This window comes from Pseudomonas sp. 2(2015) (assembly GCF_000955865.1).
In the GTDB taxonomy this organism is placed as follows: domain Bacteria; phylum Pseudomonadota; class Gammaproteobacteria; order Pseudomonadales; family Pseudomonadaceae; genus Aquipseudomonas.
In genome coordinates this window covers 56,357-113,700 of the sequence record NZ_JYOF01000006.1, presented here as the reverse complement: position 1 = coordinate 113,700, position 57,344 = coordinate 56,357, and the positions used below count along the sequence as shown (strand labels likewise).

Here is a 57,344-nt window from a genome sequence, read left to right as displayed (position 1 = left end):
GCAGCTCGCTGGCGTTGCCGCCATAGCGATGGTTGATACGCAGGCCCAGGGCAAACAGGCGCAGTTCGTCCTGGTCATACAACTCGGCCAGCTCAGCCATGGCATCGTCGAGGCTGACGCCCATCTGCACATTGCGCCGCACCCGTTGCAAGGCGCCGTGCAACGGCTCGCGGGAAGCATCGATGGCACCGAGCACGGCATCGCTGAGGGTGCGCCCGGCCTTGAGGCTGCGCACGCTGTGATCGAGCAGCACCGGCAGTTGCTCGATCATCCGTTGCAGCCGCTGCCGATAGCGCCAGCCCAGGTACAACCAGGCCAGCAGCGGGCCGATCGGCAACAGGCCAAGGCCTGCCACCCAGCCCACGACCCGCCCGGTCAACAGCGCGGCCAGCAGCCAGAGGGCCAGCCAAAACCACAACAGCTCGTTACGCCGCTCGATACCGGCACGCTGCAGCAGGCGGTCCAGCCAGTCGTGCCCGACCGGCGCCAGCGCGGACGCTTCCTCGATCTGGCCGAGGCGCCGGAGGATGCGCTCCTGGGCAGACTTGCGCATGCCGCGGTAGAACAGGTGCACCGACAAGCCGAGCAAGGCCAGGCAAATCAGCCCGAGTATTGCCGCAATCACGGCTGCAGCTCCGAGTAATCGCGGCGCAGCTTGTCGCCGGCCGGGTTCGGCGCTTCGCGCAAAAAGCCTTCGCCCGTGCGCCGATCGAGCCGGAACAGGGTATTGGTGACGTACACGTCATCACGCACCCCGACCACCTCCAGCACCTCGCTGACGCAGCGGCGGCCATCGGCCAGGCGGGTCAGCTGGATGACCACATCCAGCGCCGCGCAGATCATCTGCCGCAGGGTTTTCTCGGCCACCTGGCGACCGGTCAGGCCGACCAGGGTTTCCAGGCGCAGCAAGGCATCCTGGGCAGTGTTGGCATGCACGGTACTCATCGAACCATCGTGGCCGGTGTTCATCGCCGTCAGCACATCGAGCACTTCGACGCCGCGAATCTCGCCGAGCAGAATACGGTCGGGGCGCATCCGCAAGGCGTTGCGAATCAACTCGCTGGCCTTGATCTCGCCATGCCCTTCGGCATTCGGCGGACGGGTTTCCAGGCGCACCACGTGCGGGTGATCGAGCTGCAGTTCGGCCACGTCCTCGATGGTCACCAGGCGTTCGTGGGGGCTGATCAACTGACTGAGGATGTTGAGCAGGGTGGTCTTGCCGGTGCCGGTACCGCCGCTGACCAGGATGTTGCAGCGCCGCGCCACCGCCAGCTGGATGAAGTCGAGCATGCCCTGGTCGATGGTGCGGGTGGCCAGCAGGTCGGCGCTCTTGAGCATGTCCTTGCGAAACTTGCGGATCGACAGGCACGGGCCGTCGAGCGCCACCGGCGGGATGATGGCGTTGACCCGGCTGCCATCGGGCATGCGCGCGTCGACCATCGGCGAGGACTCGTCCAGGCGCCGGCCCAGGGGCGCAAGAATCCGCTGCATGACCCGCTCGACATGATGGGCATCGATAAAACGCAGGTCGGTCTGTTGCAGCACCCCGGCCCGCTCGATGAACACCCGGTGCGGGCCGTTGACCAAAATCTCGGTGACGCTGGCATCGCGCAGCAGCACTTCCAGCGGGCCGAAACCAGTCAGCTCGTCAACGATTTCCTCGGCCAGGCGTTCCATCTCGTAGCGCGACAACGCCAGGTGCAGGCGGGCAATGTAATCGCCGACCTGCTCCACCACGAACTGCGCCAGGGCCGGGCGCGAACCTTCGAGCAGGTTGCGGCCGCTGTCCTCGATGGCGTCGATGATGTAACGGTGCAGGGCGCGTTTGAGCGCCTGTGGGTCGGCCCCCAGGTTATGCCGTGGGCCACCGAACAGCTCGTCGCCGCTCACTTGTGCCCCCACAGCCGATTGAGCCAGGTGGCGGCCACCGGCGGGTTGTTTTCCGAGCGCCGCGCCAGGCGTTCACCGAGGCTTTTCAGCTGTTGCGTAAGCGGCTCGCGCGGCGCCAGCTCGAACAGGGTCAGGCCCTGGTTCTTGGCGTTCAGGCGCACCTCCGGGCTATAGGGCAAGACCCGCAGAACCGGCAGGCCGTAGCGCTTGCCCAAGGCTTCGGAATCCGGCGCAACACCGCGCAGGTAGCGGTCGACCAACAGGCTTGCGTGTTCGAGCTTCATGCCCTTCTCGCGCCACTGGGTCAGCACTTCGAGGTTGCGCCGGCAATCGAGGACGTTCTGGTCGGTGTACCAGATCAGCTTGTCGCAGTGGCTGACGAAGGTGCGCAGGGCTTCGCTGTCAGCCTGGCCGGTGAGGTTCACGACGATGTGCTGGAAGTGCTGGCGCAAGGCGCTGAGCAGCATGTACAGCTCTGCCGCGCTGGTGCGCTCCAGCGGCTCGTCGGTCTCGGCATAAGCCAGCAGGCGCAGGCCTGAGCTTTCGCGGGTGAAGGCACTGTCGATCAGGGTGTTGTCGAGCCGGCGCAGGTGGCGCAGGGCATCGCCGAAATGAAACGAGGCTTCCAGGCCGAGCAGCGCCAGGCTGTCACCCCGCGGCAGGCCAAGGTCGAGTAGCAGGGTCTGCTGGCCGCTGGTCTGCACCACCCGCGCCATGTGCGTGGTCAGCAAGGCGCCGTCGGCGGCGCACTGGGCCCCATAGAGCACGGTCAGCCCGCCCAGGCTGGGGTTGCTGGTCACTGGCGGCAGGCGTTTGCTCAAGCGCCGCACCAAGCCTGCGACTTCACTGGAACGCGAGCCGTAGGCGACAAAATCCCGCGCCCCGGCACGCATGGCGTTGAGCACCAGTTGATTGTCCATGCCATCGCCGAGGGCGACGATCGCCAGCATCGGCTTGGCTTCCAGCACGCCCTCGATCAGCGCGCACTGGTTGACCACCTGCTCGCGGTCGAGGCCGACGAACACCAGGCTGGCGAAAGTGACATCGACCAGCGCCAGCAACTCGTCAAGGCTGCCGCTGCCGGCACCGACCACCTGCCCCAGCGGCGCCAGTGCGCCCTGCAACCATTGCAGGTCGCCATCGTTGCGGGTGATGGCGAGGAAGGTCTGGCTCAGGCTTTCACTCATTGGGATAACCCGCTGCGACGTTCAAAGTCGCCGTTTTCCAGAAAGAACAGCCGGCCCCAGCTCGGGTCGTAGTTGCGCAAGCCCTCACCCGGCAGCGACGGCAACTGGGCATCGGCCGCCAGCGGCTGGACCAGGTGCGGGGTAACGATCATCAGCAGTTCGGTCTCGTCGCGCTGCACCGAGGACTGGCGAAACAGCGCGCCAATGATCGGCAGGTTGCCAAGGCCTGGAAACTTGTCGACGGTCGAGCGCGACTGGCTGCTGATCAAGCCACTGATGACGAAGCTCTCGCCATCGGCCAGGGAGATGCTGGTGTCGGTACGCCTGACGGTCAGGCCGGGCACCTGGGTACCGGCGATATTCACCGCCTTGTTGTAGTCCAGTTCGCTGACTTCCGGCGCGACTTTCAGCAGGATGCGATTGCGGCTGACCACGGTGGGCGACAGGGTCAGGCGGATACCGAACTCCTTGTATTCGATCGAGACACTGTCGCTGCCGCTGCTGGGCACCGGGATGGGGATCTCGCCGCCGGCCAGAAAGCTTGCGGTCAGGCCGCTGAGCACTACCAGGCTGGGGCGCGCCAGGGTGTAGGCGAAACCGCTGGTTTCCAGGGCATTGATCGCGGCCAGGAAGCGACTGCTGCCACCGCCCCAAATGATGTTGAACACGCCGTTGTCCAGGGGAATGTTCGGCGTGCCGGGCACGGTGGGCACCTGCCCCGGGCTTACGGTGGTGTTCGGCACGGTGCTCGGTGAGCCGATCAGGGTGTTGTTGGAGCCCTTGAAGAACAGCCGCGCGCCGGCCTCCTTGTACTTGGTGCGGTTGACTTCGACAAAGCGGATGTCGGCCTGCACCTGGCTGGGCAGCAGCGGATCTTCGGACGGCGGCAGCGCGCTGGCGGCCATCTCGTTGCTGGCAACCCCCTTGACGAACACCATGGCCTGGCGCGGTGTCTTGGCGCAGGCAGTCCACAGCATCAGGCTGGTGGCGCCGGGGCCGACCGCCGTCAGCAGCACCGCGTCAGTGCCACTGGCATGTACGTCGGCAATCTTCGGCTCGCCAATCGCCGCGCGGGTGATTGCCACCGGCAGGCGCACCTCCTGCTGCAGGCCCTGATCGATCTCGATGACGCCCGGCACCTGCTCCAGCGCCGCGCAGCCGGACGCCGCCATCGCCGTTGGGGCGAGCGGCACGGCGCACAACAGGGCGCAGAGCATCTGCTTGATTACCCGCTCGGAACGACTGCTCATTGAAGGGCATCCTTGCTTGGTCAGGGGGTTGGCGTGTTGGCTTGATTACCGCGGATGATTTCCATGCCGCGTGGCGGCGCTGCGCTGGCCACAGGTCGGGCGGCCGGTACCTGGGCGAGCTGGCTGAAGCGATAGAGTTCACGGTTGGCGTTGTCGACGGCCTTGGCGCTGGCATGCGGGTCAGTCCAGTACTGGGCCAGGCGCTTCTCCTCGGCGCTGCGTACCGCCAGGCGCAGACTGCCGGCCTGAGCGGCCAGCAGCAGGCGGCTGGCCAATGCTTCGGGGACCGCCAGCACCACAGTGCGCACCGGGTTGCGCTGTTGTTCCTGACGGGCCTTGTCATCCATGGGCGCCTCGGCAGGCTGGCCATCGTTGGCCAGGCCCAGCTGCGCACCGACACTGAGCAGGCGCAAGGCCGGCAACACTACCTGGGCCGAGGCTTGCGGGTTGCTGTTGTCTTCACGCAGGAACACCAGCACATCGACATAGTCACCCGGGCGCAGTTGCCCGGCGGCGCCGACCACTTCGTCCACCGCCACCGCCAGCGCCCGCTCACTGGGGTGAATCATCCGTGCCAGCGGGCCACCGGCCTCGAAGCTGCCCTGCTCCAGCCAGGTGCCGGCGCTCAAGGCGCGCCAACTGCTGCGCCCGAGCACTTGTTCAAGGGTCTGGAAACTACCCGGCGGCGCCACCTGCAGGCGTTCGATCAGCAGGTCTTCGGCCACCAGCGGGGTATAGGCACTGACATCGCGACGCAGCACGACAACCGGCTTGCGCAGTTCGTCTGTTGCTTCAGTGACCACCCGGGTCACCGGAGCCTGCGCGGGTTCGACGGCGGCTGCCGGCGCCGGCTCGCTTGGCGGCTGGCTGAGCATCAGCCCCCAGTAGCCGGCCAACAGTGCACCGATCAAAAAGAGGCCTGCAAGGATGATGGTAATGCGACTGCTCATGCTGGCCCTCCTTCTCCCCAAGCTGTCCTTCAGGCTCACTTTTGTGAAATGGCCCACAGCACTGCAGTCGGAAACAACTATTTCGCTATTTGACGGTAGCGCAGCTAGGACAAAATGCCATTACCCGTCAGATTTTTTTCCGTCGCAGAGCCGACACCCCCATAAAACAACAGCTTATTGGCGTCGGTATTTGGTTATAACTTTAGTATTAATACCTTCTTACATTTGCCGAGATTTGGCCCGTTGACGATGCTGTGGTGGCAAAGGGGAATCACTGAATACCCCTGCCATCTGCGCCTCCGGCGCAAGGAGAAATGCCATGCGTCTTTCCCGAGTCCTCAAGAGCTGCAAAGAATTCTTCTACCGCAAGGATGGTGCCTCGGGCATCGAGTACGCGATTGTCGCGGCCATGGTTGCTGTAGCGCTGACAGCGTTCATTACGCCCATTTCTACCAATGTGTCTGGGGTCATGACCAAGATTGAAAACGCGCTAAAAGCGCCGCCTGCTTCGGGCGGTGGCAGTGGTGGTAGCTGACGAGTGGATTCATCGGTTCACGCCAATGCACTGATCAACTCCCCCATCACAGGACCGCCCCATGCCGACCTCTTCCCCCCGTCAACAGCTACTCCTGGTGGATGACGAAGAGGACGCCTTGCTGGAACTTGCCGAATTGCTGGAGGGCGAGGGTTTTTGCTGCTACACCGCCACCTCGGTGAAACTCGCCCTGCAACAACTCACCCGCCACCCGGACGTGGCCCTGGTCATCACCGACCTGCGCATGCCGGAGGAGAGCGGCATATCACTGATCAGGCGCCTGCGCGAGCACACCTCGCGCCAGCACTTGCCGGTGATCGTCACCTCCGGGCATGCCGACATGGACGACATCAGCGACCTGCTGCGCCTGCAGGTGCTGGACCTGTTCCGCAAGCCGATCTACCACAACCGCCTGCTGGAAACCCTCGACAACCTGTTCCCCAAACCGCGGATGCAACTGGTGCAATGACCCTGCAGGGGCTACGGCCCCTGTAGGAGCCGGTTCACAGCTGCACGCTGAAACTCACACTCAGCCGTGGCTCGCGGTCAAAGCTGTCGAGGGCAACATCCGACAACGGCTTGGCCAGCTCCAGCGCCAGGTTGTAGAAACGCCCGTCACCGATGCGCAGCCCCAAAGCCACTGAACTCAAGTGTGCATCGCGCAGGTCCACCTCGTTGAACCAGGTGCGCGCGGTGTCCAGTACGGCATAAGGTTGCAGCAACTTTACCCAGCGGCCATCGCCGTTGAAACTGTAATTGAGCTCATAGGCCAGGCCCCAGCCCTTGTCGCCCAGGGCCTGGTCGGCGGGGTAACCGCGGGCAAAGCTCTGCCCGCCGAACACCACCCGCTCGCTGTCGGGCAGGCTGTCGCGGCTCCAGTACAAGGCCGCCGACGCCACCCCCTGCCAATTGCCGAACAGGCGATCGCTCTGCAAACCGGACAAACGCAGGCGGAGGAAATCCAGGTCGAAATCGCTGTTGCTTTTCGCCCCCAGGTAATCCAGGCCCTGATAGGCGCCACCACTGACAATCCGCAGTTGGTCGGCATCGGCCTTGCGCCACTCGCCTTCAAAGCCCAGGGCACGCACATCGGTGCGATTGCTCAGCCGCAAGGGCGCATCGACCGCGCGATACTCAACATCGTCATTGACCATGTAGAAACGCGCAGCAACGTTGAGCGACTCACCGGGCGCGGCCAGCAGCACCTGGCTGAGGCCCGCCGAAAAGCGGTCGTTCTCGCGATGGGCCTTGAGCTGGGTGCCATCGCCGAGCAGCACCTGGGCACTGGGGTCGCTGTCGTAACGCGAGGCCGACAGGTGCAACTGGCTGCCCTGATCGTCCAGGTACTGGGAGTAGTCCAGGCGAAAATAGCTTTCGTGATCTTCCCCGCGCGGCGCCAGAGCGGTGACGCTGAACTGTTCGGCCAGCGCCGTCTGCGCGTTGCTGCTCACGCTGAGCAAGGCCTGGGGGTCATCGCGGGTACCATCAGTGACGGTCAGGTTGCCGCTGAACGGCCGGCGCCTGGCCTCGACGATCAGCCGGCTGGTACCACTGACAGGGTTGGCAGGCGCAAGGCTTGCCTGCACGCTAAAGCCCGGCAGGCGGCTCATCAGCGCGACGTAGCGCTCGAAGGTGGCGCGGGTCAGCGGCCGTTCGGCCTTGAGCCGGCCCACCAGTTGCTCAACGTAGGCCGCCGCCGGGCCCACCTCGCCGTGCAGCTCGAGTTCATCGATGTAGCCTTCGACCAGCACCACCCGCACCCGGCCATCGGCGAAGTCCTGCTCGGGCAGGTAGGCATGCGACAACAGGTAGCCGTCCTGCTGGTAGCGCTGGGTCAGGCGCTGGGTGGCGTCGATCAGCTCGCCGAGGCTGACCTCGCGGCCGGCCAGGCTCTGGTAGTTGTCGCGCAGGTCACTCAAGGGGTAGATGCTGCCGCCTTCGAAGCGCACTTTGCGCAGGAAGATCCGCGTGTCGCGCAGCAACGGCCGGGCCTGGGTTACCGGCACCGGCACCAGCACTCCCGGGTTGCTTGGCCGGTAGGCATCGGCCGGCAGATTGGGGGCCGGCAGGTTGCGTTCGATTTCGTGGCTGTCGAGAAAACGCGGCAGGGGTTCGCTGCGGGCAACGCTCACCCAGGACAACCCCACTATCGCGACGGCCAACGCACGCATCGGACACTCCATGATCCCGAACAGTACAAGGCCGCCAGGGCGGCGGCCTCGTCAATCCAAGCGTAGGTGCTGGCCCTGTCATCGTCTAATAGAGAGCGTCAGTCATTGACCTGGAATTCGACCCGGGCGGTTTCGCCGCTTTCATCCAGGGCGCTCAGCTCGAAGCGCCCGGCCTGCTCGAAGCTTGCCGTGAGGTTCTCCTGACCGCTGGTTTCGCCCAGCGGCGCACCGTTGAGGAACCACCAGTGGCGTCCGTTACCGCCAAGGGCCGAGACCTTGAAACGCAACGGTTCGCTGCTGGTGGCCGGGCGGCGCAACTGATCGCCCTGGCGCACACCGACAATCGACAGCGGCGGCGCACTGGCCGGCACCTGCGGCGGGCATTGCGGGTCGACCTTGGGCAAGCGCGCCTCGCGGCGTTCCACCCTTGGCAGCCACGGTTCAAGTGGCGACGGCCAGAGGGCGACTTCCCGGGCCTGGGCGCCGGCGCAGGTGGCGTCGACACGCAAGCCCTGATCGTTGACCCAGACCGTCTCGCGCAAGCCGACACTCAAGGGCTGGTCCTGGGCCAGCAGGGTTGGCGGCGTGGTACCGTCCAGGGTCCAGGCAAAACGCTGGCGCCGGCAATTGGGGTCCTGGCGGGCCATGGGTTGGCCGAGCGGCCAGCAGATCGCCGCAACCCCGACGTTGGCCGGCACCGCCGCCACGGGTGTAGCGATGCCGCGCTGGCTGTCGCGGTTGCTCAGCACATCATGCACCTGCAGCATCAACGGCGCCGCCGAGGCCAGGCCGAACTGGCCGGGCACCGGCGTGCCATCCGGGCGGCCGATCCAGATCCCGATCAGGTAACGCGGGCCAACGCCAATCGACCAGGCATCGCGAAAGCCATAGCTGGTGCCGGTCTTCCACGCCAGTTGCGGGCGCTGCACTAGCTCTGCGTGAGGGTCGCGGTCCGGGCGCGCCTGGCCGCTGAGAATCCGCCGGATAATCCAGGCACTGCCGGGCGACAGCAGGCGTCGCTCAAGCAGCGGGTCATTGGGTTGCAAGCGGATCGGCGCACTCAGGCCATCGCGGGCAAACGCGGCGTAGCCGCCCACCAGGTCTTCCAGCCGGCTACCGGCGCCGCCGAGAATCAGCGACAGGTTAGGCTCGGCCAGCGGCGGCAAGATCAATGGCACGCCGCCACTGCGCATCTGCGCGGCAAAGCGTTTCGGCCCGTAGGCTTCGAGCAGTTGCACCGCCGGCAGGTTCAACGACAGGGCCAGGGCGGAACTGGCCGCCACCGGCCCGCTGAAGCCCATGGAGAAGTTGCCCGGGCGGTAGTCGCCGTAGCGGCGCGGCACGTCCTGCAGCAAGGATTCGGAATGGATCAGGCCATCGTCCATGGCCATGCCATAGAGGAACGGCTTGAGGGTCGAGCCGGGGGAACGCAGGGCGCTGATCATGTCGACGTGGCCAAAACGGCGCTCGTCATTCAGGTCCACCGACCCCAGGTAGGCGCGCACCGCCATGTTCTGCGCCTCGACCACCAGAATCGCCGCCGAGGTCCGCTCGGGCAGGCGCGCACGCCAGCCCAGCAGCAGGTCTTCCAGGCGCCGTTGCAACGAGGCATCGAGGGTGGTGCGAATCAACGGCGGGCTGTGCGGGCGGTTCAGCCGTCGCGCCAATAATGGCGCCAGCGCCGGCTCCTGACGTGGTGCCAGCAACAGCGGTTCCTCTTCTGCTTCGGCGACCCGTTGCTGCGGCCACACCTGGTACTCGGCCAGGCGCTGCAAGACCTTGTCCCGCGCCGCCTGGGCGCGCTCCGGGTGCCGATCCGGGCGCAGGCGGCTGGGCGCCTGGGGCAACACCGCGAGCAAGGCCGCCTCTGAAGGCGTCAGGTGCAGCGGCGACTTGCCAAGATAGGCCCAACTGGCCGCGGCGACACCCTGCAAGGTGCCGCCGAACGGCGCACGGTTGAGGTAGATCTCGAGGATCTGCGCCTTCGACAGGTGCCATTCCAGTTGCGCGGTACGCCACAGCTGGCGCAGCTTGCCAGGCAGCGTGCGCGAGTGCGGGTCGAGCAGGCGCGCGACCTGCATCGACAGGGTGCTACCACCAGACAGCACCCGGCCACCGCGCAGGTTCTGCCAGGCCGCGCGGCCCAGGGCCAGCGGGTTGACACCGGGGTGATGGTAGAACCAGCGGTCCTCGTAGGTCAGCAACGCCTCCAGGTAATAAGGCGAAACCTGCTCGGCAGTGACCGGGTAGCGCCACACCCCGTCGGCATCGGCAAAGCGCCACAGCGGCGTGCCGTCTTCGGCCAGGACTACCCGGGCGAGGTCATCGGCCGGCATCGGCAACGGCCAGATGCGGTCGGCAAGCCATAGCAAGGCAATCAACAGCAAGGGGATGGCGAGCAGCAAACCCAGGGGTTTGCCGATGACGCCACGCAGGCGAGCTAAGATGTGCATCAGGCCCTCCTGGCGTAGCAGCTACGCAGGGAACCGACCCGGCCCTGGCATGGCCAAAGGCTTGGCAACGGCGCATTCGCCGAATTGATCATCAGGAAGCAACTATGCATGTAGAAGGTTTTTTCGAGTGGCTCGGCCAGGCGCTGGGGGCGGTGATCCGGTTTATCGTCGACGGCCTGAGCGGGTTGTTCAACCTGCTGGCCAACGCCGGTGGCAATTTCATCGAGGGCCTGTCACGCACCCTGGGCATGGACACTTCGCTGGTCAGCATCCTCGCCCTGATCATCGGCCTGATGTTGCTGTACTCGGCGATCCGCGCCTTCATGCGCGCCTCGATCATACTCGGCATCATCTGGCTGGTGCTGGGTTTGTGGGTGCTGAGCTGGATCATTCACTGACTAAATAGAAGGTGTGGGAGCGGATGAGCCCGCTCCCACAACGCCCTGTGTCAGCGGCCTTTAACCACCAACTCGGCAGGCGATTCGCCCACCGCGTTGTAGTTCGGCCGGTACATCGACTCGACCTGCGGCGGCGGTACCTTGTAGGTCCCCGGGGTTACCGCGCGGGCCAAGTATAGCAGGTGGGTGGTGGAGTACTGGTCGATACTCAGCGCCGCCACGTAGCGGTCATCACGAAACTCCTGATGCACGACCGCGGCGTTCTGCATCGACTCGCGCCATTGCTTCACTGCACTGCTGGCGTTCTCAAGGCTTGCCGCGCTTTGCGCCAGGTTCTGGTTTTCCAGCTCCAGGCCCGCCGGTAGCAGGTCGACCACCAGCGCGTCCGGCACCTGGGTATTGGCCGTCACCGCTAGGTGCACCAGCACCAGGTCACCGCTCTTGAGCGCCTTGATGTCCAGGGCCTGGCCATTCATGCCAAGGAACTCGCGGCGGATGGTCATGCCGCTGCCGCGGGCAACCGGGGCCTGGCGCGGATAACCGGACAGGGTCAGTTGCTGGAACAGCGTCTCGCTGCCTTCGTTCTGGATGGTCAGCGGCGAGGCCAGCAGCGGGCCTTCGAGTTTCATCCCCGATTGCTCGTTGTTGAATTCGCGCACTTCACCGGCGCTGTCCAGGCGTGCCGACCAGTTACCTTCAGGCTTGCGCAGCAGGCCACGACCGGCAAGGTACAGCGCGTTGCGCTCCTGGGTCGACAGCCAGCGGTTACCCGCCATCTGGTCGGAAAGCTCGAACAGCCGTGCATCGAGCTTGTCGCTGGCCAGGTTGTTCTCGGTCAGCAACGACAGGATCAGCGCCTGGTCACGCACCGGGCTGCCGTAGTCGGCCAGCCAGCTGTTCTCGCTACGGGTGACCGCCAGGCCGGCCTGCAGCGCCTGTTGCGCACGTGGCTTGTCACCCATCTTGTCGAGGGCGATGGCCAGTTGTACCAGCGGCAAGCCGGAACGCGCATCGCTGCGCCGCTCGAACAGGCTGCGCAGGGCGCCCAGCGGCGCTTGCTGGGTACGCGCCAGCACCAGAGCAGCATACGACTGCACGGCAAAGCGGCTGTGCTCGGCGTTCTGGCTGTAGCTGATCTCGATCAGGTTGCGCTCCTGCAGGTAGCGCAGCAGGCGCTCGCTGGCTTTTTTCAGGGCCTCGGGCGGCACGGCATAACCTTGCTCGCGTGCACGCAGGAGGAAGTCGGTGACATAGGCGGTCAGCCAGTATTCTTCCTCGTCGTCAGCGCTCCACAGGCCAAAGCTGCCGTTGTAGCGCTGCATGCCCAGCAGGTGCTCGATGCCCATCTCGATCTTGCGCTTGCGCACGTCCGCCGGCTCACCCTTGATGCCCAGGCGCTTGAGCGTCGCGGCATCGGCGTACAGCGATGGGTACAGGCCACTGGTGGTCTGTTCCAGGCAGCCGTACGGGTAAGCTTCGAGGGCGCGGATCTGCTCGGCCAGGTTCAGCGGCGGGCGGCTCGACAGCGCCAGTGAGGCCTCAAGACCCACCGGCTCGAACAGCGCCAGGTCAGCTTCCGGCAGGGTCCAGGGCTGGTCTTTGAGAGCGACGCGATAGTGCTGCAGCATTGCCGGGTAGGCCGGGCGAATGCCCAGGGTCCAGTCGCGGCTGAAGGCCGTGGCCGACTCGCCTGGCAGTTGCAGCCCTTGCACCTCGACCTTGACCTTGCCCTGGCCCAGGCCACCGCTGGCCTGCACCGGCACCAGCAGGGTGACACGCTTGCCTTCGGTGAGGCTCAGGGTTTGTTCGGCGGCGCCGAGCAGATTCAGCTGGCCTTCGGTGCTCAGGCGCACGGTCAGGTTCTGTGCCTTGCCCGACAGGTTGGAGAGGTCCAGGGCCAGGGTCGTGCGGTCGCCGCCGGCGAGGAAGCGCGGCGCCGAAAGCTCGGCAATCAACGGCGCGGCGACCACGGTCTTGCCTTCGGCCATGCCGTAGCGCTCGTCGGTCCAGGCCTGGGCCATCAGCCGCAGCTCACCGTTGAAGTCAGGGATATCGACCGTCGCTTCACCTTCACCCTTGTCATTGAGGGTTACCGGGGCGCTTTGCTTGGCAACAATGGTCACCGTGGTGTTCGGGCGCTTGCCGCCCTTGGCCATGGCCGCGTCACCACCGAAGGCCAGGCTGGCCAGACGGCCCTGCCCGGCTTCGATCAACTGGCCATAGATATCCAGTTGGTCAGCACCATAGGCCTTGCGGCCAAACATGCCGGTGAACGGGTCGGGGGTTTCGAACTCGGTGATGTTGAGGATGCCCACGTCCACCGCTGCCAGCAGTACATGCACCTGTTTGGGCACGCTGCCGTCGGCGTTGCGCGCTTGCACCTTGACGGTCAGCGGCTGCTTGGGACGCATTTTTTCCGGGGCATTGAGGGTTACCGCCAGCTTGCGCTCGTGGCGATCCAGCGGCAGGTGCAGCACACCCACGGCACGTTTCGGCGTGGCATTGACCTTGCGCTCGCCCGGGCGAATCACCAGGGCGCTGACATACAGGTCATGGCGCGCCCACTTCGGATCGAGCTTGACGGCAAAGCTCTTGCCTTCGGCCGGTACATCGATTTCTTCCCACCACAGCGGGCCTTCGCTGGACTCGACCATCAAGTAGCCGGTGCCTGCGGCAGGCGGAGTGACGGTGATATTGGCGGTGGCGCCATCGGCATACGACGGTTTGTCCAGGGCCAGCTTGACCTGGTCCGGACGTACGGCGCCGCCGTCGGCGTTGTCCTGGGCACGGTAGCCGGCCCAGAAACGCCCGCTCGACACCAGGCCGGTCTGCGGGTCTTCGACCTCGACGCGGTACGGGCCCCAATCAACCAGGAAGTTGACCCGGGCGGTGGAGCCGGCCTTGACGTTGACCGTCTCTTCGCTCTGGATGAGGAACTTCTCGTTGTAGTTGTAGCTCCAGCCGTCGCTCTGCGAGTAGTTCCAGTAGTAGTCGCGGCGCTCGCGGACCAGGCGCACCTTGAGGTTGTTGACCGCCAGCTTGTTGCCTTGCGGATCGGCCACCAGCACTTCGAATTCCACCGGGCCTTCGCCATCGGTTTCTTCACCCTCGAACAGACCGCGCAAGCCAGGCAGGCGCCCGGCCGGCCAGATCGGTTGCTCAAGGCGGCGGGTGATCGGCCGGCCACCGGACTCCTGCAGGCTGGCCTGCACGGTCAGTTGCAGCGGCGAACGGGCTTCGGACCATTTGCTTTCGATGTTCAGGGTGGTCTTGCCGTTGCTGTCCAGGGTGACTTCGTCCAGCTCCAGGTCCTGGCTCAGTTCCTCTTCAGTGATCGAACCGAACTGATAGCCCGGCAGTGCCGGCACCGCTTCACGCAGCGGGCGCACATAGGCCTGGCCGCTCAGGCGATTGCCCGAAGCCGGGGCGCCGTACAGGTAGCGACCGTTGACCTTGATCTGCGCAGTCTGGTCCGGGCTCAGCGGCTTGTCGCTGCCCTTGAGTTCCAGGGCCAGACGCTCGGGCAGGAAATCTTCGACAAGGAACTCGAACACCTGCTTCTTGCCGCCGCCGAGGTCGAACAGCAACTGCCAGCGCCCGGTCGGCGCTTCATCGGCCAGTTGCAGCTGATACTGATAGAAGCCATTGGCATCGGCTTCCCAGACGAACTTGCGGCTGATCTGCTCATCCGGACGGCGCACTTCCACGGTCACCGGTTGCGGCTTGAGCGGGCGGCCATCCTGGTCACGCAACAGGCCGTTGAGCAGCACGGTTTCGCCCGGGCGATAAAGGTCGCGCGGGCCGAACACGAAGAACTGCAGCGGGTTGGCCTGGGGGCCGGTGATGTCGAATTCGGCCAGGTCCAGGGCAGCGCTATTGAGGCGCAGCATGGTGGTGTGCACGCCCTGATGGGCCAGCAGGGTTTCGGCCTTGGGTGGCGTCGGCAACTGGGCATGGCCGTCGCTGTCGGTCTTGGCCTGGGCCAGCACGCGGCCTTCGCCGTCGAGCAGTTCCAGCTCGACACCGCTCAGCGCCTTGCCGCCTTCCAGGCCTTGGGTGAAGACATCCAGGCGGTTCTGGTAACGGTGCGCCGAGACGCCGATGTCACTGAGGGTGAACAGCGTCGCCGGTTGCGTGTAGTCGTAGGTTCCGGAGGCACGCATTACCGCCAGGTACACGCCTGGCTCTTGCAGCGGCTTGATGCCGGCAATCGGCAGCAGCACGGTTTCGCGGGTGTTCTTCGCCGGGTTGAGGTCGAAGCGGCCGCTGTAGACCAGCTCGGTCATGTCCAGGATTTCTTTGGACGTGTAGTAGTACAGGCTGCTGTTGCGGCCCCAGGTAGCGAGGAACGGCGACAGTTTGTCCGACTTGATGCGGAAGAACTCGACATCGACCTTGTTGACGTTCAAGGCGATCACCGGCAGGCCTTCGGCCAGTCGCGTCGGCAGCAGCGAGCCACGGCTGGCGAAGCCGATTGTCGATTGCATGTCGCGGGTTTCCAGGCGGCTGATCGACTCGGCGGGCAGGCGCTTGCCATTGACCGCGAGCAGCCCGGCGTCGATGGTCAGCACCAGCTTGCGCTGGGGCTCCAGGTGGCGCAGGCGCAGCTCCATCTTGTTGGCAGAAAGCTCCCAGGCGCCGTCGACCTTGCCTTTGACGGTATCGACCAGGTGCACCTTGTCAGCGAAGTTCTGCTGGTCATCCAGCGGCACCGAGAAGGTCAGGGCCAGGGCGCTGGCGCCATCGACCTGCACTTCCGAGACATCCACCACGCTCAGCTCGCGACCGGCATAACGCTTGGCCAGGGTCGCGGCATCGTCCTTGGCCGCAGCGGGCTTGGTCGCGTCTGCGGGTGCAGCCGGGGCGGCCGGGGCCGGGGCTGCGGGTTGGTCCTGGGTCTGCGCAGGCGGGGCCGCGGGGGCCGGTTTGTCCGGGGCAGACGAATCGCAGGCACTGAGCAAGGCCAGCGCGCAGGCCAGCAACAATCCTTTGTTGAGCATGGGAGTAGTAACTCTCGGGCAGCGGAATCTTAGGGGTGCACTATATATCAACCGCGCCGCAACAGTGATGCGGCGAGCGGATGTGAGACCGCCTTCGCACGATTTGGTGCCCGCAGCGGCTACAATGCCGGCTTGCCAGGAGCTTTCATGTCCCGTTTGCTGACCGACTGGCGCGACCGCCCGACCCATATCAAGGTCTGGGCGCTGGCCGCGCCGATGATACTTTCGAACATTTCCGTACCGCTGGTGGCCCTGGTCGACAGCGCCGTGATTGGCCACCTGCCCCATGCTCATCAGCTCGGTGCGGTGGCGGTGGGCGCCAGCCTGTACACCTTCCTGGCCTGGGTGATGGGCTTTCTGCGCATGGGCTCGACCGGTTTCGCCGCCCAGGCGGCGGGTCGTGCCGACGGCGCAGCACTGCGCCAGGTGTTGCTCCAGGGCCTGTTGCTGGCGCTGTTTTTCGCCCTGCTGCTGGGTGTTCTGGCCCTGCCGTTCAGCCACCTGGCGCTGCAACTTATGCAGCCCTCGGCAGCGCTGGAGCAGTCGACCCACGACTTCTTCCAGACCCGCCTGCTTGGCCTGCCGGCGGCGCTGGCCAGCTTCGCCCTGGTCGGCTGGTTCCTCGGCACCCAGAACGCCAGGGCGCCGCTGGCGATCCTGCTGACCACCAACCTGCTCAACATCGCCCTCAACCTGTGGTTCGTGCTCGGCCTGGACTGGGGCGTGATCGGTTCGGCGCGGGCCTCGGTGATTGCCGAATGGAGCGCCGCCCTGCTCGGCCTGGCCCTGACCCGCCCGGCCCTGCGCGCTTACCCCGGGCAGATCGCCTGGGCACTGCTGGCACGCTGGCAGAGCTGGCGGCCGCTGCTGAGCGTCAACCGCGACATCTTCATCCGCAGCCTGGCGCTGCAAGCGGTGTTCTTCCTGATTACCGTGCAAGGCGCACGCCTGGGTGAAGCGACCGTGGCAGCCAACGCCTTGCTGCTCAATGGCCTGCTGCTCACCGCCTACGCCCTTGATGGCCTGGCCCATGCGGTCGAAGCGCTGTGCGGGCACGCCATCGGCGCTGGCGATCGCCAGGCGCTGCGCCGCTCACTGACCGTCGCCTGCGGCTGGTCGCTGCTGGCCAGCAGCGGCTTTGCCGTGTTGTTTTTGCTCGGTGGGCATCTGTTCATCAACATGCAGACCGACATCGCCAACGTGCGCGAAACCGCCTACCAGTACTTGCCGTACCTGGCCTTGCTGCCGTTGATCGCGGTGTGGAGCTATCTGCTCGATGGCTTGTTCATCGGCGCCACGCGGGCGCGGGAGATGCGCAACGGCATGCTGCTCAGCGTGCTCATTGCCCTGCCGGTCGCCTATGTCGCTCGCGACCTGGGCAACCACGGCCTGTGGCTGGGTTTTCTGCTGTTCATGGCCTTGCGCGGGGTGACACTGGGGGTGATGGGCTGGCGGTTGCAGCGGCGGGATGGGTGGTTTGTGCGTCGGTAGTTGAAAGCATCGCGGGTCAAGTCGGGTCGACGCGCAGCCAGCGACTGCACGCGACCCGCACCACTGATCAGCTCGACAGGTACGACGAACGGGTCAGGCCCAGACGCAGGGCGTCGAGGAACTGGGTCTTCTCACGGGCGGTGATCTTGGCGCTGGCGCACTTGTCGCGGTAGTGAGTCATCAACTCCTCCGGCGACAGGTGCACGTAGCGCAGCATGTCTTCGATGGTGTCATGGGTCTCGATACCGGCGTGGTACACGCTGCCGTTCGGGTTCTGGTAGATGTTCACCGAGTCGGTATCACCGAACAGGTTGTGCATGTCACCGAGGATTTCCTGATAGGCACCGACCAGGAAGATACCCAGCAGGTAGTCTTCACCTTCGTTGATCGCGTGCACCGGCAGGCTGGTCTCGATGCTCTGCTCGTCGACGTACTGGTTGATCTTGCCGTCCGAGTCGCAGGTCAGGTCTTGCAGCACGGCGCGGCGCAGCGGCTCTTCGTCGAGGCGATGCAGCGGCAGGATCGGCAGGACCTGGCCAATGGCCCAGGTGTCCGGCAGGCTCTGGAACACCGAGAAGTTGCAGATGTACTTGTCGGCCAGCTTGTCGTTGAGTTCGTCGAGCACCTGGCGGTGCGAGCGTTGGCGGGCCTTGAGCGAGTTGTGCAGGCGCCGGCAGACCGCAAAGTAGCACTGCTCGGCCAGGGCTTTCTCGGCCAGGGTGATCTTGCCGTCGGCATACTGGGCGGCCACATCGCTCATGTAGTGAGTGGCGCGCCAGTAGGTTTCGGTGACCATCTCGATATCGGTCGGGCCGAGCAGGTCGGCCAGCCACTGCACGGTCTCGGGCAGGCTTTCCTTGTTCTCGATCAGCGGCACTTCGTCGTTGTGCTTCTCGACGTCGGTCACCTGCACCACCAGCACGGCGTGGTGCGCGGTCAGCGAGCGGCCGCTCTCCGAGAAGATATGCGGATGCGGCAAGCCCTGAGCATCGCAGAACTCCTTGAGCATGCCGACCACGACACCGGCGTAGTCATCCATGTCGTAGTTGATCGAACTGGCGTTGCGCGAGTGGGTGCCGTCGTAGTCCACACCCAGGCCGCCGCCGACGTCGATGTGATCGACCGGCAGGCCCAGCGCGCGCAGCTCGCCGTAGTAACGGATGGCTTCCTTGAAACCGTGCTGGTAGTCGGCCAGGTTGGCGATCTGCGAGCCCATGTGAAAGTGCAGCAGGCGGATGCCCTGGTCCAGGCCGGCATCGCGAAAACGCTGCACCACCGAGATCAGTTGCGCCGCCGACAGGCCGAACTTGGACTTCTCGCCACCGGTATCGGCCCACTTGCTCGAGGCCAGCGACGACAGGCGAACGCGCAGGCCAACTTGCGGCTTGACCTTGAGCTCGGCGGCTTCTTCGATCACCAGGGCCACTTCCGACTCTTTCTCGATGACGATAAAGACGTTGTGGCCGAGTTTCTGGCCCATCAGTGCCAGGCGGATGAACTCGCGGTCCTTGTAACCGTTGCAGACGATGGTGCCGCCTTTCGGTGCCAGCGCCAGCACGGCCAGCAGCTCAGGCTTGGAGCCGGCTTCAAGGCCAATGGAAACGTTCTGGGTGGCGATGATGTTTTCCACCACCGCTTCTTGCTGGTTGACCTTGATCGGGTACAGCGCGGTGTACTGGCTCTGGTATTCCAGGCGCGCGATGTTGGCGTCAAAAGCGCCAGTCAGCTGGCGCACGCGGTCCTGGAGGATGTCCGGGAAACGTACCAGCAGCGGCAGCGACAGGCCGCTCTTGCGCAGTTCGTCGACCTGTTCGAACAGGTCGATCGGCGCGCTGCCAGGCCCGTTCGGGCGGACTTCGACGCGCCCGGCCTCGTTGATTGCGAAGTAGCCGGCCCCCCAATGGCGAATGCCGTAAACACTGCGGCTGTCCGCAACTGTCCATTGGCTGCCATCGTCTTTGCGTGTGCGTCGTACGGACATTGAAGTCCCCTATATAGAAAGTCGAAAAACACCGGCCTGCATGGGGCGGGCGCAGTGTAAAACCTGAAAGTGACGATTATCCGTGTTCAGGGATAGACCCTTCCTACGGGAACGAGTTTAGAAAGCGAATTGCAAAAAATCGCGATGCAGTCTTCAGCCGCCGGACTTTTTCGCTTTGAAGCCCTGTTTGATCAGTTCGGCCAGTAACAGCTCGACATGATCGCCCTGGATTTCGATGACCCCGTCTTTCAACGCGCCGCCGGTTCCGCAGCGGCGCTTGAGCGTGCTAGCCAGATCCTTGAGCTGTTCCAGGGGCAGCGGCACGCCGCTGATGGTCGTCACCGTCTTGCCGCCACGGCCCTTGCTTTCGCGACGCACGCGAGCAATGCCATCGCCTTCGGGGATGAGCGTCTGTTTGCAGATGCAGGCATCTATGGGTTTGCTGCAGTCCGGGCAATGCCGGCCTGCATCAGTGGAGAACACCAGGCCACCGAGGGCGGCGAATGATGCGGCTTTCTTGGCCACTTTTGATCCTCTACGGTGAGGATAAAAACTGGTCGACGCCCCTGGCGGGGTACCGACCGCGAAGCCCCACTCTGGCAGGGGCAGCGCAACTGCCGCATGAAGCGTGCGGCAGCCTTTAAAGGCCGCGCAGTGTAACGATAAAAGTCGCGAATGCTAAGTACAAAACTGCGCCATTTTGCATGTGTTTAGCGACGTCAGGCTCGACGGTCGAGGTAGCGCCGCAAGGCAGCCAGTGAATCGGGGCAATATGGCTGTTGCTGGCTGTCGGCCAGGGCCTGCTCGACGGCGATGAAGCGTGCCTCGCTGACCTCTTCGGGCTGCAGGCGCAAAGGCCCGTCCCAGACCGCCGAGAACACCGCGCACCAGAGCCGGTTGCCGGTCTGGTCGAAGAAAAAACATTCATGCGCGGTGAGTTCGACCCCACCGACCCCCAGCTCTTCTTCCAGTTCGCGGGCCGCCGATTCGGCATAGCTCTCATCGGCCTGGACCATGCCACCGGCGGCGACATCCCAGTACCCGGGGTAAATCGCCTTGCTCTGGGTGCGCCGGTGCACGCACAGCTGGCCAGCGGAATTAAACAAGAGGATGTAGGTGCCGCGGCCAATCAGCCCGCGCTCGCGCAGCTCGGCGCGGGCCACGGCGCCGAGCAGGCGGTCGCTTTCGTCGACCCAGGCAATCAGTTCGCGGTCGGAGGCGGCGCGGTGCGCTGCCTCCTGCTCGGAGATCGACACCGATCAGCCCTGAGTCAGCAGTTGACGCAGGTCGATGACGGCAGCGTTGGCCCGCGAGATGTAGTTGGCCATGACCAGCGAGTGGTTGGCCCACATGCCAAAGCCGCTGCCATTGAGCACCATCGGGCTCCACAGCGGCTCCTGCGAGGCTTCCAGCTCACGGATGATCTGCCGTACGCTGACCGTGGCGTTCTTCTTCGCCAGCACATCGGCGAAGTCGACCTCAATGGCGCGCAGCAGGTGCGACAGCGCCCAGGCCTGGCCGCGGGCTTCGTAGAACACGTTGTCGATCTGCAGCCACGGGGTTTCGACCACTTCTTCGTCAAGCTGCGGCACCTGGCCCGGCAGCACCGACTCGGTCTTCAGGGTGCTGTTGAGCTTGACCCGGCCGACACTTGCCGACAGGCGCTGCGACAGCGAACCCAGGCGGGTGGCGACGTCGCCCAGCCAGTTGTTGAGGTTGTCGGCGCGGGTGTAGAACAGCGCGCCCTGCTGATCCGGCGAGGCCAGGCGGTTCTGGTAACGGGTCAGCGAGTTGATGCCTTCCTGGAACTCCGATTCGCTCGACGGCAGGATCCAGCTCTTGTTGTCGAAGTTGAAGCGCGGCTCGGCCTTGGCCAGGTCAGCGTCTTCGGTGGACTGCGACTGCGAGCGGGCAAAGTCCTTGCGCAGGGCGCGGCTCAGGTCACGCACCTGGACCAGCACGCCGTACTCCCAGCTGGGCATGTTGTCCATCCACAGGCCAGGCGGGAAGCGGTCGTTGGAAATATAGCCGCCGGGCTTGTTGAGCAGGGTGCCGGCCACGGTCTTGAGGGTTTCGATGGTGGTATAGCCGACGACCATCTGCTTGCCGGTTTTCTCGGCGGCCGCCTGGGCGTTCTGCTGCACCGGGAACAGGTCGGGCTCGGCGCTCCAGTACCAGCCCAGGCCCACGCACACCAGCAGGTACAGGCCGATCAGCGAGCCCAGGGCGCGGCTGAAGAACAACCCGCCAAAATAACTGCGGGTGGCAGCGGTGCGCGGTTCGACCCGCTCACGCGCCTCGGCTTTGCCTGTACGGTTTTTCCAGTCCAGCATGGCGTTGTCCTTTCAGTCACGTCGGTTCAAGGGGTTCGACCGCAACCCCCGGGCTTCGTGCCAGCGCGATGGGCTTTTAATGCCGCGCGCCACCTGCCGGGGTCGGCAAGTATCGCTGCACTATAAATCAAGCACGGCGCTTCGCATAAGCGACTATTGGGTCAGCAAATGAATAAACGGACTTGTACAGTTAATTGATACAAGGCACTCGATTGCCGGGAAAGTGGTGCTAGCATAGAGCCATCACTCGAACTCAGCCTCACCCCTTATAAGTAGTCAGGACATGACCGAGCCAGAAGACCCCAATCGTGAGCGCCTCAAGCAACACTTTGCCCAGCGGGTCATTCATCAGGCCCGGCAAATCCTCGAGATCTGGCAGCGCCTGCAGCGCAGCGAGTGGTCGACTGGCGACCTGGGTGAGCTGTGCGAAGCCAACCTGCGCCTGCAACGCTATGCCGAGCGCTTCGAGCAGCCCGAGCACAGCCAGCTGGCCGAGGCCATCGGCCATGCCCTGGAGGCGGTCGAAGCCAACAGCGCGCGCCTGAGCAGCCAGCTGATCAGCGACCTCAACCGGCTGATGCAACGTTTGTCGCGCACCGGCCTGCGCCAGGGCGACCAACTTGAGCAAGTGCCGCTGCCGCCGCTGCGCAAGCCGGTGTACATCATGCTCCAGGACCACGACCGCGCCGAGCGTCTGGCCCAGCAACTGGAATTCTTCGGCCTCGGTGTACAGGCCTTGTACAGCGCCGCCGCGTTCCAGGCGACCATGAGCGAACGGCTGCCCTCGGCAATCGTCATGGACGTCGACTTCACCGGCCCCGGTGTCGGCCTGCAACTGGCCGCCCAGGCCCAGCAGGGCCTGGAGCAGCGGGTGCCGTTGCTGTTCTTCAGCCTGCACGAAACCGACACGCCGACGCGCCTGGCCGCCGTGCGCGCCGGTGGCCAGGAGTTCCTTACCGGCACCCTGGAAGCCTCGAGCCTGCTGGAAAAGGTCGAGCTGCTGACCAGCGTCACCCAGTACGAACCATTCAAGGTGCTGATCATCGACGACTCGCGGGCCCAGGCCCTGCACACCGAGCGCCTGCTCAACAGCGCCGGGATCGTCACCCGCACCCTGATCGACCCGATCCAGACCATGGCCGAGCTTGCCGACTTCCAGCCCGACCTGATCATCCTCGACATGTACATGCCGGCCTGCACCGGCACCGAGCTTGCCAAGGTGATCCGCCACAACGACCGTTATGTCAGCGTGCCGATCATCTACCTGTCGGCCGAGGACGATCTGGACAAACAGCTCGACGCCATGAGCGAGGGCGGTGATGACTTTTTGACCAAGCCGATCCGCTCGCGGCACCTGATCACCACCGTGCGCAACCGCGCCGCCCGGGCGCGCAACCTCAAGGCGCGGATGGTGCGCGACAGCCTCACCGGGCTGTACAACCACACCCATATCCTGCAATTGCTCGAAGACTGCAGCTTCCGTGCGCGCCGCGAAGCTCAGCCACTGAGCTTCGCCATGCTCGACATCGACCACTTCAAGAAGGTCAACGACAGCCACGGCCACCCCATGGGCGACCGGGTGATCAAGAGCCTGGCGCTGTTCCTCAAGCAGCGCCTGCGCAAGACCGACTTCATTGGCCGCTACGGCGGTGAAGAATTTGCCATCGTCATGCCCAACACCGACCTGGGCTCGGCGCACAAGGTGCTCGACGAAATTCGCCAGCGCTTTGCCGAGATCCATTACCCGGCCCAGCCGCGCGACTTGTCCTGCACCTTCAGTGCCGGCGTGGTGCAACTGAGCGAAGGCCTGGACGCCCTGAGCATGGCCACCTCCGCCGACGAGGCGCTGTACCGCGCCAAGGGTGCCGGGCGCAACTGCGTGCAACGGGTCGAAGCATAAAGGCAAAGTGCCAGTTTTTTTTCACCGGACCGCCCGCTTCGTCATAACCCGGTCATAAAAACGCAATAACTTCAGGCGCTTACCATTCGGCCGTTGGTAGACACCGGACATGCGCCTGAAGCTGCTCACCAATTTCAATACCCTGTTGCTGGTTACCGTGTGCATCGCCCTGGGCGCGACCCTGTGGTGGTCGCAGCGCGCCCTGGAGCGCCCCTATTTATTAATGGAGCGCTATCTGTCGCTGTCGCAGCAATTCCAGAACCAGGCGGCGCGCAATATCCAGGACTACCTGAGCAGCGGCGACGCCCTGCGCCATGCCACGGCGCTGCAGACCACCGCCGCCCTGCAGGGTGAACTGGAGCAACTGCCGGCAGAGCTTGCCGAGCGCCTGCGCCCGAGCCTGGACAACCTGCAGCGCTTCACCGCCAACGAGTTGCTGGGCGCCGGCAAGCTGGCCGGCGACCCGCAGGCCCTGTTGCTGCAGGCCGAACGCGAACTGGGTGCGAGCCTCGAGCAACTGGCCAACTATGCCCAGAGCAGCACCAGCAGCGATGCCGGGCGCTATTCGCCGCAGCTGTTCAACGCCTCCCTGCACCTGTCGCGGCTATCCCTGGCGCGGGACAAAATGGTCAGCAGCGGCCGCAGCGAACTGGCCGATGAAGTCGAGCGCGAACTTGCGCAGATCGCCGCCCAGGCGCAGTTACTCGAACAATTGCCGCTGCTGGGGGTGACCGCCAGCAGCGCTTCGAGCGCCGACGACTTTGCCGCGCTGATGGGCCTGGAGACCCAGGCCAGCACAGCGACCGAAGACACCGGGGTGGCGCTCAAGCGCGAACTCAACAGCCTGATCAAGCGCTACCCCGGCGAGCTGCAGCGCACCCGCGAGCAGATCCAGCAACGCAGCGCCCTGGCCAGCAGCACCTTCGAGCGCATCGGCGCCGTGCAGCAGGCCATCGCCGAGCTCGAACCCAGTGTGCGTAGCCAGCATGCCGCCATCCAGGGCGAAGTGCGGGTGATCCAGGGCCTGATGATCGGTTTGATCCTGCTGATCGCACTGCTTATCGACACCCTGCAGCGGCGCCTGGCGCGGGTGCTGACCAACCTCGCGCCGGCACTCTCGCGCTGGGCCGAGGGCGACTTCAGCCAGGCCATTGCCCTGGGCCGCAGCAACCGTGAAATGCATGATATCCAGGACTCGCTGAACCGCCTGCGGGTCTACCTGGTCGAGCTGGTCGGCACCCTCCGCCACAACGCCGAGCAGGTCGCTGGCAGCAGCCACGCCCTGGCCGGCATGAGCAGCGCCCTGCACGATGGCGCCGAACGCCAGGCCGGCGACACCGCGCAAATCCGTGATGCCCTCGGCGAGCTGGAGGCTACCATCCTCCAGGTCGCCGGCGACGCCAGCCAGGCGGCCGACGCCAGCCACGACGCCGGGCGTGCGGTCGAGCAAGGCCAGGCAGTGATAGGCCAGAGCCTGACCGGGCTGCGGGCGCTGGTCGACGAAGTACAGGGCAACGCGCAGATGATCGAACAACTGGCCGAGGAATCGGCGACCATCGGCGGCGTGCTGACGGTGATCCGCTCGATTGCCGAACAGACCAACCTGCTGGCCCTCAATGCCGCGATCGAAGCGGCGCGGGCCGGGGAAATGGGCCGTGGCTTTGCCGTGGTTGCCGAAGAAGTACGCTCCCTGGCCCTGCGCACTACCGGCGCTACCGGTGAGATCCAGACCTTGATCGGGCGCCTGCAGCAGGCGGCCCGCGAATCGGTTGAAGGCATGCGCGCGCAACTCGAACATGCCGAGGCCACCGCTGACCAGGCCCAGGCGGCGGATGGCGCGCTGGATGAAATTGTCGCGGCAATCCAGACCATCTCGGCCACAGCGGTACGGATTGCCGATGTCACCGCCCAGCAGAGCGGCGCGGTGAGCGAGATTCGTGACCACAGCGAGCGGATTCATGGCTTGGGTGAAGACAACTTGCAACGTATTGGTGAAGGGCGTGAGCAGGGTGAGCAGTTGCTTCGCCTGGGTGGCGAGTTGAATACGGCGGTGCGGGCCTTTCGCCTGTGAGGATGTGTCGCGGCGATCCGACTTGACCCGCGATGAAGGCAACAGGGCTGCAAAGTCCGTTATCATGCAGGCACTTTTGTACTGCGAGACCGCCATGCGCCGCCTGCTTTGCCTCCTGTTTCTGCTCCTGGCCTTGCCCGCCGTCGGCGCCGGCCTGCTCGACAATCGCCCCAGCGCCACCCTGGGCGCCGCGTCACTGAACAACAGCAGCGACTTTCTGCCAGTGCACGAAGCCTTCAAGCTGAGCCTGGTCGAGGATCAAGGGCAAAGCCTGAAACTGCGCTTCGTCGCCGCCGACGGTTACTACCTGTACCGCCACCGCTTCCAGTTTCGCAGCGAGCCTGCCGACATAGCCCTGGGCACGGCGCAGATCCCCCCGGGTGAAGCCAAGCACGATGAGTTCTTCGGTGACGTCGAGGTCTATCACGGCATCCTCGACATCGAAATCCCCCGCCCGGCCAACGAACAACGCCCCTTCACCTTGCTGGTGGGCTACCAGGGCTGCGCCGACAAGGGCCTGTGCTACCCGCCGGAAACCGCACGCCTGAGCATCGATGGCATCACCAGCAGTGCGCCGCCAGCTACCACCACGGTCGCCAAGGCCGGCTGGGACTGGCAAGGCCTGCTGCTGTTCTTCCTCGCCGGCGTCGGCCTGACCTTCACCCCGTGTGTGCTGCCGATGCTGCCGATCCTCTCTGGCGTGGTGTTGCGCGGCCAGGTCGGCGGCGTGCGCGGTTTTGCCCTGTCGCTGGCCTATGTGCTGCCGATGGCTGCCTGCTTTGCCCTGCTCGGCGCGCTGATGGGCCTGTTCGGTGCCGGCCTCAACCTGCAGGCACGCTTGCAGTCGGCCTGGGTGCTGGTGCCGTTTGCGCTGTTCTTCGTGCTGTTTGCCCTGGCCATGTTCGGCCTGTTCGAGCTCAAATTGCCGCATGCCATCAGTAGTCGCCTGGAACGTCTGGTCGGCCAGACCAAGGGCGGATCGCTGATGGGTGCGGCGATCCTCGGGGTGTTCTCCAGCCTGCTGGTATCGCCGTGCGTGTCGGCGCCACTGGCCGGCGCCCTGCTGTATATCAGCGCCAGCGGCGATGCCCTGGGGGGTGCATTGAAGCTGTTCGCCCTGGGCCTGGGCATGGGCGCGCCACTGCTGCTGATCGCTACCGGCGGTGCGGCCTGGCTGCCGAAAAGCGGGCCATGGCTGGTAACGGTGAAAAACGCCATCGGCGTGCTGTTGCTGGGCCTGGCCATCGGCCTGCTCAGCCGCGTGCTGCCGGGGCAGGTCACGCTGCTGCTGGTCGGCCTGCTGGCCGCCGGTACCGCGGTGTTCCTTGGCGCCCTGGAGTTCACGGTGAAAACCACCCGGCAGCGCCTGGCGCAGCTGCTCGGCCTGGCCCTGCTGTTCTATGGGTTGGCCTGCTGGTACGGCGCCTTGAGCGGGCAGACCGACCCGCTGCGCCCGCTGCCTCAAGCCAGTAACGCCAGTACTGGTGCAAGCGCCCAGGCCAGCAGCGCCAGCGCCTGGCAGACCCTCACCACCCCGGCAGCGCTGGACAGCGCCCTGGCCGCCGCCAAGGCCGCCGGCCAGCCGGTGCTGCTGGACTGGTACGCCGACTGGTGCATCAGTTGCAAGGTGATCGAGCACGAGGTGCTCAATGCACCCGCAGTGCTAGCACAACTGCAGGACTACCAGTTGCTGCGCTTCGATATCACAGAAAGCAACGCTGAACAGCGCGCCCTGCTCGACCGCTACCAGCTGTTCGGCCCGCCAGCGCTGTTGTTCTTTGCCGCGAACGGCAGCGAAATCACCGCCGATCGTGTGGTTGGCGAGATAAACGCCGGCGAATTTGCCGAGCATCTGACGCGCATTCGCGCCGATCTGGGTCTATAACTTCTTCGGGCCGCTAAAAAGCCGCTTTCGATGACCGAAATTAATAAATTAGTCACATATTTAGCGTGAATATCGGTCATCGTGCTGGCTATTGCTGGTAACTGGACAGTGCCCGCCGGTTTACGGCATAGTCGCCGCGCAAAGTTTCCTAACGATAAAAAGGAACCACAGATGGCAACGCTACTGGTGCTGCACGGCCCCAACCTGAACCTGCTCGGCACCCGCGAACCGGGCGTCTATGGCGCCGTGACCCTGGCCCAGATCAACCAGGACCTGGAGCAGCGCGCCCGCGCCGCCGGCCATCATCTGCAATACCTGCAAAGCAACGCCGAGTACGAATTGATCGACCGCATTCATGCCGCGCGCAGCGAAGGTGTGGACTTCATCCTGATCAATCCGGCGGCTTTCACACATACAAGTGTCGCATTACGTGACGCGTTGCTGGCGGTGAGCATCCCATTCATCGAAGTGCATCTGTCCAACGTGCACAAACGCGAACCTTTTCGCCATCACTCCTACTTCTCTGATGTCGCCGTAGGAGTGATTTGCGGCCTGGGTGCCAGCGGTTATCGCCTGGCCCTGGAGTCTGCCCTGGAACACCTGGCTGCTAACGCAAAGCCCTGATGACGAGAACCTGGCCTATGGGCCGGGGCTCACAAGAAACGTTTGCTAACACGTTTTTATATTTACGCCCCTGACCGAACCTTGGGAGTTGATGATTAATGGATATCCGTAAAGTCAAGAAACTGATCGAACTGCTGGAAGAATCTGGCATCGACGAGCTGGAGATCAAGGAAGGCGAGGAATCCGTACGGATCAGCCGCCACAGCAAGACTCCAGCCCAGCAGTACTACGCTCCGGCTCCAGTCGCCGCTCCTGTTGCCGCACCAGCCGCCGCCCCGGCCGCTGCCGCCGCTCCAGCCGAAGCTGGCGCACCAAAACTGAACGGCACCGTTGCCCGTTCGCCAATGGTCGGTACCTTCTACCGCAAAGCCTCGCCTGCCTCGCCTGCCTTCGTTGAAGTCGGCCAGACCGTGAAGAAAGGCGACACCCTGTGCATCGTCGAAGCCATGAAGATGATGAACCACATCGAAGCTGAAACCAGCGGTGTGATCGAATCCATCCTGGTAGAAGACGGTCAGCCGGTTGAGTTCGACCAGCCGCTGTTCACCATCGTTTGAACCGCGGAGAGCCAACGATGTCTGCGAAGCTGGAAAAAGTCCTGATTGCCAACCGCGGGGAAATTGCCCTGCGGATCCTGCGTGCCTGCAAAGAGCTGGGCATCAAGACCGTCGCCGTACACTCCACGGCTGACCGCGAACTGATGCACCTGGGCCTGGCAGACGAGTCGGTCTGCATCGGTCCTGCTTCGGCCAGCCAGTCCTACCTGCACATTCCGGCCATCATCGCCGCGGCTGAAGTGACCGGCGCTACCGCCATTCACCCAGGCTACGGTTTCCTCGCGGAAAACGCCGATTTCGCCGAGCAGGTCGAGAACTCCGGTTTTGCCTTCATTGGCCCCAAAGCCGACACCATTCGCCTGATGGGCGACAAGGTTTCGGCCAAGGACGCGATGATCAAGACTGGCGTTCCAACCGTGCCAGGTTCCGACGGCCCGCTGCCGGAAGACGAAGAAGAAGCCCTGCGCATCGGCCGTGAAGTCGGCTACCCGGTGATCATCAAGGCCGCCGGTGGCGGTGGTGGTCGCGGCATGCGCGTGGTGCACAAGGAAGAGGACCTGATCGCCTCGGCCAAGCTGACCCGCACCGAAGCTGGCGCAGCCTTCGGCAACCCGATGGTCTACCTCGAGAAGTTCCTGACCAACCCACGTCACGTGGAAGTCCAGGTCCTGTCCGACGGCCAGGGTAACGCCGTGCACCTGGGTGACCGCGACTGCTCGCTGCAGCGCCGCCACCAGAAGGTACTGGAAGAAGCGCCGGCACCGGGCATCGATGAAAAAGCCCGCCAGGAAGTCTACAAGCGCTGTGTCGATGCCTGCATCGAGATCGGCTACCGTGGCGCCGGCACCTTCGAGTTCCTCTACGAGAACGGTCGTTTCTACTTCATCGAAATGAACACCCGTGTTCAGGTGGAGCACCCGGTTTCGGAGATGGTCACCGGTATCGACATCGTCAAGGAGATGCTCAGCATCGCCGCTGGCAACAAGCTGTCGTTCACCCAGGATGACGTGGTGATTCGCGGTCACTCGCTGGAGTGCCGGATCAACGCCGAAGACCCGAAGAAGTTCATCCCGAGCCCAGGCACGGTCAAGCATTTCCACGCCCCGGGTGGCAACGGCGTTCGCGTCGATTCGCACCTGTACAGCGGTTACGCAGTTCCACCGAACTACGACTCGCTGATCGGCAAGCTGATCACCTACGGCAAGGACCGCGACGAAGCCATGGCACGCATGCGCAATGCCCTGGACGAGATCGTCGTCGACGGCATCAAGACCAACATCCCGCTGCACCGCGACCTGGTGCGTGATGAAGGTTTCTGCAAAGGCGGCGTCAACATTCACTACCTGGAACACAAACTGGCTAGCCAGGAGTGATTCGCCAGTGATGTAAAAAAGACCCCGGTCCCGTGACCGGGGTCTTTTTTTGGGGCTCCCACAGGGTTCCCACAAACCCCTCGCACTCAAGTAAACTGGCGGGCTTCTCGCAGCCTCGGGCTGCCCCTGTAGATTTTTCCAAAGGTGCCCGCCATGCCTTGGCTGCAAGTACGTCTGGCCATCAGCCCGGAACAAGCCGAAACCTATGAAGATGCCCTGCTCGAAGTAGGCGCCGTTTCGGTCACCTTCATGGATGCCGAAGATCAGCCGATCTTCGAACCCGACCTCAACACCACCCCGCTGTGGTCGCATACCCACCTGCTGGCACTGTTCGAAGCCGATACCGACGCCAGTGCGGTGTTCGCCCACCTGCAGTTGCTGACCGGCGCCGAACTGCCGGAGCACCAGGCCGAAGTCATCGAAGACCAGGATTGGGAACGCAGCTGGATGGACAACTTCCAGCCGATGCGTTTCGGCCAGCGCCTGTGGATCGTGCCAAGCTGGCACGCGGCGCCCGAGCCCGAGGCGGTCAACCTGCTGCTCGACCCGGGCCTGGCCTTTGGCACCGGCACCCACCCGACCACCGCGCTGTGCCTGGAATGGCTCGATGGCCAGGCGCTGAAAGACACCCAGGTGCTCGACTTCGGTTGCGGCTCGGGCATCCTCGCCATCGCCGCGCTGCTGCTCGGTGCCCGTCAAGCGGTCGGTACCGACATCGACGTGCAGGCCCTGGAAGCCTCGCGCGACAACGCCGGACGCAATGGCATCGCCGACGAGAAATTCGCCCTGTACCTGCCCGAGCACATGCCGGCCATGCAGGCCGACGTACTGGTCGCCAACATCCTCGCCGGCCCGCTGGTCTCGCTGGCCCCGCAACTGTCCGGGCTGGTACGTCCGGGTGGCCTGCTGGCGCTGTCGGGGATTCTCGCCGAGCAGGGTGATGAAGTTGCCGCGGCCTACGCCAAGGACTTCGACCTCGACCCGATCGCCGTACGCGATGGCTGGGTACGCATCAGTGGTCGCCGCCGCTAAGTGCGCCTAGAATAACCTTCTGCATAACCCGGACCGCCGCATGACCGACAGTTTCGTCACCCAGTGCCCGCATTGCCAGACCAGCTTTCGCGTCAGCCACAATCAGTTGAGCGTGGCCCGCGGCATGGTGCGTTGCGGCGCCTGCCTGCAAGTGTTCAACGCCGCCCGGCAACTGCTGGAGCAAAGCGCGGCGCAGAACCCGCCTGCAGCGCCGGTGCCGGTCGAGCCAGTGGCGGAGCCCGCAAAAGCACCGAGCCAGCACGAGTGGAGCGCCGCCGAGCTGGACCTCGACCAGCTCGACCTCGATCAAGAGCTGGCGCGCCTGGAACAGCGCGAAATCCAGCCGACCACCGAGTTCAAGGCCGCCGCACCACGCGAAGAGAGCCTCAGCGCACACCGCGACAGCCCCGAGCAAGATGACCAGCACTGGCCCGACAGCCTGTTCAGCAGCCCGGCCGCCGAGCGCGAGCAACTCAGTGCCGAGCTCGACGCGCCGCAACCGCCGCTGATCGAGCAGGAAGCCCTGGACCTCGCGCCGGCACCCGGCGAGCGTACCGAGCCGTCGCTGTCGCTGGATGCCATCGATGACGACCTCGACGCCCCGCTGGCACCTGCCGCTGCGCTACGCGCCGATGATGACGAACTGCCCGGCGAGCGTCTGTCGGCGCGCGAGCCTGAGGACCCTCTGGACAGCCCCGAACCCGAGCTCGACGAGCGCCGCGAACCGGGCCTGGGCCCGGTCAGCAACCGCCCGGCGCGCAAGGAGCCGCTGCTCGACCTGGTCGACGATCCGATCCAGCTCGACTGGCAGAAGCCCAAGGTCAACTGGGCCCGGCGCCTGCTGTGGATCCTGTTGATTTTGCTGGCCGCTGCGGCCCTGGCCGGCCAATACATCTGGTACCAGTTCGACGAACTGGCCCGCCAGGACCGCTACCGCCCGTGGTTCCAGGCGGTCTGTCCGACCGTCGGTTGCCAGGTGCCGTCGCGGGTCGATATCGCCCGGATCAAGAGCAGTAACCTGGTGGTGCGCAGCCACCCGGACTTCAACGGCGCCTTGATCGTCGATGCGATCATCTACAACCGGGCGCCCTTCGCCCAGCCGTTCCCGCTGTTGGAGCTGCGCTTTGCCGATCTCAATGGCCAGTTGATCGCCAGCCGCCGCTTCAAGCCCACCGAGTACCTCAGCGGTGAACTGGCCGGCAAGGGCGAAATGCCCAGCCAGACGCCGATCCACATCGCCCTGGACATCCTCGATCCGGGCCCCAAGGCGGTCAACTACAGCCTGTCGTTTCGGTCGCCGGAATAGTCGGCGAGCGGCAAGCCGCAAGCTTCAAGCCGCAAGTGAAAACGGATCAGCGTACGGGTCTGCTTTTTCTTGTGGCTTGAAGCTTGAAGCTTGCAGCTTGAAGCTCAAAGCCAACTGTTCAGATTTTATCCAAATCGATCTTTATCCGGTCACCGAGAGCGGGTATCATGCCAACCCTTTTTCGAACTCTAAGATCGGCCCCCACAACAGGGAACTCCTATGTCGGCGGTACGCATCGGCCCATACACACTGCAGAACGCCCTGATCCTCGCGCCCATGGCCGGGGTCACGGACCAGCCCTTTCGTCAGTTGTGCCGACGAATGGGTGCAGGCCTGGTGGTGTCTGAGATGGTCAGCAGCGACATGAGCCTGTGGAACAGCCGCAAGTCGCGCCTGCGCATGATTCACGAAGGTGATCCCGAGCCGCGCTCGGTACAGATCGCCGGCGGTGACGCGCAGATGCTCGCAGCGGCGGCCCGGGCCAACGTCGAGGCCGGCGCGCAGATTATCGACATCAACATGGGCTGCCCGGCAAAAAAAGTCTGCAACAAGGCCGCAGGCTCTGCTTTATTGAAAGATGAAGCCCTGGTCAGCGAAATCCTCCACGCGGTGGTTGCCGCCGTGGACGTGCCGGTCACGCTGAAGATCCGCACTGGCTGGGACAGGGCCAACAAGAACGGCCTGACTGTGGCGAGGATCGCCGAGCAGGCCGGGATCCAGGCACTGGCGGTACATGGACGCACACGCGCCGACCTCTACACCGGTGAAGCCGAATACGACACCATCGCGGCGATCAAGCAGGCGGTGTCGATCCCGGTTTTTGCCAATGGCGATATCACTTCGCCAGAAAAAGCCCGGGCGGTGCTGGATGCCACCGGTGCCGACGGTCTGCTGATTGGCCGGGCTGCCCAAGGGCGGCCATGGATCTTTCGCGAGATCGAGCATTACCTGCGTACCGGCGAAAAACTGCCGGCACCGCAGCTGGACGAAGTGGAACGAATTCTGCTGGAGCACCTGACCGCGTTGCACGCCTTCTATGGCGATGTGATGGGCGTACGTATCGCCCGCAAGCACGTTGGTTGGTACCTGGCAACGCTACCGGGCGCCAAGGAGTTTCGCGCCCAGTTCAACCGTTTGGAAGACACGCAAGCGCAGTGCGCCAACGTTCGCGGCTTCTTCAGCGAGCGTGAACAGAGCCTTGAGACAGAGGACGGACAAGGGGTGGCCGCATGACGATGATGACCGAGACTTTAGTGAGTGGAACAACGCCCGTGAGCGACAACGTCAACCTGAAACAGCACCTGAATACGCCGAGCGAAGAGGGTCAGACCCTTCGCGGCAGTGTGGAAAAGGCGCTGCACAACTATTTCGCCCATCTGGAGGGCGCGGCCGTCACGGACGTGTACAACCTGGTGCTCTCGGAAGTCGAAGCGCCGTTGCTCGAAAGCGTAATGAACTACGTCAAGGGCAACCAGACCAAGGCCAGCGAGCTGCTCGGGCTCAACCGCGGCACCTTGCGCAAGAAACTCAAGCAGTACGATTTGTTGTAAGCAAGCATCCAAACCAGAAAAGGCGGCTCCCATTCGATGAGGTCGCCTTTTTTGCTGACTCCACCGCGTTATGGAATCTGAAATGACCGACCAGACTACCCGCCTGCCGATCCGCCGCGCCTTGATCAGCGTCTCCGACAAGACCGGGATCCTTGAATTCGCCCGTGAGCTGCAACAGCTCGGCGTCGAGATCCTGTCCACCGGCGGCACCTTCAAGTTGCTCCAGGACAATGGCGTTGCCGCGGTGGAAGTTGCCGATTACACCGGCTTCGCCGAAATGATGGACGGCCGGGTCAAGACCCTGCACCCGAAAATCCACGGCGGCATCCTCGGCCGTCGCGGTACCGACGACGCCATCATGGCCGAGCACGGGATCAAGCCGATCGATCTGGTCGCGGTCAACCTCTACCCGTTCGAAGCCACCATCTCCAAGCCGGGCTGTGACCTGCCCACCGCCATCGAGAACATCGACATCGGCGGCCCGACCATGGTCCGCTCGGCGGCCAAGAACCACAAGGACGTCGCCATCGTGGTCAACGCCAGCGACTACGGCCAGGTCCTGGAAAGCCTCAAGGCCGGTGGCCTGACCTACGCCCAGCGCTTCGACCTGATGCTCAAGGCATTCGAGCACACTGCAGCCTACGACGGCATGATCGCCAACTACATGGGCACCGTGAACCAGGCCGCTGAAACCCTCAGCACCGAAGGTCGCAGCGAATTCCCGCGGACCTTCAACAGCCAGTTCACCAAGGCCCAGGAAATGCGCTACGGCGAGAACCCGCACCAGAGCGCGGCGTTCTATGTCGAGGCCAAGCCTGCCGAAGCCGGCATCGCCACCGCGGTGCAGTTGCAGGGCAAGGAGCTGTCGTACAACAACGTGGCCGATACCGACGCCGCGCTGGAATGCGTGAAGAGCTTCGTCAAGCCGGCCTGCGTCATCGTCAAGCACGCCAACCCGTGCGGCGTGGCGGTCAGCCCCGACGCTGAAGGCGGTATCCGCCAGGCTTACGAGCTGGCGTACGCCACCGATACCGAATCGGCGTTCGGCGGCATCATCGCCTTCAACCGCGAACTGGACGCCGAAACCGCCAAAGCCATCGTCGAGCGCCAGTTCGTCGAAGTGATCATCGCCCCGAGCGTCAGCGACGAAGCCCGCGCCGTGGTGGCGGCCAAGGCCAACGTGCGCCTGCTGGCCTGCGGCGAGTGGTCGGCAGAACGTGCCGCTGCCTGGGACTTCAAGCGCGTCACCGGCGGCCTGCTGGTACAAAGCCGCGACATCGGCATGATCACCGAGGGCGACCTGAAAGTGGTCACCAAGCGTGCGCCGAGCGAGCAAGAAATCCACGACCTGATCTTCGCCTGGAAAGTGGCCAAGTACGTCAAGTCCAACGCCATCGTCTACGCCAAGAACCGCCAGACCATTGGTGTCGGCGCCGGCCAGATGAGCCGCGTCAACTCCGCCCGTATCGCTGCGATCAAGGCCGAGCACGCCGGCCTGCAGGTGCAGGGCGCGGTCATGGCATCGGACGCGTTCTTCCCGTTCCGTGATGGCATCGACAACGCTGCCAAGGTCGGCATCACCGCGGTGATCCAGCCAGGTGGCTCGATGCGCGATGCCGAAGTCATCGCCGCCGCTGACGAAGCTGGCATTGCCATGGTCTTCACCGGCATGCGTCACTTCCGTCACTGAGTGAAGCAGCGACAAGCTCCAAGCTGCAAGCTGCAAGAAAAAGCGCATCGCGTCGCATCCTCTTGCAGTTGCAGCCCCTTAAATTTCAGAGTTGCAAGCTATGCAAAAGGCAGCACTGGCTGCTTTTTCTTGTAGCTTGCAGCTTGCAGCTTCTCCGAAGGAGCCTTCATGAATATTCTGATTATCGGTAGCGGCGGTCGTGAACACGCCCTGGCCTGGAAAGTCGCTCAGGACCCACGGGTCGAAAAAGTCTTCGTTGCCCCGGGCAACGCTGGCACCGCCACTGAAGCCAAGTGCGAGAACGTCGACATCGACGTCAGCGCTTTGGAGCAACTGGCCGATTTCGCCGAAAAAAATGTCGCCCTGACCATCGTCGGCCCTGAGGGCCCGTTGGTTGCCGGTGTCGTCGACCTGTTCCGCAGCCGCGGCCTGGACTGCTTTGGTCCAACCAAGGGCGCGGCCCAGCTGGAAGGTTCCAAGGCCTTCACCAAGGACTTCCTGGCGCGCCACAAGATCCCGACTGCCGACTACCAGAACTTCACCGAGATCGAGCCGGCCCTGGCCTACCTGCGGGAAAAAGGCGCACCGATCGTGATCAAGGCCGACGGCCTGGCCGCCGGTAAAGGCGTGATCGTCGCCATGACCCTGGGCGAGGCCGAAGACGCCGTGCGCGACATGCTCGCCGGCAACGCCTTTGGTGACGCAGGTTCGCGCGTGGTGATCGAAGAGTTCCTCGACGGCGAGGAAGCCAGCTTCATCGTCATGGTCGACGGCCACAACGTGCTGCCAATGGCTACCAGCCAGGACCACAAGCGCGTCGGCGACGGCGACACCGGCCCCAACACCGGCGGCATGGGCGCCTACTCGCCAGCGCCAGTGGTCACCGCCGACGTGCACCAGCGCGTCATGGACCAGGTGATCTGGCCGACCGTGCGCGGCATGGCCGAGGAAGGCAACGTCTACACCGGCTTCCTCTATGCCGGCCTGATGATCGATAAAGCCGGTAACCCGAAAGTCATCGAGTTCAACTGCCGCTTCGGCGACCCGGAAACCCAGCCGGTCATGCTGCGCCTGGAGTCGAGCCTGGTGCTGCTGATCGAAGCCGCTTTCGCCAAGGCCCTGGACAAGGTCGAAGCGCAGTGGGATCCGCGTCCGAGCCTGGGCGTGGTGCTGGCTGCTGGCGGCTACCCTGGCGACTACAGCAAAGGCGCGGTCATCCACGGCCTGGACGCTGCAGCGCAGATTGAAGGCAAGGTGTTCCACGCCGGTACCGCGCTCAAGGACGGCCAGGTAGTTGCCACTGGCGGCCGCGTACTGTGCGCCACCGCCATGGGCAGCAGCGTCGAGTCGGCCCAGCAACAAGCCTACCGCCTGGCAGCCGAGATCAACTGGGATGGCAGCTTCTACCGCAAGGACATCGGCTACCGTGCCATTGCCCGCGAACGCGGTGAACACCAGGAGTAAACCGGTGCCTGGTGGCAGCGGCGCGACGAGCGCCCTGCCCCCGGCTCGTCGACAGGGCCCGCCATGGGCCTTGCCTTCGGCTTGGCGCGCCGCGCATAGTTACCATCCGGCATTTGGCTAAGAAAGGATTTCGTCTTGCGTTGGCTCAGGATTGCCATTGGTCTCACTGTCAGCTTGCTGACCCTGCTCTGCCTGTTCCCGGCCGTGGCCGAACAGGGCAGTGGTTGGGCGGTATTGCTTGACGACCAGGCCAGCCTGCAATTGAGCGATGTACGTTCCGAACGCTACCGCAACCAGTTCAGCCCCCTCGAACTCAACGAACTCAACGCTGCCACGCCCGACCAGGCGTTGTGGCTGCACTATCGGCTGGAACCTGGACAGCAGGAAAAACTGCTGCGGGTGTTCGCCCCCGACCTGTCACGGCTGGACCTCTACGCCCTGCAAGGCGACCGGCTGATCAAGCAGATCCACAACGGTCGCCAGAGCGACAGCGGCGACCCTTACCTGCGCAGCAGCGACCATGTCCTGGCCCTGCCCAACAGCACGCAACCGCTGGATGTGTACCTGCGCCTGGTGTCGGAACACCAGCTGCGTCCGGCCATCAGCCTCGAGCCTGCCGCCCAGGCCGCCGCCGACCAGCGCCAGCCGCTGTTCTTCGGCCTGTTGTTCGGCTGCCTGCTGATGCTGATGCTGCACAACCTGATCCGCTTCGCTTACTCACGCTCCAGTACCAGCCTGGCCCTGGCGGTCTACCACGCGCTGATGCTGCTCAGCGCACTGATTCTGCTCAACCTCAGCGGCCCCTGGTGGAGCCTCTGGCATTCGGCACAAACACCGGCGGCCTACCTTACTGCCCTGCTGGCATCGCTGGCCGGCCTGACCTTTACCCTGCGCTTCTTCACGCCTTGCGAGCAACCGCGCCTGAGCCGCCTGCTGCAGGGCGAGATGCTGCTGATCGCGCTGTGCGGCCTGTTGCTGTTGTTCGTCGATACCTTGCCGCTGAACCTGATGACCTATGCGCTGATGGCCGTCGGTAGCCTGAGCATGCTGCTGGTGGCCAGCTACCACTGGTACAAGGGGTATGCCCCGGCGCGGCTGTTCGCCCTGGCCATGCTGGCGTTCAACATCGGTTGCCTGGTGGTGTTGCCGGCCCTGCTCGGCCTGACCCGCACGCCGACCCAATGGCTGCTGTTCATTCTCCTCGGACTCACCAGTTTCAGCGGCCTGCTGCTCAACCTGGCCGTCAGCGAGCGCTTGCGGCGCATCAGCGAAGAGCGCTTCAGCGCCAGCCGCGAACTGGCCGCCAGCAACGCCGAGATCAACGCCAAGGCCGAGTTCCTGGCCAAGATCAGTCACGAGATCCGCACGCCCATGAACGGCGTGCTGGGCATGACCGAGCTGCTGCTCGGCACCCCGCTGTCGGTCAAGCAACGCGACTACGTGCAGACCATCCACAGCGCCGGCAACGAGCTGCTGACCCTGATCAACGAGATTCTCGACATCTCCAAGCTCGAATCCGGGCAGATCGAGCTGGATGACGTGCAGTTCGACCTCAATGCCCTGATCGAGGATTGCCTGAGTATCTTCCGGGCCAAGGCCGAGCAGCAAAACATCGAACTGATCAGCTTCACCCAGCCGCAGGTACCGCGGGTCATCAGTGGCGACCCGACGCGTCTGCGCCAGGCCTTGCTGAGCCTTTTGGAAAACGCCCTGAAGAAAACCGACCAGGGCGAGATCCTGCTGGTGGTCGCCCTCGACCAGCGCGGCGACAGCCCGCGCCTGCGCATTGCCGTGCAGGACAGCGGCGAACCGATCCCGCCGGGCGAGCGCGAAGCGCTGCTGCAGGCAGAGCTGCACAGCAAGCACTTCCTCTCCAGCAACAAGCTCGGCGGCCACCTGGGGCTGGTGATCGCCAAGCAACTGATCACTCTGATGCAGGGCGAGTTCGGCATCAAGACCAGCCACAACATGGGCAACACCCTGTGGATGACCCTGCCGCTCGACCCGCACCGCCTCGAACAGCCACCCACCGACCTCGACGGCCCGCTGCGCGGCGCCCGGGTGCTGGTGGTGGACGACAACGACACCTGCCGCAAGGTCCTGGTCCAGCAGTGCAGCGCCTGGGGCATGAACGTCAGCGCCGTGCCGTCGGGCAAGGAAGCCCTGGCCCTGTTGCGCACCAAGGCGCACCTGCGCGATTACTTCGATGCGGTGCTGCTCGATCAGAACATGCCGGGCATGACCGGCATGCAACTGGCGGCGAAGATCAAGGAAGACCCGAGCCTGAACCACGACATCCTGCTGGTGATGCTCACCGGTATCAGTAACGCGCCAAGCAAGGTCATCGCCCGCAATGCCGGGGTCAAGCGCATCCTTGCCAAGCCGGTGGCCGGCTACACCCTCAAGACCACCCTGGCCGAAGAGCTGTCCCAGCGCAGCAAGGGCCAGCCGAGTATCCCGGTGCAGACCGGGCTGTCGGCGCCACTGAACCTGCCCAGCGATTTCCGCATCCTGGTGGCCGAGGACAACAACATATCGACCAAGGTGATCCGTGGCATGCTCGGCAAGCTGAGCCTGGAGCCGGACACCGCCAGCAATGGCGAGGAAGCCCTGCAGGCGATGAAGGCCAACCATTACGACCTGGTGTTGATGGACTGCGAAATGCCAGTGCTCGATGGCTTCTCGGCCACCCAGCAACTGCGCATCTGGGAAGTCAGCAACCAGCGCCGGCGCACACCGGTGGTGGCCCTGACCGCGCACATCCTCGCCGAGCACAAGGAACGCGCACGCCTGGCCGGCATGGACGGGCATATGTCCAAGCCGGTGGAACTGTCGCAGTTGCGCGAGCTGATCGAGCATTGGGTGGCGCATCGCGAAGCCGAATCAAGTCAGATTCCAACCCCGTAATTCGCATACACTTGCTCCACATCACCCTTGCCGCGAGCCTCGACCATGCTCCATGAGTTGTTCAGCGTCTACCTGAAAATGCTCGTGCTCTACAGCCCGTTCTTCGTGCTCTCGTGCTTTATCAGCCTGACCCGCGGCTACTCCAGCAAGGAGCGCAAGCAACTGGCCTGGCGCGTGGCAATCGCCGTGCTGATCGCCAGCGTATTGCTATACCTGTTCGGCAGGGTGATCTTCGGCATATTCGGCATCACCGTGGATGCATTTCGCATCGGTGCCGGCAGCGTGCTGTTCATTTCCGCGCTGGGCATGGCCCAGGGCAAGTCGGCGGTGCAGACCGACAACGTGCAGCAGGATGTAACCATCGTGCCGCTGACCATCCCCCTGACCGTCGGCCCTGGCACCATCGGTGCACTGCTGGTAATGGGGATTGGCCAGCCGCACTGGGACGACAAGCTGCTGGCCATCATCAGTATTGCCATGGCCAGCTTCACCGTCGGCCTGGTGTTGTACCTGTCGAACCGTATCGAGCGGATTCTCGGCGACCAGGGGTTGCAGATTGTCAGCCGCTTGATGGGTTTGTTTGTCTGCGCCCTGGCGGCGCAGATCATCTTTACCGGGATCAAGGGTTACCTGGTGCCCTAGAACTCAAGATCAAGGATTTCGCGCCAGGCAATAGCTTGCAGGCTGCGCTCTACCCTGCTTCTGAACTGCTGATCAAACAGACGGGTGTTAAAGCGCACCAGCTCGGCCCTGACCTGCTGGTGCCGGCGTTTACGAAACAGAAAGCCGGCGGTGATTTGCGACTGCTCAAGCTCTTCGTAATACAGCACCATATCCACCGAGCCATTTTGGCCCGGCGCACACGGCAACAACTGAAACACGCCCTGCTCACGCGTACGCCGCTCAAACTGTACCAAGGCCCTGGCGTCCTGCTTGAGCCCCCGCATGGCCAATTCCGTCGAACTTGCATACTGGCTGCCGGCGACGGCCGAGATAGCCTTTAGCGCGCTATCGACAACATCCGAGCGCTCGTTGCCCGGCCAATGGACCTCGCTAGGCGGCACCGCGTCCCAGCCGTAGAACTTCAGTTTGTTCTTGTAATAGCTGAACCAGTCCTGAACCTGGCCCTGCTCGTGGACAAAGCGCGTTTCCTGCTCGGCCTGCAGTATTGCCAGCTGTACCGAGCTGCGCTGCCCCGGCGACAGGCCGGGCATGAACGACATCAGGCTTGCGCCCACTACGGCTACCTGTTGTTCACTCATGGATGCCTCCTGGCAGATTCCTGGTCAACGAAGGATGCTCTTGTTGCTTACGCTCGATCAACGCTCGCAACTGAACACGCTGCGGCTCGTACTGCTGACCATCCAGATGCGCCACCAGCCCTTTGACCAACACCTCACCCTGAAACCCCTTGGCAAGCAACGGCCCCTCGATACTGACCTGCTCTACCGGCTCCGACGCATGCAAGGCGATGCTGCACAGGCTGATGACAGGCCCCGGATGAACCAGGCCAATCTCAAGGGCAATACGCGTGCCACACTCGCGACCTTCGAAAGTGAAGCCGCGAAACTCATCCAGGCTGCTCTGCGTGCCTTTGAGCGTGCCCAAAGCCGCTTCAATGATGCCGTCCGCGGTCTCGTACTGGCTGTCCAGCCACAGGCGCAACGGCTGAATGGGCGCCAGCAACGAGCCGGCGCTTGCAGACTGCGTATCGTGGTAGAACTGGGTGATGATCCACCCCCGCGCCGAAAGTTCCTTTCGGTAACTTCCAAACCAGGCTTGATAGTGCTCGAAGCGCGACCCGGCCAGCTTGTTGGCCCGCAACTGCGAATACAGCAGCGAGTCGAGCACCGCCTGGCGCTGGGCAGGCGCCACTTGCGGGGCAATCAACAGCAAGGTTCCGCCAGCCGTGCATACCGAATAGTCATCCGTTTCCATGATCTTTGCTCCTGCAAAGGCAGGATGGCCCGCCTGACGAGCCATCCCGAACAATCAGATCTCGTAGTCCAGTACGTTATTGATGCTGCGCTCGCCGAGTTTCTCTTCAATGGTGGCGCGTACGCGCTCATACACTGACTTGTTGAACGACAGCGCCGCAGCGCCGGTGTAGAACTCTGCGGAACTGCTGGTCCATTCCAGAACGAAGACATCCAGGTCCTTGGCAGACGTGTCCGAATGTAGGCAGCTCATGGCCAGGACCACTTCACCCTCAGAGGTTTCGATACAGGAGGCCAGACTGATGGTGGCGGTTTTTTTGTTTTTGACGTTGCGATCAAACAGCTTCTGCGCCTGCTCGACCTGCCCCAGCTTCGCCAGCGCATCGCCAGTCAGCTTGTTAAGCGCCACACCGACGGGGCCGCCCATCACCGCAGTGCCCATCGCGCCCAGCGCCTTGGAGGCGACGGCACCGACAGTCAACGTCTTGGAGGAAGTAAATTCGCGCTCATAGCTACGACGTGCGGTGACCCAGCCGCAGTCCTGCAGAACTTTAAGAAACTGCTTGAACCAGGCTTCACCCTGGCCTTCCTGGTCATACAGCTTACTGGCCACCAGCGATGCGAACTGGTAAGAGTTTTTCACGTCGGTGCGGCTTTGCACGGACATGCCGGCACCAAACGCCATCAGCGATTGTTCCAGAACTGCAGCGGTATTGGTGCTCAGAATTTCGGTGGTGTCGTTCATCTCGAATAGTCCTTTTCATGAAGCCCCGGTCGCCATCGACGGGGGGCTTCACGCTATTCGAGACGGCCGCTTCAATCAGGATCGAAAGCCTTCCACGGCAGCGTCAATGCTGCGGTGGATACCAACGCGGGGTATAGACCCACTGACCACCGTCTGCGCGGGCAAACTCGCAGGTCGTCGAGGATCCGACCAGCACCATGGTGCGCATATCGACCATGTCCGTTTGCAGCTCACCGAGACTGACCACCCTCAGTGTCTGACCCGGCCTACCGATGTCGCGGCCGAGGACTACAGGAGTCAGCTCGGCTCGATGCTGGCGGACAATTTCCAGGGCCCGCCCGAGCTGCCACGGCCGCGAGCGCGAGATCGGGTTGTAGAAGGCCAGCGCCAGGTCGGCCTGGCAGGCCAGGTCCAGGCGCTTCTCGATGATCGACCAGGGCTTGAGGTTGTCCGACAGCGACAGCACGCAGAAGTCGTGGCCCAAGGGAGCGCCGGCCTGCGCTGCAGTTGCCAGGGAAGCGGAAACGCCGGGCAGCATTTCCAGCTCCACTGCGTGCCAATCCGGATCGTTCGACTCGTGCAGCGCTTCGAGCACCGCCGCGGCCATGGCGAACACACCAGGGTCGCCCGAAGACACCACCACTACCGAACGCCCTTGCGCCGCCAGCTCGAAGGCATGCCGGGCACGCTGCATCTCTTCGCGGTTGTCGGTGCAATGTAGCACCTGATCGGCACGGAACGGCCCGGCCATGCGCACATAGGTTTCATAGCCGAGTACGTCGTTGGCTCGCGCCAGCTCCGCCTTGACCGCCGGCACCATCAGGTCGGCAGCGCCAGGCCCGAGGCCGATCACCGCCAGGCGCCCGCGGGCGCGGCCGATCTGCTGCGGGTCGATCGGCTGGTTCGAGACCACGATGGCCAGGCCATCGCTCACCGACTGCGGTGGCAGCAATTGCGGCAGTGCCTGAGCAGCCAGGGCGCTGGCATCACCAGCGCCTGGGGCAAAGCGCAGGGCCACACCCAGCTCGGCAGCAGCCGCGTGCAGGGCCGGGTTGGCCATGTGCGGCTCTGCGGCCAGCAGGCAAGCCAGCGCCGGCTCGGCAATCCGTGCTGCCTGCAGAGCAGTGCGAATGGCCTGGGCCAACTCCGGCAGCACCTCGCTGACTGCCACCAGCACACAGCGCGGGTAGATCACCAGCTCATTGGCCGAGGCTGCACGGGCATCACAACCAACATGAATCGCCAGTTGCGCCTGCTCGCTTTGCGGCAGCTGCGCCTGTTCAAGCCAAGGCGCAGCGCCGTCGATACGCACGCTTTCGCCGGCCAGCAGGTCGGAGACGAAACGCTTGCCCAGCTCAAGGTCGGCCAGGGCATAACCGCTGGGCGGGTTGAGCAGGCAGGTACCGAAACGCAGCTCGCCACTGGTGGTGATCGCCGCCGCCACGCCCAGGCCGACGCCGATTTCCCGGGCCATGAGATTGACCCCGCCGAGCCCGCCGAGCAGCGGCACCACGGCGCTGCCATCCTCGGCCACCGCCAGCACCGGCGGCTCGGCGCCCTTCTCCAGCAACAGGCCGGCCAGGGTGCGAATGACGATACCGGCAGCGCACAGGGCGATGATCGGCGTGTCTTGCTGATAGAGCTGGCGCACGGTGGCGCCGAATTCCTGGTAACTGCGGTCGGCGCCTTCGACCCGGCCCTCAAGGCCATGGATCAATGCGTCCGGGTACAGCTGCTGGATCTTGCGGGCAGTGGCCAGGCTGCCGTTGCCAAGGATGACAATGGCCGGGGCTTTACGGGTCATCAACCTTGCCACCTTTCACCGGGCACGATGATCAGCGAGAAGTACGGTGAGGACTGCGGGTCGACCTGGTCCAGGGCGACGATCTTCTGATTGGCCATGGTTGCCCGCTCCACATACAGGGCACGCTCGGCCAGGCCGAGCTCGGCCAGCACATCGCGAACCTTGGGGAAGTTGCGCCCGAGCTTCATGATCACCGCGGCATCGGCATCGGCCAGACGGCGCTTGAGTTCGTCGTGGGGCAGCACGCCGGAGAGCACCGACAGGCTCTGGTTGCGATACACCAGCGGCGCACCGAGCACCGAGGCGCCGCCGAGCATCGAGCAGACGCCCGGGATCACCTGGGCTTCGTAGCGCTCGGCGAGGCGGTCATGCAGGTACATGTAGGAGCCGTAGAAGAACGGATCGCCTTCGCAGATCACCGCCACATCGCGGCCGGCATCCAGGTGCGCGGCAACCTCGAGGCTGGCGGCATCGTAGAAGTCACTGATGACCTGTTCATAAGACAACGGCGCCGGCAGCACTTCGGTGGTCACCGGGTATACCAGCGCCAGCAAGGTCTGGGCCTCCTGCAGATGGCTTTCGATGATGCCGAAGGCGTTGCCGCGCTTGCCCTTGGCGACAAAGTAGGCCACCACCGGCGATTCGCGCAGCAAACGCAACGCCTTGACGGTGATCAGTTCCGGATCGCCCGGACCGACGCCCAGGCCCAGCAAACGTCCACGAGCCTGCATCATTCGACCTCCGTGGCCAGGGCATTGACCGCCGCGGCGGCCATGGCGCTGCCGCCCAGGCGCCCTTGCATGATCACGAACGGCACGCCGCGGCTGTCGGCAGCGAGCATCGCCTTGGACTCGGCGGCGCCAACAAAGCCCACCGGGAAGCCGAGAATCAACGCCGGTTTAGGCGCGCCAGCGTCGAGCATTTCCAGCAGGTAGAACAGCGCGGTCGGCGCGTTGCCGATAACTACCACGCTACCTTCCAGGTGCGGCCGCCACAGCTCCAGGGCCACCGCCGAGCGGGTGTTGCCCAATTCTCGGGCAAGTTCCGGCACCTGCTCGTCGCGCAGGGTGCAGATCACCGGGTTGTTGGCTGGCAGGCGTGCACGGGTAATACCCTCGGACACCATCCGCGCATCGCAGAGGATCGGCGCGCCGGCGGCCAGGGCATCACGCCCGGCCTTGCCGGCACCCGTGGAGAACTGCAGGCCATCGATTGCATCGACCATGCCGCAGGCGTGAATCACGCGGACCGCAAGCTTTTCCAGATCGGCCGGGATGCGATCGAGCCGGGCTTCCTCTCGAATGATCGCGAAGGAATTGCGATAGATCTCCTGACCATCGCGGATGTAATCAATCATCAAGGGTGCTCCGTGAGCAGGCGTCTAGCAGTGCGCCGGCTTCTTTTAGTGTGAGGTTGCGTGCGCGCAGGCGGCCGAAGCCAGGCTCGGTTGCGTCACGCAGGTACAAGTCGTAGTGGCCGGGGCTTTGCGCCAGCAAGGTGGCGGGCGCCACGTGGGCCATGGCGCACGAGCGCAGGCAGCCGCTCAAGTGCACGCTGGCCGGTGCTCCGGGCGCCAGCATGGTGGCCAGCAGGCGCGCATCGCCCTTGGTTTCGGCCTGGCCTTTGGCGCAGCCGGCGCAACCGGTGCAGGCGACCAGGCGCGCCAGTCGATCATGGGTCGAGACCAGCAGCCCCAATCGGGCCAGGCCGTCGACCACCTGCCCGGCATGATGTTGGCCAATGTTGGGCAGCAGCACGCCCTGCCAAGGGGTCATGCGCAAGGTGCCGTCGCCCTGCTCCCGTGCCAGCCGGGCCGCAGCGCGCAGCATCGAAGGGTTCAGACGCCCCAGGGGCGCTGCCGAACCGACGGCGCTCAGGCCGTGTTGCAGCTGTGGATAAATCCCCAGATAGCCCGCCGTTACCGGCGAGCGACGCCACTGGCAAACCGCCGCATCCGCCCGCACCGGCAAAACCAGCCCGGCGATAAACGCCTCGGGCGTATGTTCGCTGAGCAACTGGCGCATCCGCGTCTGCTCTGGCCGGGCCAGATCGAGAAAGCGCTTGAGTACCGCCAGTACCAGTTCGTGCCCGCGCGTCAGGGGTACAGCACCCAACGGCGCATCCGCGCCCGGGCAACCGGCAAGGCCGAATGCCAGCCACAATTCGTCGTCAAGCTTCAGCGGGCTGAGCCACAGGTCATGGGGGTGCTCAAGCATCGCCAGGGCCTCGCCGCCATCCAGCTGCACGGCGAACTTGGCCGAGAGCTGATGAAAACGCGGGGTGGTTTCCAGCGACTGCAGCACCTGCTGCGCCAAAGGCCGGGTATCGAACAGCATCTGCCGATCAAGGCCGGCGACGGGGCTGAGCATCAGGTTGCGCACATCGTCGCCGGCGGCCTCGCGCGGGCCCAGGCCTGCGGCCAGCAGCCCTTCGATCAGCCCGGCGTGGTCGCCGCCGATGCCGCGAATCTGCAGGTTGCCACGGTTGGTGACTTCGATTTCACCACCGGCATAACGCTCGGCCGCAGCGGCCACGGCCTCGGCCTGAGCCGCCGTCAGCGCCCCGCCGGCCAGCTTGATCCGGCAGATGCCGCCGTCCAGCGCCTGGACGATGCGCCACAACCCCGGACAGGCCGAGGGACGCAGCGAAGCTTGGGGCTGGTGGGCCGATACAGGCTGGTTCAAAAGGTCACCCGGCAATCGTGAAAAGGCACGTCAGTGTAGAAGGCGCGGTATTATGCCTGCTTTGTCCGAAGGCATGAAAAGCCTGCCGGTCGGATTGCGTTGAATTGAGGAAATCCATGTCGCCCTGGCTGACAATAGTAGGTATCGGTGAAGACGGCTTCAGTGGCCTGGGCAAGCAGGCCCGGCGCGCGCTGCTGGGCGCTTCACGGGTGTTTGGCGGCCAGCGCCAGCTGGACCTGCTGCCGCACTGCATCAGCGGCGAACGCCTGCTGTGGCCCAGCCCGTTTTCCCTGGCGCCGGTACTGGCCCTGCGCGGCGAGCCGGTGTGCGTGCTGGCCAGCGGCGACCCGATGTTCTATGGCGTAGGCGCAAGCCTTGCGCGCCAGCTCGATGTCAGCGAAATGAACGTATTGCCGATGCCCTCTTCCTGCGCCCTGGCCGCCGCCCGCCTGGGTTGGCCACTGCAGGAGGTGCTGACGCTCTCGCTGGTGGCGCGGCCGATCGCTGCGCTCAACGCCCACCTGTACAGCGGCGTGCGCCTGCTGGTGCTGAGCAACGATGGCAGCAGCCCGGCCGCGATCGCCGCCCTGCTGCGCGAACGCGGTTTCGCGCTGAGCCGCCTGCAGGTCTTCGAGCACCTGGGTGGCAGCGCCGAGCGGCGCCTCGAGGGCACTGCCGCGCACTGGCCGCACCCGCAAGTTGCCGACTTGAACCTGGTCGCCATCGAATGCCTGGCCACGCCCGATGCACCGCGCCTGTCGCCGCTTGCCGGTCTGCCAGACAGCGCCTTCAGGCACGACGGCCAGCTGACCAAGCGCGATGTGCGCGCCATCACCCTGGCGCGCCTGGCCCCGCAGCCGGGCGAACTGCTCTGGGATGTCGGCGCCGGCAGCGGCTCGATCGGTATCGAGTGGATGCGCGCCCACCCCAGTTGCCGGGCGTTGGCGATCGAGTCCGACGAGGGCCGCCAGCAACTGATCGAACACAACCGCGATGCCCTCGGCGTGCCTGGCCTGCAGTTGATCCGGGGTCGTGCGCCGATGGCCCTGCAGGGCCTGGAACGCCCGGATGCGATCTTCATCGGTGGCGGCGTGACCCGCGAAGGCGTGCTGCAACACTGCTGGCAGCAACTGCGCCCGGGTGGCCGCCTGGTGGCCAATGCCGTGACCCTGCAAAGTGAACTGGCGCTGGTCAACTGGCGCGAGCAGCATGGCGGCGAGATGACCCGCATCCATATCGCCCAGGCCCAACCCCTGGGCGAGTTCGACACCTGGCGCCAGGCCCTGCCGATCACCCTGCTAGACGCGGTCAAGCCTGCCGATGCGTGACGAAACCCACGAACAACCCGCGCCACTGCGCAGCGGCCTGACCACTGGCAGTTGCGCCACCGCCACTAGCCTGGCGGCGGCGCGGCTGCTGCTGGGCGGCCAGAGCAACGATGCGGTGCAGATCACCTTGCCCAAGGGCAAGGTGGTGCAGATGCGCCTGGAGTTTTGTCGCCTGCACGAGGACGGCGCCGAAGCCGGCACCCTCAAGGATGCCGGCGATGACCCGGACGTGACCCACGGCGCCCTGCTCTACAGCCGCGTGCGCCTGCAGGCCGAACCCGGTGTGCGCTTTGTTGCCGGCCACGGCGTCGGCACGGTGACCCGCCCAGGCCTGGTGCTCGGCGTGGGTGAACCGGCGATCAACCCGGTACCACGCAGGATGATGACCGAGCACCTGCTGCGCCTGGCGGCCGAATTCGCCTATAGCGGCGGCTTCGAGGTCACGGTAAACGTGCAGGACGGTGAGAGCCTGGCGCTGAAGACCATGAACCCGCGTCTGGGCATTCTTGGCGGCCTGTCGATCCTCGGCACCAGCGGCATTGTCCGGCCGTTCTCCTGCTCGGCCTATATCGCCTCGATCCACCAGGGCATCGACGTGGCCAAGACCAACGGCTACCAGCACATCGCCGCCTGCACCGGCAATGCCAGCGAAGACACCATGCGCCGGGTCTACAACCTGCCAGAAATCGCCCTGATCGAAATGGGCGACTTTGTCGGCGCGGTGCTCAAGCACCTGCGCAAGGTGCCTGTGGATAAACTCAGCCTGTGCGGCGGCTTCGGCAAGATCAGCAAGCTGGCCGCCGGGCACATGGACCTGCACAGCCGCCATTCGAGCATCGACCTGCCGCAACTGGCCGACTGGGCTGCAGCCATCGGTGCCGACCCGGCGTTGCAAGACGCTATTCGCCAGGCCAACACCAGCCAGCAGGCCCTGGCCCTCGCCAGTGCCGCCGGCATTGCCCTGGGTGATGCGGTCTGCGCCCACGCCCTGGCCTTTGCCCGCAGCGTGGTGCCGGCGCAGGTGCAGGTGGAAGTGTTCGCCATTGATCGTCAGGGCGGCATCGTTGGCCATGCGGGGGGCTTTGCATGACGCGCATCCTGTTGCTCGGCGGCGTCACCGAGGCGCTGGCCATTGCCCGCACCCTGGGCCCACAGCACGTCTACAGCCTGGCCGGGATCGGCCGGGTGCCTACTGACCTGGACTGTCAGGTACGGGTCGGCGGGTTTGGCGGCGCCGAGGGCCTGGCCGCTTACCTGCGCGCAGAACGCATCGACCTGCTGATCGACGCCACCCACCCCTATGCCGCCCGCATCAGCGCCAACGCCGCCCACGCCGCGCAACTCACCGGTGTGCCGTGCTGGGCGTTGCGCCGCCCGGCCTGGCAAGCCCAGGCCGGCGATGACTGGCGCGAGGTGAGCGACTGGGCCGAACTGATCGACGCCCTGCGCCCGTTCCAGCGCCCGCTGTTCACCCTTGGCCGTGAGCCGTTGCAGCATCTGCACGAAATTCCCGCCCATCAATTCTGGACCTTGCGCGCCCTCGAAGCCTGCCCCGGCAATGCACGCTGCGAAGTGATCGGCGCCCGCGGGCCATTCCACCTGGAAGACGAACGAGCGCTGTTCGAGCGTCGGCAGATCGATGTGCTGATCAGCAAGAACAGCGGCAGCGGAGCGACCGAGCCTAAACTTGAAATCGCCAGGCAACGGCGAGTGCCGGTGTTAATCCTCAAGCGACCAATGCTGCCGGAAGTTGACAGGGAGTTCTTCAGCCCATCAGAGATGCTGGCTGAACTGCCGAGATAGATTTGCTTGCATCAAGACCTGAGGGTCATAGCCATACAAAAAAGCTTTTAGGAAGTTTCTTACTGGCTTGATTTGCCCCAACTTTACCCCACTGCCTTACACTAAGCCCCTCCTCCCCCCGGAAGACTTCACCCATATGGAAATGCAATGGTGGATCTGGCTGGTATTCGGTTTCGGCCTCGTAGTGCTCGAACTGGTCCTGCCAACCTTCTTCATCCTCTGGTTCGGCATTGGTGCCGTGCTGGTTTCGTTCATTGCCTTCCTGGCGCCGAGCCTGCAGCTCGATATGCAGGTGCTGCTGTGGGTGGTGTTCTCGTCGATCACCACGCTGCTGTGGTTCAAGGTGTTTCGCAGGAAGCAGCCGGACACCCGCTGGACTGCCGATAGCGTGATCGGCGAAGTCGGCCTGCTCACTGCCACGGTTTCCGAATTCCACAAGGGCCGCGTGCGCTTTCAAAAGCCGATTCTCGGCAATGAAGAATGGGTGTGCGTCGCCGATGCCGAGATCCCGGCCGGCGAGCGCGTGCGCCTCACTGCCATCGAAGGCAATACCGCCCGGGTTGCCCGGGCCTGATCAGTAAAAGGAAGCATTGACTCATGACCAGCCTTATCGTCGTCGGCACCATCGCCGCATTCGCCCTCATCACCCTGTTCAAGGGCGTGCGCATCGTGCCCCAGGGCGAGGAGTGGATCGTCGAGCGCCTGGGCCGCTACCACAGCACCCTCAAACCGGGCCTGAACCTGCTGATCCCGTACATGGACGTGGTCGCCTACCGCCTGCCGACCAAGGACATCATCCTCGACGTGCAGCAGCAGGAAATCATCACCCGCGACAACGCGGTGATCGTCGCCAACGCGCTGTGTTTCGCCAAGGTCGTCGACCCGCAAAAAGCCGCCTACGGCGTGCAGGACTTCAGCTTCGCGGTCACCAGCCTGACCATGACCTCGCTGCGTGCCATCGTTGGCGCCATGGACCTCGACGAAGCGCTGTCGAGCCGCGAGCAGATCAAGGCGCGCCTGCGCGAAGCGATGTCCGAGCAGACCGAAGACTGGGGCGTGACCGTGCGCTCGGTAGAGATCCAGGACATCAAGCCGTCGCAGAACATGCAGGCGGCCATGGAGCGCCAGGCCGCCGCCGAGCGTGAACGCAAAGCCGACGTCACCCGCGCCGAGGGCGCCAAGCAGGCCGCCATTCTCGAAGCCGAAGCGCGCCAGCAGGCGGCCAAGCTCGACGCCGAGGCGCAGATCAACCTCGCCGAAGCCTCGGCGCGTTCCATCACCCTGGTTCGGGACGCGGTCGGCACCGAAATCACCCCGGCCATGTACCTGCTAGGCGAGCGATACATCGGCGCCATGGAAAGCCTTGCCAGCAGCGACAACGCCAAGGTGGTGGTGCTGCCGGCCGACCTGCAGGAAACCGTGCGCGGCCTGATGGGCCGCAACAAACAGGCCTGATGCGAACCGGGAGTGCGGCACTTCACCGCACCCCCGGTAATTTTTCCTATACTGGGCGCTACAATAGCCACCTCTGATTCCTGACCGGATCTTTCCATGTCCCCATATCGGCCCGCCATCGCCTGGATTGCCTGCTTCGCAGTGCTGTTCAATCTGCTGGCCATGCCGTTGGCGTCCGCAGCCCCCAAGGGCCCGGCCGAACAACTGCTGTGGGGGGCCTTCTGTTCGAGTGTCGGGGCCAAGGCCAATCCGGCAATCATGGCCCTTGGCAAGATCGACCTCGGCCAGCAAGGCGATGACCATTCGAACATGCAGCACTGCTGGTGCTGCTCGGGCGCCGCGCCGTTGCTGGCGCTTCCCGGGCATGCGCCGCAATTGAGCAAACCGCTGGCCCTGTCGATCGGGCTCGAACCGCTGCTCACCGCCTATCAACCCACGCCACGCCAACAGTGGCCGGCCCTCAACCCCCGCGCCTCCCCTCTGGTCTGAGTTCACTACGCTACCTGTTGCGAACCTGAATCGACTGGAGAATCACCATGTTCAAGAACGCCCTGCTGCTGGCCGCGCTGATGCTGCCGGCGACCTTTGCCACTGCCCATGAATACACCGTCGGCGAGCTGCATATCGCTCACCCGTGGTCGCAGGAGTTGCCGCCGAACGCGCCCAACGTTGCCGCCTATTTTGTCGTGCATAACAACGGCAAGAGCGCCGACACCCTGACCGGCGTCGACAGCCCGATCAGCGACGATGCCCAGCTGCACGAGCATGTGCACAAAGATGGCCTGATGAAAATGCAGCAGGTAATGAGCGTCGAAGTGCCTGCAGGCGGCGAGCTGAAATTCGCCCCCGGCGCCTACCATGTGATGCTGATGCAGCCCAAGGACCGCAGCCTGCTGGCTGACGGCAAGCGCTTCCCGCTGACCCTGCATTTCAAGCACGCCGGTGACATCACCGTCGAGGTCGCGGTGCAGAAACAGGCACCCGACGAGGCAGCCGCTCACAATCACTGATCGCTGAAGGCTGCCCGGCGTGACTAGCGCCCGCAGCAGGTTCACCCGCCCCGCACGTCCTGGTTCCAGGACGCTTCGCGGCAGCTGGCTGAGCCTGTTTGCCATGTTGATGATCTTTATCGGCCCACTGGTTTCCCAGTCGATGCCGATGGATCACCGTGCCATGCCGCCAGGCATGAACATGAGCATGGCCATGGACAGCGCCGCCGATTGCCATGCCGACAACCATCACGGCGCCAGCCCGGCGCTGAAGGTGATCTGGGAGAAGTGCGGTTACTGCAGCCTGTTCTTCCATTGCCCGGCGCTGCCCCAGGCCCTGAGCCTGCTCAACACCGAAGCCGTACCCGCCAGCAACCGGCTGATCGTCTACCCGCGCCAGGGCCATGCCCGGCAGACGGTATTCCCCGGCGCCCGCAGCCGCGCGCCGCCACCCTTCATCGTCGTCTGAGTTCACTCCCTGCGCCCGAAGTCCGGCATCAGCCGTCGACTGCGCGCACCCTTATGACTGATCGATGTTGGAATCATTATGTCCGGCTGCACCGCTGTTTTTCGTCTGTCCCTGCAAGGGACCATCGCCGTGATCTGCGGCACCCTGCTCAGCCCTCTGGCCCTGGCCGCAAGCCAGGCCGAAGACGCACATGTCCATGACCAGGCCGAGCTGAGCCCGACGGTGATCACCGCCGTGGCCCCGAGCTCGCCGCTGACTATCGTCACCAACCCCAAGGACCCACGCCAGCCGGTGCCGGCCAGCGATGGCGCCGACTACCTGAAAACCATCCCCGGCTTCTCGGCCATCCGCGCCGGCGGCACCAATGGTGACCCGGTGCTGCGCGGCATGTTCGGCTCGCGCCTGAACATCCTCACCAACGGCGGCGTAATGCTTGGCGCCTGCCCCAACCGCATGGACGCCCCGACCTCGTACATCTCGCCGGAGACCTACGACCGCCTGACCGTGATCAAGGGCCCGCAAAGCGTGATCTGGGGCCCGGGCGCATCGGCCGGGACCATCCTTTTCGACCGCGAGCCGGAAAAATTCGGCGAGCTGGGCAGCCGCGTCAACGCCAGCCTGCTGGGCGGTTCCAACGGCCGCTTCGACAAGGTTCTGGATGCCGCCGCCGGCAACCGCTACGGCTATGCGCGCGTCGTCGGCAACCAGTCGCGCTCGGACGACTATGAGGACGGCAATGGCGACACCGTGCCGTCGCGCTGGGACAAGTGGAACGGTGACGTCGCCCTGGGCTGGACCCCGGACGCCGACACCCTGGTGGAACTGACCGCCGGCAAGGGCGACGGTGAAGCGCGTTATGCCGGGCGCGGCATGGACGGCTCGCAGTTCAAGCGCGAAAGCCTTGGCCTGCGCTTGGAGAAGTCCAACATCGGCGAGGTCTTCGACAAGCTCGAAGCCCAGGTCTACTACAACTACGCCGACCACGTGATGGACAACTACAGCCTGCGCACGCCCTCGGGCATGGGCATGATGGGCATGCCGATGGTCAGCAACGTCGACCGCCGCACCCTTGGCGGGCGGATCAAGGGCACCTGGCGTTGGGATGACCTGCAACTGATCAGCGGCATCGACGCACAAACCAACGAACACCGCCAGCGCAGCGGCATGGGCGTCGATGTGCACAAGCACATGGCCTGGACCAAGGACGCCGACTTCCACAACTACGGGGTGTTCGGCGAGCTGACCTGGTACGCCGCCGAACAGGACAGGCTGATCACCGGCGCGCGCCTGGACCGCGCCTCGGCCAAGGATTACCGCGCCACCAGCGCCACCCGTGGCGACACCCGCGCCGATACCCTGCCCAGCGGTTTTATCCGCTACGAGCACGACTTGGTAGATGTCCCCGCCACCACTTACGTCGGCCTCGGCCACGCCCAGCGCTTCCCCGACTACTGGGAGCTGTTCTCGCCCAAGTCCGGCCCGGCAGGTTCGGTCAATGCCTTCGACAGCATCAAGCCGGAGAAAACCACCCAGCTCGACTTCGGCATCCAGTACCAGACCGACACCGTCGACGCCTGGGCCTCGGGCTATGTCGGGCAGATCCGCGACTACATCCTCTTCGACTACCGGCCGGGGATGATGGGCATGCCAAGCTCCCAGGCGCAGAACATCGACGCGCGGATCATGGGCGGCGAACTGGGCGCGGCGTACAAATTGACCAGCAACTGGAAAGCCGACGCTACCCTGGCCTACGCTTGGGGCAAGAACAGCAGCGACGGCAAGGCACTGCCGCAGATGCCACCGCTTGAAAGCCGCCTGGGCCTGACCTACAGCCGTGATGTGTGGAGCGCCGGGGCCTTGTGGCGCCTGGTGGCGGCGCAGAACCGCATTGCCGAAAACTCCGGCAACGTGGTGGGCAAGGACTACGAGAAGAGCGGCGGTTTCGGCGTGTTCTCGCTGAACGGCGCCTACAAGGTCAGCAACAACCTCAAGCTCAGCGCCGGGGTCGACAACCTGTTCGACAAAGCCTACGCCGAGCACCTGAACCTGGCGGGCAACGCCGGCTTCGGCTACCCGGCCACCGACCCGCAGCCGATCAACGAGCCGGGGCGTACGTTCTGGACCAAGGTCGACCTGAGTTTCTGATCCAACCCGGGCGCGATCGTTGATCGCGCCTTACCCAGGCAACACGGGAGCGCTGCATGAGCAAACCGCACATATCCTTCTACAACCTGGCGTGGCGCTGGCATTTTTACGCCGGGTTGTTCGTCGCGCCGTTCATGATCCTGCTGGCGATCACCGGGATCATCTACCTGTTCAAACCGCAGCTAGACCCATTGCTGTATCGCGACTTGATGGTGGTCGAGGCCGGGCATCACCGGCACAACGCCGACAGCCTGCTGCAACAGGTGCAGCAGGCTTACCCCAAGGGCCAGGTCAGCCAGTACCTGCCGGCAATCGCCAGTGATCGCAGTGCCCAGTTCGTGGTGCACAACGCTGGCCGTGAATTGAATGTGTTCGTCGACCCCTACAGCGGCCAGTTGCTCGGCGAACAGGACGCGAAAAACAACCTGCAGGCCGTGGCCCGTGCGCTGCACGGTGAACTGATGATCGGCACCACTGGCGATCGCCTGGTGGAACTGGCCGCCGGCTGGGGCGTGGTGCTGGTGGTCTCGGGCCTGTACCTGTGGTGGCCGCGCGGCACGCGCAGCGCCGGTGTGCTGTGGCCGCGCCTGAACGCCCGTGGGCGCCTGCTGTGGCGCGACCTGCATGCGGTCACAGGCTTCTGGGGCGCGGCGCTGTTGTTGTTGATGCTGCTCAGCGGCATGACCTGGACCGGCTTCTGGGGCAAGCAGTACGCCGACCTGTGGAACCGTTTTCCGGCGGCAATGTGGAACGACGTGCCGCAGTCCGACCAGCAAGCCCGGGCGCTCAACAGCGCCAGCCGCCAGACCGTGCCCTGGGCCATGGAAAACACACCGATGCCGCAATCCGCCGCCCACGCCGAGCATGCCGGCCACAGCATGGGCTCCAGCGCCCCGGCGGCGCCGCAGGTCAGCCTGCAACAGATCGAAGAGCTGGCCACTACCCGCCGCGTCGAACCTGGCTACAGCATTACCCTGCCAACCAGTGCCGAAGGCGTGTACACCATTGCCGTGTTCGCCGACGACCCGCGCAACGACGCCACCTTGCATGTCGACCAGTACACCGGCCAGGTGCTGGTGGACGTACGCTGGCAGGATTACAGCAACGTCGCCCGCGCCACCGAGCTTGGGGTGATGCTCCACGAAGGCAAGATGTTCGGCACACTGAACCAGCTTATTGTCCTGCTGATCTGCCTGATGATCCTGCTCGGCTCGGTCAGCGGCCTGGTGATGTGGTGGAAACGCCGCCCCGAAGGTGGCCTCGGTGTACCGCCGCTGCGCCATGACCTGCCGCGCTGGAAGACCGCGACCGTGATCATGCTGATTCTGGGGGCGGCCTTCCCGCTGGTGGGCGGCTCGATGCTGCTGGTGTGGCTGGTGGATCGTTATGCACAACCGCTGGCGCGGACAAATCCGCTAACATGAGCGCCCGTTTTCGATACGGGCCTGTTTTTGGCGTCATCGCCCGCAGGCCCGCAGGACCTTGATGAGCACCCTGAGTATCAGCGACCTGCACTGGTCGCCCCTGGGCCACGGCCATTGCCACCACCAGTTCCAGCTGCGCGACGTCGAGTTGCAGGTCGGCGCCGGCGAGTTCGTCGGCCTGATCGGCCCCAATGGCAGCGGCAAGACCAGCCTGCTGCGCTGCGCCTACCGTTTCAACAAGCCGGAACGCGGCCAGGTGCGCCTGGGCGAGCATAACCTGTGGCAGCAGTCGCCGCGCTGGTGCGCCCAGCGTATCGCCGTGGTGCTGCAGGAGTTTCCCGATGCCTTCGGCCTGAATGTCGAGGAAGTCGTGGCCATGGGCCGCACGCCGCACAAAGGCCTGTTCGACGGCGACAGCCCGGCCGATCGCCAACGGGTCCAGGACGCCTTGCAGGCAGTCGGCGTGCAGGGCTTTGACGACCACACCTTCGCCAGCCTGTCCGGTGGCGAGAAACAGCGGGTGATCCTCGCCCGGGCTCTGGTCCAGCAACCGCAGGTGCTGA

48 protein-coding genes (2 of these 48 running past the window's edge) are annotated in these 57,344 nt (G+C 64.5%); 29 read left to right on the top strand and 19 right to left on the bottom strand.

The features are described 5' to 3' along the window. The 5 genes in view from UB48_RS11505 to cpaB are tightly spaced (at most 20 nt apart) and all read right to left on the bottom strand, a layout consistent with a single transcriptional unit that may run on beyond the window. On the bottom strand, positions 1-625 hold the 5' portion of the coding sequence (locus UB48_RS11505; RefSeq protein ID WP_045197042.1) for a type II secretion system F family protein. The gene continues 257 nt to the left of window position 1, outside the view; only the first 625 of its 882 coding nucleotides appear in the window; its start codon is at positions 623-625; its stop codon lies beyond the left edge, outside the window. Next, on the bottom strand, positions 622-1,890 hold the full coding sequence (locus UB48_RS11500; protein WP_045197040.1) for a CpaF family protein: 1,269 nt from the start codon (positions 1,888-1,890) through the stop codon (positions 622-624). Before UB48_RS11500 ends, UB48_RS11505 begins: the two co-directional genes overlap by 4 nt. Beyond that, the gene (locus UB48_RS11495) at positions 1,887-3,077 is read right to left on the bottom strand and encodes a pilus assembly protein (protein ID WP_045197038.1); all 1,191 of its coding nucleotides are present in this window, start codon (positions 3,075-3,077) and stop codon (positions 1,887-1,889) included. Before UB48_RS11495 ends, UB48_RS11500 begins: the two co-directional genes overlap by 4 nt. Next, positions 3,074-4,327 carry a type II and III secretion system protein family protein gene (locus UB48_RS11490; RefSeq protein WP_045197036.1) on the bottom strand — a complete coding sequence of 418 codons (1,254 nt, stop codon included), beginning with the start codon at positions 4,325-4,327 and terminating at the stop codon, positions 3,074-3,076. The genes UB48_RS11495 and UB48_RS11490 overlap by 4 nt, the downstream gene beginning before the upstream one ends. Positions 4,328-4,347: 20 nt before the next feature. Continuing rightward, positions 4,348-5,277, bottom strand: a complete 930-nt coding sequence (gene cpaB / locus UB48_RS11485) for a Flp pilus assembly protein CpaB (RefSeq protein ID WP_045197034.1) — start codon at positions 5,275-5,277, stop codon at positions 4,348-4,350. Positions 5,278-5,596: 319 nt separating this feature from the next. Between cpaB and UB48_RS11480 the strand changes: the two genes are divergently transcribed. Together UB48_RS11480 and UB48_RS11475 are read left to right on the top strand one after the other, a co-directional pair. Then, complete coding sequence (locus tag UB48_RS11480) at positions 5,597-5,812, top strand: Flp family type IVb pilin (RefSeq protein WP_045197032.1); 216 nt, start codon at positions 5,597-5,599, stop codon at positions 5,810-5,812. Positions 5,813-5,873: 61 nt separating this feature from the next. Next, entirely contained in the window at positions 5,874-6,281 is a 408-nt protein-coding gene (locus tag UB48_RS11475; RefSeq protein WP_045197030.1) for a response regulator, read from the top strand. Between the two features lie 34 nt (positions 6,282-6,315). Here the strand turns inward: UB48_RS11475 and UB48_RS11470 are convergent, their stop codons facing one another. Beyond that, positions 6,316-7,983 (bottom strand): ShlB/FhaC/HecB family hemolysin secretion/activation protein, encoded by a 1,668-nt coding sequence (locus tag UB48_RS11470; protein ID WP_045197028.1) that lies wholly within the window; start codon positions 7,981-7,983, stop codon positions 6,316-6,318. A gap of 98 nt (positions 7,984-8,081) precedes the next feature. Continuing rightward, positions 8,082-10,436 carry a peptidoglycan glycosyltransferase PbpC gene (pbpC, locus tag UB48_RS11465; RefSeq protein WP_045197026.1) on the bottom strand — a complete coding sequence of 785 codons (2,355 nt, stop codon included), beginning with the start codon at positions 10,434-10,436 and terminating at the stop codon, positions 8,082-8,084. A 104-nt stretch (positions 10,437-10,540) separates the two neighbouring features. Here pbpC and UB48_RS11460 point away from each other — a divergent pair, with 104 nt between their 5' ends. After that, positions 10,541-10,834, top strand: coding sequence for a hypothetical protein (locus tag UB48_RS11460; protein WP_038997361.1), 294 nt, complete (start codon positions 10,541-10,543; stop codon positions 10,832-10,834). Between the two features lie 50 nt (positions 10,835-10,884). Here the strand turns inward: UB48_RS11460 and UB48_RS11455 are convergent, their stop codons facing one another. Continuing rightward, on the bottom strand, positions 10,885-15,834 hold the full coding sequence (locus UB48_RS11455) for an alpha-2-macroglobulin (protein WP_045197023.1): 4,950 nt from the start codon (positions 15,832-15,834) through the stop codon (positions 10,885-10,887). Between the two features lie 147 nt (positions 15,835-15,981). On the opposite strand from UB48_RS11455, the gene UB48_RS11450 reads away from it, so the two are divergent. Further along, positions 15,982-17,325, top strand: coding sequence for an MATE family efflux transporter (locus UB48_RS11450; protein ID WP_045197021.1), 1,344 nt, complete (start codon positions 15,982-15,984; stop codon positions 17,323-17,325). A gap of 67 nt (positions 17,326-17,392) precedes the next feature. On the opposite strand, the gene speA is transcribed toward UB48_RS11450, so the two are convergent. The 4 genes from speA to UB48_RS11430 form a co-directional block, all read right to left on the bottom strand. Beyond that, positions 17,393-19,306: an arginine decarboxylase gene (gene speA, locus UB48_RS11445; protein WP_045197019.1), complete on the bottom strand. Its 1,914-nt coding sequence runs from the start codon at positions 19,304-19,306 to the stop codon at positions 17,393-17,395. 153 nt (positions 19,307-19,459) lie between these two features. Continuing rightward, the gene (locus tag UB48_RS11440) at positions 19,460-19,831 is read right to left on the bottom strand and encodes a translation initiation factor Sui1 (protein WP_010221702.1); all 372 of its coding nucleotides are present in this window, start codon (positions 19,829-19,831) and stop codon (positions 19,460-19,462) included. Between the two features lie 194 nt (positions 19,832-20,025). After that, positions 20,026-20,562 carry an NUDIX hydrolase gene (locus UB48_RS11435; protein ID WP_045197017.1) on the bottom strand — a complete coding sequence of 179 codons (537 nt, stop codon included), beginning with the start codon at positions 20,560-20,562 and terminating at the stop codon, positions 20,026-20,028. Between the two features lie 3 nt (positions 20,563-20,565). Further along, a complete protein-coding gene (locus tag UB48_RS11430; RefSeq protein ID WP_045197016.1) occupies positions 20,566-21,639 on the bottom strand; it encodes a DUF2333 family protein in 1,074 nt (357 codons plus the stop codon). 283 nt (positions 21,640-21,922) lie between these two features. Between UB48_RS11430 and UB48_RS11425 the strand changes: the two genes are divergently transcribed. From UB48_RS11425 to UB48_RS11360, 14 genes are all read left to right on the top strand, one after another. Further along, on the top strand, positions 21,923-23,539 hold the full coding sequence (locus UB48_RS11425) for a PleD family two-component system response regulator (RefSeq protein WP_045197015.1): 1,617 nt from the start codon (positions 21,923-21,925) through the stop codon (positions 23,537-23,539). Between the two features lie 109 nt (positions 23,540-23,648). Further along, a complete protein-coding gene (locus tag UB48_RS11420; protein ID WP_045197013.1) occupies positions 23,649-25,610 on the top strand; it encodes a methyl-accepting chemotaxis protein in 1,962 nt (653 codons plus the stop codon). A gap of 94 nt (positions 25,611-25,704) precedes the next feature. Further along, positions 25,705-27,495, top strand: a complete 1,791-nt coding sequence (locus tag UB48_RS11415) for a protein-disulfide reductase DsbD (RefSeq protein ID WP_045197110.1) — start codon at positions 25,705-25,707, stop codon at positions 27,493-27,495. A 171-nt stretch (positions 27,496-27,666) separates the two neighbouring features. Next, complete coding sequence (gene aroQ / locus UB48_RS11410; RefSeq protein ID WP_028945755.1) at positions 27,667-28,119, top strand: type II 3-dehydroquinate dehydratase; 453 nt, start codon at positions 27,667-27,669, stop codon at positions 28,117-28,119. 98 nt (positions 28,120-28,217) lie between these two features. Continuing rightward, a complete protein-coding gene (accB, locus tag UB48_RS11405; RefSeq protein WP_045197010.1) occupies positions 28,218-28,676 on the top strand; it encodes an acetyl-CoA carboxylase biotin carboxyl carrier protein in 459 nt (152 codons plus the stop codon). Positions 28,677-28,693: 17 nt separating this feature from the next. Next, positions 28,694-30,049 carry an acetyl-CoA carboxylase biotin carboxylase subunit gene (accC, locus tag UB48_RS11400; protein ID WP_045197008.1) on the top strand — a complete coding sequence of 452 codons (1,356 nt, stop codon included), beginning with the start codon at positions 28,694-28,696 and terminating at the stop codon, positions 30,047-30,049. 153 nt (positions 30,050-30,202) lie between these two features. Then, on the top strand, positions 30,203-31,081 hold the full coding sequence (gene prmA, locus UB48_RS11395; RefSeq protein WP_045197005.1) for a 50S ribosomal protein L11 methyltransferase: 879 nt from the start codon (positions 30,203-30,205) through the stop codon (positions 31,079-31,081). A gap of 40 nt (positions 31,082-31,121) precedes the next feature. Beyond that, on the top strand, positions 31,122-32,387 hold the full coding sequence (locus tag UB48_RS11390; protein ID WP_045197003.1) for a DUF3426 domain-containing protein: 1,266 nt from the start codon (positions 31,122-31,124) through the stop codon (positions 32,385-32,387). A 219-nt stretch (positions 32,388-32,606) separates the two neighbouring features. Next, the gene (gene dusB / locus UB48_RS11385; protein ID WP_045197001.1) at positions 32,607-33,620 is read left to right on the top strand and encodes a tRNA dihydrouridine synthase DusB; all 1,014 of its coding nucleotides are present in this window, start codon (positions 32,607-32,609) and stop codon (positions 33,618-33,620) included. Then, positions 33,617-33,937: a DNA-binding transcriptional regulator Fis gene (gene fis, locus UB48_RS11380; RefSeq protein WP_003186237.1), complete on the top strand. Its 321-nt coding sequence runs from the start codon at positions 33,617-33,619 to the stop codon at positions 33,935-33,937. The genes dusB and fis overlap by 4 nt, the downstream gene beginning before the upstream one ends. A gap of 82 nt (positions 33,938-34,019) precedes the next feature. Further along, complete coding sequence (gene purH, locus UB48_RS11375) at positions 34,020-35,627, top strand: bifunctional phosphoribosylaminoimidazolecarboxamide formyltransferase/IMP cyclohydrolase (protein ID WP_045196998.1); 1,608 nt, start codon at positions 34,020-34,022, stop codon at positions 35,625-35,627. Between the two features lie 168 nt (positions 35,628-35,795). Beyond that, the gene (gene purD, locus UB48_RS11370; protein ID WP_045196997.1) at positions 35,796-37,091 is read left to right on the top strand and encodes a phosphoribosylamine--glycine ligase; all 1,296 of its coding nucleotides are present in this window, start codon (positions 35,796-35,798) and stop codon (positions 37,089-37,091) included. Between the two features lie 135 nt (positions 37,092-37,226). After that, complete coding sequence (locus UB48_RS11365; protein ID WP_045196995.1) at positions 37,227-39,998, top strand: hybrid sensor histidine kinase/response regulator; 2,772 nt, start codon at positions 37,227-37,229, stop codon at positions 39,996-39,998. 45 nt (positions 39,999-40,043) lie between these two features. Next, the gene (locus tag UB48_RS11360; RefSeq protein WP_045196993.1) at positions 40,044-40,640 is read left to right on the top strand and encodes a MarC family protein; all 597 of its coding nucleotides are present in this window, start codon (positions 40,044-40,046) and stop codon (positions 40,638-40,640) included. Here the strand turns inward: UB48_RS11360 and UB48_RS11355 are convergent. The 7 genes from UB48_RS11355 to cobG form a co-directional block, all read right to left on the bottom strand. Further along, on the bottom strand, positions 40,637-41,260 hold the full coding sequence (locus tag UB48_RS11355; RefSeq protein ID WP_045196991.1) for a hypothetical protein: 624 nt from the start codon (positions 41,258-41,260) through the stop codon (positions 40,637-40,639). The genes UB48_RS11360 and UB48_RS11355 overlap by 4 nt on opposite strands. Continuing rightward, positions 41,253-41,981, bottom strand: a complete 729-nt coding sequence (locus UB48_RS11350; RefSeq protein ID WP_156160191.1) for a hypothetical protein — start codon at positions 41,979-41,981, stop codon at positions 41,253-41,255. Before UB48_RS11350 ends, UB48_RS11355 begins: the two co-directional genes overlap by 8 nt. Before the next feature lie 9 nt (positions 41,982-41,990). Continuing rightward, positions 41,991-42,680, bottom strand: coding sequence for a hypothetical protein (locus UB48_RS11345; RefSeq protein ID WP_045196987.1), 690 nt, complete (start codon positions 42,678-42,680; stop codon positions 41,991-41,993). A 103-nt stretch (positions 42,681-42,783) separates the two neighbouring features. Next, on the bottom strand, positions 42,784-44,484 hold the full coding sequence (gene cobJ, locus UB48_RS11340; RefSeq protein ID WP_045196985.1) for a precorrin-3B C(17)-methyltransferase: 1,701 nt from the start codon (positions 44,482-44,484) through the stop codon (positions 42,784-42,786). Then, positions 44,484-45,215 (bottom strand): precorrin-2 C(20)-methyltransferase, encoded by a 732-nt coding sequence (locus UB48_RS11335; RefSeq protein ID WP_045196983.1) that lies wholly within the window; start codon positions 45,213-45,215, stop codon positions 44,484-44,486. Before UB48_RS11335 ends, cobJ begins: the two co-directional genes overlap by 1 nt. Further along, the gene (locus UB48_RS11330; RefSeq protein ID WP_045196981.1) at positions 45,215-45,841 is read right to left on the bottom strand and encodes a precorrin-8X methylmutase; all 627 of its coding nucleotides are present in this window, start codon (positions 45,839-45,841) and stop codon (positions 45,215-45,217) included. The genes UB48_RS11335 and UB48_RS11330 overlap by 1 nt, the downstream gene beginning before the upstream one ends. Then, positions 45,834-47,168 carry a precorrin-3B synthase gene (cobG, locus tag UB48_RS11325; protein WP_275559559.1) on the bottom strand — a complete coding sequence of 445 codons (1,335 nt, stop codon included), beginning with the start codon at positions 47,166-47,168 and terminating at the stop codon, positions 45,834-45,836. Before cobG ends, UB48_RS11330 begins: the two co-directional genes overlap by 8 nt. Before the next feature lie 116 nt (positions 47,169-47,284). On the opposite strand from cobG, the gene UB48_RS11320 reads away from it, so the two are divergent. The 11 genes from UB48_RS11320 to UB48_RS11270 form a co-directional block, all read left to right on the top strand. Then, positions 47,285-48,496, top strand: coding sequence for a bifunctional cobalt-precorrin-7 (C(5))-methyltransferase/cobalt-precorrin-6B (C(15))-methyltransferase (locus UB48_RS11320; RefSeq protein ID WP_045196979.1), 1,212 nt, complete (start codon positions 47,285-47,287; stop codon positions 48,494-48,496). Further along, positions 48,489-49,586, top strand: a complete 1,098-nt coding sequence (locus UB48_RS11315) for a cobalt-precorrin-5B (C(1))-methyltransferase (protein WP_045196977.1) — start codon at positions 48,489-48,491, stop codon at positions 49,584-49,586. The genes UB48_RS11320 and UB48_RS11315 overlap by 8 nt, the downstream gene beginning before the upstream one ends. Then, entirely contained in the window at positions 49,583-50,299 is a 717-nt protein-coding gene (locus UB48_RS11310; protein WP_045196976.1) for a cobalt-precorrin-6A reductase, read from the top strand. Before UB48_RS11315 ends, UB48_RS11310 begins: the two co-directional genes overlap by 4 nt. 136 nt (positions 50,300-50,435) lie before the next feature. Continuing rightward, complete coding sequence (locus UB48_RS11305) at positions 50,436-50,873, top strand: NfeD family protein (RefSeq protein ID WP_045196974.1); 438 nt, start codon at positions 50,436-50,438, stop codon at positions 50,871-50,873. Between the two features lie 23 nt (positions 50,874-50,896). Next, positions 50,897-51,754, top strand: a complete 858-nt coding sequence (locus UB48_RS11300; RefSeq protein WP_045196972.1) for an SPFH domain-containing protein — start codon at positions 50,897-50,899, stop codon at positions 51,752-51,754. Between the two features lie 96 nt (positions 51,755-51,850). Beyond that, positions 51,851-52,243 (top strand): DUF2946 domain-containing protein, encoded by a 393-nt coding sequence (locus UB48_RS11295; protein WP_045196971.1) that lies wholly within the window; start codon positions 51,851-51,853, stop codon positions 52,241-52,243. Between the two features lie 47 nt (positions 52,244-52,290). Further along, positions 52,291-52,764, top strand: coding sequence for a copper chaperone PCu(A)C (locus UB48_RS11290; protein ID WP_045196966.1), 474 nt, complete (start codon positions 52,291-52,293; stop codon positions 52,762-52,764). Between the two features lie 19 nt (positions 52,765-52,783). Next, on the top strand, positions 52,784-53,212 hold the full coding sequence (locus UB48_RS11285) for a DUF2946 domain-containing protein (RefSeq protein ID WP_045196963.1): 429 nt from the start codon (positions 52,784-52,786) through the stop codon (positions 53,210-53,212). A 78-nt stretch (positions 53,213-53,290) separates the two neighbouring features. After that, the gene (locus UB48_RS11280; protein WP_045196961.1) at positions 53,291-55,357 is read left to right on the top strand and encodes a TonB-dependent copper receptor; all 2,067 of its coding nucleotides are present in this window, start codon (positions 53,291-53,293) and stop codon (positions 55,355-55,357) included. Between the two features lie 56 nt (positions 55,358-55,413). Beyond that, positions 55,414-56,781 carry a PepSY domain-containing protein gene (locus tag UB48_RS11275; protein ID WP_045196959.1) on the top strand — a complete coding sequence of 456 codons (1,368 nt, stop codon included), beginning with the start codon at positions 55,414-55,416 and terminating at the stop codon, positions 56,779-56,781. Between the two features lie 61 nt (positions 56,782-56,842). Then, positions 56,843-57,344: the 5' portion of an ABC transporter ATP-binding protein gene (locus UB48_RS11270; RefSeq protein WP_045196957.1), read on the top strand. It continues 287 nt past the right edge of the window; the window shows 502 of its 789 coding nt (coding positions 1-502); the start codon lies at positions 56,843-56,845; its stop codon lies off the right edge, out of view.

What these genes read in the sequence shown, in the direction of transcription:
- UB48_RS11345 (WP_045196987.1), bottom strand. Translation starts at nt 42,680, where the DNA reads ATGAACGACACCACCGAAATTCTGAGCACCAATACCGCTGCAGTTCTG.
- UB48_RS11455 (WP_045197023.1), bottom strand. Translation starts at nt 15,834, where the DNA reads ATGCTCAACAAAGGATTGTTGCTGGCCTGCGCGCTGGCCTTGCTCAGT.
- UB48_RS11390 (WP_045197003.1), top strand. Translation starts at nt 31,122, where the DNA reads ATGACCGACAGTTTCGTCACCCAGTGCCCGCATTGCCAGACCAGCTTT.
- UB48_RS11310 (WP_045196976.1), top strand. Translation starts at nt 49,583, where the DNA reads ATGACGCGCATCCTGTTGCTCGGCGGCGTCACCGAGGCGCTGGCCATT.
- fis (WP_003186237.1), top strand. Translation starts at nt 33,617, where the DNA reads ATGACGATGATGACCGAGACTTTAGTGAGTGGAACAACGCCCGTGAGC.
- UB48_RS11355 (WP_045196991.1), bottom strand. Translation starts at nt 41,260, where the DNA reads ATGAGTGAACAACAGGTAGCCGTAGTGGGCGCAAGCCTGATGTCGTTC.
- purD (WP_045196997.1), top strand. Translation starts at nt 35,796, where the DNA reads ATGAATATTCTGATTATCGGTAGCGGCGGTCGTGAACACGCCCTGGCC.
- UB48_RS11415 (WP_045197110.1), top strand. Translation starts at nt 25,705, where the DNA reads ATGCGCCGCCTGCTTTGCCTCCTGTTTCTGCTCCTGGCCTTGCCCGCC.
- UB48_RS11470 (WP_045197028.1), bottom strand. Translation starts at nt 7,983, where the DNA reads ATGCGTGCGTTGGCCGTCGCGATAGTGGGGTTGTCCTGGGTGAGCGTT.
- cpaB (WP_045197034.1), bottom strand. Translation starts at nt 5,277, where the DNA reads ATGAGCAGTCGCATTACCATCATCCTTGCAGGCCTCTTTTTGATCGGT.
- speA (WP_045197019.1), bottom strand. Translation starts at nt 19,306, where the DNA reads ATGTCCGTACGACGCACACGCAAAGACGATGGCAGCCAATGGACAGTT.
- accB (WP_045197010.1), top strand. Translation starts at nt 28,218, where the DNA reads ATGGATATCCGTAAAGTCAAGAAACTGATCGAACTGCTGGAAGAATCT.
- UB48_RS11420 (WP_045197013.1), top strand. Translation starts at nt 23,649, where the DNA reads ATGCGCCTGAAGCTGCTCACCAATTTCAATACCCTGTTGCTGGTTACC.
- UB48_RS11300 (WP_045196972.1), top strand. Translation starts at nt 50,897, where the DNA reads ATGACCAGCCTTATCGTCGTCGGCACCATCGCCGCATTCGCCCTCATC.
- UB48_RS11290 (WP_045196966.1), top strand. Translation starts at nt 52,291, where the DNA reads ATGTTCAAGAACGCCCTGCTGCTGGCCGCGCTGATGCTGCCGGCGACC.
- UB48_RS11335 (WP_045196983.1), bottom strand. Translation starts at nt 45,215, where the DNA reads ATGCAGGCTCGTGGACGTTTGCTGGGCCTGGGCGTCGGTCCGGGCGAT.
- prmA (WP_045197005.1), top strand. Translation starts at nt 30,203, where the DNA reads ATGCCTTGGCTGCAAGTACGTCTGGCCATCAGCCCGGAACAAGCCGAA.
- UB48_RS11475 (WP_045197030.1), top strand. Translation starts at nt 5,874, where the DNA reads ATGCCGACCTCTTCCCCCCGTCAACAGCTACTCCTGGTGGATGACGAA.
- UB48_RS11490 (WP_045197036.1), bottom strand. Translation starts at nt 4,327, where the DNA reads ATGAGCAGTCGTTCCGAGCGGGTAATCAAGCAGATGCTCTGCGCCCTG.
- UB48_RS11350 (WP_156160191.1), bottom strand. Translation starts at nt 41,981, where the DNA reads ATGGCTCGTCAGGCGGGCCATCCTGCCTTTGCAGGAGCAAAGATCATG.
- UB48_RS11460 (WP_038997361.1), top strand. Translation starts at nt 10,541, where the DNA reads ATGCATGTAGAAGGTTTTTTCGAGTGGCTCGGCCAGGCGCTGGGGGCG.
- aroQ (WP_028945755.1), top strand. Translation starts at nt 27,667, where the DNA reads ATGGCAACGCTACTGGTGCTGCACGGCCCCAACCTGAACCTGCTCGGC.
- UB48_RS11280 (WP_045196961.1), top strand. Translation starts at nt 53,291, where the DNA reads ATGTCCGGCTGCACCGCTGTTTTTCGTCTGTCCCTGCAAGGGACCATC.
- UB48_RS11330 (WP_045196981.1), bottom strand. Translation starts at nt 45,841, where the DNA reads ATGATTGATTACATCCGCGATGGTCAGGAGATCTATCGCAATTCCTTC.
- cobJ (WP_045196985.1), bottom strand. Translation starts at nt 44,484, where the DNA reads ATGACCCGTAAAGCCCCGGCCATTGTCATCCTTGGCAACGGCAGCCTG.
- UB48_RS11495 (WP_045197038.1), bottom strand. Translation starts at nt 3,077, where the DNA reads ATGAGTGAAAGCCTGAGCCAGACCTTCCTCGCCATCACCCGCAACGAT.
- UB48_RS11360 (WP_045196993.1), top strand. Translation starts at nt 40,044, where the DNA reads ATGCTCCATGAGTTGTTCAGCGTCTACCTGAAAATGCTCGTGCTCTAC.
- UB48_RS11480 (WP_045197032.1), top strand. Translation starts at nt 5,597, where the DNA reads ATGCGTCTTTCCCGAGTCCTCAAGAGCTGCAAAGAATTCTTCTACCGC.
- accC (WP_045197008.1), top strand. Translation starts at nt 28,694, where the DNA reads ATGTCTGCGAAGCTGGAAAAAGTCCTGATTGCCAACCGCGGGGAAATT.
- UB48_RS11275 (WP_045196959.1), top strand. Translation starts at nt 55,414, where the DNA reads ATGAGCAAACCGCACATATCCTTCTACAACCTGGCGTGGCGCTGGCAT.
- UB48_RS11295 (WP_045196971.1), top strand. Translation starts at nt 51,851, where the DNA reads ATGTCCCCATATCGGCCCGCCATCGCCTGGATTGCCTGCTTCGCAGTG.
- UB48_RS11450 (WP_045197021.1), top strand. Translation starts at nt 15,982, where the DNA reads ATGTCCCGTTTGCTGACCGACTGGCGCGACCGCCCGACCCATATCAAG.
- UB48_RS11315 (WP_045196977.1), top strand. Translation starts at nt 48,489, where the DNA reads ATGCGTGACGAAACCCACGAACAACCCGCGCCACTGCGCAGCGGCCTG.
- purH (WP_045196998.1), top strand. Translation starts at nt 34,020, where the DNA reads ATGACCGACCAGACTACCCGCCTGCCGATCCGCCGCGCCTTGATCAGC.
- UB48_RS11320 (WP_045196979.1), top strand. Translation starts at nt 47,285, where the DNA reads ATGTCGCCCTGGCTGACAATAGTAGGTATCGGTGAAGACGGCTTCAGT.
- UB48_RS11430 (WP_045197016.1), bottom strand. Translation starts at nt 21,639, where the DNA reads ATGCTGGACTGGAAAAACCGTACAGGCAAAGCCGAGGCGCGTGAGCGG.
- dusB (WP_045197001.1), top strand. Translation starts at nt 32,607, where the DNA reads ATGTCGGCGGTACGCATCGGCCCATACACACTGCAGAACGCCCTGATC.
- pbpC (WP_045197026.1), bottom strand. Translation starts at nt 10,436, where the DNA reads ATGCACATCTTAGCTCGCCTGCGTGGCGTCATCGGCAAACCCCTGGGT.
- UB48_RS11305 (WP_045196974.1), top strand. Translation starts at nt 50,436, where the DNA reads ATGGAAATGCAATGGTGGATCTGGCTGGTATTCGGTTTCGGCCTCGTA.
- UB48_RS11425 (WP_045197015.1), top strand. Translation starts at nt 21,923, where the DNA reads ATGACCGAGCCAGAAGACCCCAATCGTGAGCGCCTCAAGCAACACTTT.